Origin of the sequence: Panacagrimonas sp., from assembly GCF_965216805.1 — a bacterium.
Classification (GTDB): domain Bacteria; phylum Pseudomonadota; class Gammaproteobacteria; order Nevskiales; family Nevskiaceae; genus Panacagrimonas.
The window spans coordinates 1,867,224-1,923,052 of sequence record NZ_CBDCGN010000002.1; the positions used below are offsets into that span (position 1 = coordinate 1,867,224).

Annotated in this window: 55 protein-coding genes, 2 tRNA genes, 3 pseudogenes and 1 other annotated feature (2 of these 61 cut by a window edge); of the genes and pseudogenes, 41 read left to right on the forward strand and 19 right to left on the reverse strand. The window is 64.9% G+C overall.

Annotation, left to right across the window (positions count from 1 at the left end):
• The 14 genes from ribBA to ACOOHP_RS08975 all read left to right on the forward strand — a co-directional run.
• Positions 1-543, forward strand: partial view of a bifunctional 3,4-dihydroxy-2-butanone-4-phosphate synthase/GTP cyclohydrolase II gene (gene ribBA / locus ACOOHP_RS08910; RefSeq protein WP_420466962.1) — the 3' portion only. 519 nt of this gene lie to the left of the window's left edge; 543 of the gene's 1,062 nt are visible here — the last part of the coding sequence; its start codon lies off the left edge, out of view; its stop codon occupies positions 541-543.
• Between the two features lie 107 nt (positions 544-650).
• Positions 651-1,142 (forward strand): 6,7-dimethyl-8-ribityllumazine synthase, encoded by a 492-nt coding sequence (gene ribH / locus ACOOHP_RS08915; RefSeq protein WP_420466094.1) that lies wholly within the window; start codon positions 651-653, stop codon positions 1,140-1,142.
• Complete coding sequence (gene nusB, locus ACOOHP_RS08920) at positions 1,139-1,585, forward strand: transcription antitermination factor NusB (protein WP_420466095.1); 447 nt, start codon at positions 1,139-1,141, stop codon at positions 1,583-1,585. The genes ribH and nusB overlap by 4 nt, the downstream gene beginning before the upstream one ends.
• A gap of 5 nt (positions 1,586-1,590) precedes the next feature.
• Positions 1,591-2,535: a thiamine-phosphate kinase gene (gene thiL, locus ACOOHP_RS08925; protein WP_420466096.1), complete on the forward strand. Its 945-nt coding sequence runs from the start codon at positions 1,591-1,593 to the stop codon at positions 2,533-2,535.
• Entirely contained in the window at positions 2,532-3,053 is a 522-nt protein-coding gene (locus tag ACOOHP_RS08930) for a phosphatidylglycerophosphatase A (protein WP_420466097.1), read from the forward strand. Before thiL ends, ACOOHP_RS08930 begins: the two co-directional genes overlap by 4 nt.
• Before the next feature lie 8 nt (positions 3,054-3,061).
• Positions 3,062-3,778: a carbonic anhydrase gene (locus ACOOHP_RS08935; protein ID WP_420466098.1), complete on the forward strand. Its 717-nt coding sequence runs from the start codon at positions 3,062-3,064 to the stop codon at positions 3,776-3,778.
• 106 nt (positions 3,779-3,884) lie between these two features.
• Positions 3,885-5,537, forward strand: coding sequence for an electron transfer flavoprotein-ubiquinone oxidoreductase (locus ACOOHP_RS08940; RefSeq protein WP_420466963.1), 1,653 nt, complete (start codon positions 3,885-3,887; stop codon positions 5,535-5,537).
• 33 nt (positions 5,538-5,570) lie between these two features.
• Positions 5,571-6,317, forward strand: coding sequence for an electron transfer flavoprotein subunit beta/FixA family protein (locus tag ACOOHP_RS08945; protein ID WP_420466099.1), 747 nt, complete (start codon positions 5,571-5,573; stop codon positions 6,315-6,317).
• A gap of 78 nt (positions 6,318-6,395) precedes the next feature.
• Positions 6,396-7,340 (forward strand): electron transfer flavoprotein subunit alpha/FixB family protein, encoded by a 945-nt coding sequence (locus ACOOHP_RS08950; RefSeq protein ID WP_420466100.1) that lies wholly within the window; start codon positions 6,396-6,398, stop codon positions 7,338-7,340.
• A 68-nt stretch (positions 7,341-7,408) separates the two neighbouring features.
• Positions 7,409-8,272 carry an SDR family oxidoreductase gene (locus ACOOHP_RS08955; RefSeq protein ID WP_420466101.1) on the forward strand — a complete coding sequence of 288 codons (864 nt, stop codon included), beginning with the start codon at positions 7,409-7,411 and terminating at the stop codon, positions 8,270-8,272.
• Between the two features lie 110 nt (positions 8,273-8,382).
• Positions 8,383-9,825 carry a sucrose phosphorylase gene (gene gtfA, locus ACOOHP_RS08960; RefSeq protein ID WP_420466102.1) on the forward strand — a complete coding sequence of 481 codons (1,443 nt, stop codon included), beginning with the start codon at positions 8,383-8,385 and terminating at the stop codon, positions 9,823-9,825.
• 105 nt (positions 9,826-9,930) lie between these two features.
• Positions 9,931-11,556, forward strand: a complete 1,626-nt coding sequence (locus ACOOHP_RS08965; protein ID WP_420466103.1) for an acyl-CoA carboxylase subunit beta — start codon at positions 9,931-9,933, stop codon at positions 11,554-11,556.
• A 26-nt stretch (positions 11,557-11,582) separates the two neighbouring features.
• Positions 11,583-12,398 carry an enoyl-CoA hydratase/isomerase family protein gene (locus ACOOHP_RS08970; RefSeq protein WP_420466104.1) on the forward strand — a complete coding sequence of 272 codons (816 nt, stop codon included), beginning with the start codon at positions 11,583-11,585 and terminating at the stop codon, positions 12,396-12,398.
• A gap of 1 nt (position 12,399) precedes the next feature.
• Positions 12,400-14,406, forward strand: a complete 2,007-nt coding sequence (locus ACOOHP_RS08975; RefSeq protein WP_420466105.1) for an acetyl/propionyl/methylcrotonyl-CoA carboxylase subunit alpha — start codon at positions 12,400-12,402, stop codon at positions 14,404-14,406.
• A 20-nt stretch (positions 14,407-14,426) separates the two neighbouring features.
• On the opposite strand, the gene ACOOHP_RS08980 is transcribed toward ACOOHP_RS08975, so the two are convergent.
• The 4 genes from ACOOHP_RS08980 to ACOOHP_RS08995 all read right to left on the reverse strand — a co-directional run bounded on the left by ACOOHP_RS08980 (position 14,427) and on the right by ACOOHP_RS08995 (position 17,030).
• On the reverse strand, positions 14,427-15,224 hold the full coding sequence (locus ACOOHP_RS08980) for a glutathione S-transferase family protein (protein WP_420466106.1): 798 nt from the start codon (positions 15,222-15,224) through the stop codon (positions 14,427-14,429).
• Positions 15,225-15,267: 43 nt separating this feature from the next.
• Positions 15,268-16,038: a hypothetical protein gene (locus tag ACOOHP_RS08985; protein WP_420466107.1), complete on the reverse strand. Its 771-nt coding sequence runs from the start codon at positions 16,036-16,038 to the stop codon at positions 15,268-15,270.
• Between the two features lie 459 nt (positions 16,039-16,497).
• A tRNA-Arg gene (locus ACOOHP_RS08990) sits at positions 16,498-16,574 on the reverse strand.
• A 63-nt stretch (positions 16,575-16,637) separates the two neighbouring features.
• Complete coding sequence (locus ACOOHP_RS08995; RefSeq protein ID WP_420466108.1) at positions 16,638-17,030, reverse strand: hypothetical protein; 393 nt, start codon at positions 17,028-17,030, stop codon at positions 16,638-16,640.
• Positions 17,031-17,460: 430 nt separating this feature from the next.
• Between ACOOHP_RS08995 and ACOOHP_RS09000 the strand changes: the two genes are divergently transcribed.
• Positions 17,461-17,838, forward strand: a complete 378-nt coding sequence (locus ACOOHP_RS09000) for a hypothetical protein (RefSeq protein WP_420466109.1) — start codon at positions 17,461-17,463, stop codon at positions 17,836-17,838.
• Here ACOOHP_RS09000 and ACOOHP_RS09005 read toward each other — a convergent pair.
• Both ACOOHP_RS09005 and ACOOHP_RS09010 read right to left on the reverse strand, forming a co-directional pair.
• Entirely contained in the window at positions 17,831-18,775 is a 945-nt protein-coding gene (locus ACOOHP_RS09005) for a YheT family hydrolase (RefSeq protein WP_420466110.1), read from the reverse strand. The two genes, ACOOHP_RS09000 and ACOOHP_RS09005, sit on opposite strands and share 8 nt — an antisense overlap.
• Before the next feature lie 127 nt (positions 18,776-18,902).
• Positions 18,903-20,099, reverse strand: a complete 1,197-nt coding sequence (locus tag ACOOHP_RS09010; protein WP_420466111.1) for a mechanosensitive ion channel family protein — start codon at positions 20,097-20,099, stop codon at positions 18,903-18,905.
• Between the two features lie 156 nt (positions 20,100-20,255).
• On the opposite strand from ACOOHP_RS09010, the gene ACOOHP_RS09015 reads away from it, so the two are divergent.
• A complete protein-coding gene (locus tag ACOOHP_RS09015; protein ID WP_420466112.1) occupies positions 20,256-21,752 on the forward strand; it encodes a hypothetical protein in 1,497 nt (498 codons plus the stop codon).
• A 9-nt stretch (positions 21,753-21,761) separates the two neighbouring features.
• Here ACOOHP_RS09015 and ACOOHP_RS09020 read toward each other — a convergent pair whose 3' ends face one another.
• Positions 21,762-23,246: a protein adenylyltransferase SelO gene (locus tag ACOOHP_RS09020; protein WP_420466113.1), complete on the reverse strand. Its 1,485-nt coding sequence runs from the start codon at positions 23,244-23,246 to the stop codon at positions 21,762-21,764.
• A 65-nt stretch (positions 23,247-23,311) separates the two neighbouring features.
• Here ACOOHP_RS09020 and ACOOHP_RS09025 point away from each other — a divergent pair, with 65 nt between their 5' ends.
• Positions 23,312-23,497 carry a PLD nuclease N-terminal domain-containing protein gene (locus tag ACOOHP_RS09025; RefSeq protein ID WP_420466114.1) on the forward strand — a complete coding sequence of 62 codons (186 nt, stop codon included), beginning with the start codon at positions 23,312-23,314 and terminating at the stop codon, positions 23,495-23,497.
• On the opposite strand, the gene ACOOHP_RS09030 is transcribed toward ACOOHP_RS09025, so the two are convergent.
• A complete protein-coding gene (locus ACOOHP_RS09030) occupies positions 23,494-24,483 on the reverse strand; it encodes a ketopantoate reductase family protein (RefSeq protein ID WP_420466115.1) in 990 nt (329 codons plus the stop codon). The two genes, ACOOHP_RS09025 and ACOOHP_RS09030, sit on opposite strands and share 4 nt — an antisense overlap.
• Positions 24,484-24,512: 29 nt before the next feature.
• Here ACOOHP_RS09030 and ACOOHP_RS09035 point away from each other — a divergent pair, with 29 nt between their 5' ends.
• Together ACOOHP_RS09035 and ACOOHP_RS09040 are read left to right on the forward strand one after the other, a co-directional pair.
• Positions 24,513-27,086, forward strand: a complete 2,574-nt coding sequence (locus ACOOHP_RS09035) for an adenylate/guanylate cyclase domain-containing protein (protein WP_420466116.1) — start codon at positions 24,513-24,515, stop codon at positions 27,084-27,086.
• 29 nt (positions 27,087-27,115) lie between these two features.
• Entirely contained in the window at positions 27,116-27,751 is a 636-nt protein-coding gene (locus ACOOHP_RS09040; RefSeq protein ID WP_420466117.1) for a hypothetical protein, read from the forward strand.
• 54 nt (positions 27,752-27,805) lie between these two features.
• Here ACOOHP_RS09040 and ACOOHP_RS09045 read toward each other — a convergent pair whose 3' ends face one another.
• Positions 27,806-28,609, reverse strand: coding sequence for a MerR family transcriptional regulator (locus tag ACOOHP_RS09045; RefSeq protein WP_420466118.1), 804 nt, complete (start codon positions 28,607-28,609; stop codon positions 27,806-27,808).
• 128 nt (positions 28,610-28,737) lie between these two features.
• Here ACOOHP_RS09045 and ACOOHP_RS09050 point away from each other — a divergent pair, with 128 nt between their 5' ends.
• Positions 28,738-29,532 carry an outer membrane lipoprotein-sorting protein gene (locus tag ACOOHP_RS09050; protein ID WP_420466119.1) on the forward strand — a complete coding sequence of 265 codons (795 nt, stop codon included), beginning with the start codon at positions 28,738-28,740 and terminating at the stop codon, positions 29,530-29,532.
• 13 nt (positions 29,533-29,545) lie between these two features.
• Positions 29,546-32,278: an MMPL family transporter gene (locus ACOOHP_RS09055; RefSeq protein ID WP_420466120.1), complete on the forward strand. Its 2,733-nt coding sequence runs from the start codon at positions 29,546-29,548 to the stop codon at positions 32,276-32,278.
• Between the two features lie 32 nt (positions 32,279-32,310).
• Here ACOOHP_RS09055 and ACOOHP_RS09060 read toward each other — a convergent pair whose 3' ends face one another.
• Positions 32,311-33,963 carry an AMP-binding protein gene (locus ACOOHP_RS09060; protein ID WP_420466121.1) on the reverse strand — a complete coding sequence of 551 codons (1,653 nt, stop codon included), beginning with the start codon at positions 33,961-33,963 and terminating at the stop codon, positions 32,311-32,313.
• A gap of 121 nt (positions 33,964-34,084) precedes the next feature.
• Here ACOOHP_RS09060 and ACOOHP_RS09065 point away from each other — a divergent pair, with 121 nt between their 5' ends.
• Complete coding sequence (locus ACOOHP_RS09065) at positions 34,085-34,816, forward strand: TetR/AcrR family transcriptional regulator (RefSeq protein WP_420466122.1); 732 nt, start codon at positions 34,085-34,087, stop codon at positions 34,814-34,816.
• Here ACOOHP_RS09065 and ACOOHP_RS09070 read toward each other — a convergent pair.
• Entirely contained in the window at positions 34,813-35,652 is an 840-nt protein-coding gene (locus tag ACOOHP_RS09070; protein WP_420466123.1) for an SDR family oxidoreductase, read from the reverse strand. The two genes, ACOOHP_RS09065 and ACOOHP_RS09070, sit on opposite strands and share 4 nt — an antisense overlap.
• Positions 35,653-35,716: 64 nt before the next feature.
• Positions 35,717-36,922, reverse strand: coding sequence for an acyl-CoA dehydrogenase family protein (locus tag ACOOHP_RS09075; protein WP_420466124.1), 1,206 nt, complete (start codon positions 36,920-36,922; stop codon positions 35,717-35,719).
• Between the two features lie 198 nt (positions 36,923-37,120).
• Here ACOOHP_RS09075 and ACOOHP_RS09080 point away from each other — a divergent pair, with 198 nt between their 5' ends.
• From ACOOHP_RS09080 to ACOOHP_RS09100, 5 genes are all read left to right on the forward strand, one after another.
• On the forward strand, positions 37,121-37,903 hold the full coding sequence (locus ACOOHP_RS09080) for an enoyl-CoA hydratase-related protein (RefSeq protein ID WP_420466125.1): 783 nt from the start codon (positions 37,121-37,123) through the stop codon (positions 37,901-37,903).
• A 1-nt stretch (position 37,904) separates the two neighbouring features.
• Positions 37,905-39,677, forward strand: coding sequence for an acyclic terpene utilization AtuA family protein (locus tag ACOOHP_RS09085; protein WP_420466126.1), 1,773 nt, complete (start codon positions 37,905-37,907; stop codon positions 39,675-39,677).
• On the forward strand, positions 39,674-41,194 hold the full coding sequence (locus tag ACOOHP_RS09090) for an acetyl-CoA carboxylase biotin carboxylase subunit (RefSeq protein ID WP_420466127.1): 1,521 nt from the start codon (positions 39,674-39,676) through the stop codon (positions 41,192-41,194). The genes ACOOHP_RS09085 and ACOOHP_RS09090 overlap by 4 nt, the downstream gene beginning before the upstream one ends.
• Positions 41,195-41,329: 135 nt before the next feature.
• A complete protein-coding gene (locus tag ACOOHP_RS09095; RefSeq protein WP_420466128.1) occupies positions 41,330-41,824 on the forward strand; it encodes an acetyl-CoA carboxylase biotin carboxyl carrier protein subunit in 495 nt (164 codons plus the stop codon).
• Positions 41,825-41,889: 65 nt separating this feature from the next.
• On the forward strand, positions 41,890-43,497 hold the full coding sequence (locus ACOOHP_RS09100; protein WP_420466129.1) for an acyl-CoA carboxylase subunit beta: 1,608 nt from the start codon (positions 41,890-41,892) through the stop codon (positions 43,495-43,497).
• 232 nt (positions 43,498-43,729) lie between these two features.
• On the opposite strand, the gene ACOOHP_RS09105 is transcribed toward ACOOHP_RS09100, so the two are convergent.
• A complete protein-coding gene (locus tag ACOOHP_RS09105) occupies positions 43,730-44,098 on the reverse strand; it encodes a DUF427 domain-containing protein (RefSeq protein ID WP_420466130.1) in 369 nt (122 codons plus the stop codon).
• 138 nt (positions 44,099-44,236) lie between these two features.
• Here ACOOHP_RS09105 and ACOOHP_RS09110 point away from each other — a divergent pair.
• From ACOOHP_RS09110 to ACOOHP_RS09130, 5 genes and pseudogenes are all read left to right on the forward strand, one after another.
• Positions 44,237-45,462 (forward strand): IS3 family transposase gene (locus ACOOHP_RS09110; RefSeq protein ID WP_420466131.1). Its coding sequence is split into 2 segments (ribosomal slippage): positions 44,237-44,522 and positions 44,522-45,462, totalling 1,227 coding nucleotides; the frame shifts between segments, so codons are not numbered across the junction.
• Positions 44,515-44,631, forward strand: a sequence feature (AL1L pseudoknot). (Overlaps the previous gene by 117 nt.)
• A 44-nt stretch (positions 45,463-45,506) precedes the next feature.
• A pseudogene (locus tag ACOOHP_RS09115) lies at positions 45,507-46,211 on the forward strand (phosphomannomutase); the annotation flags it as partial.
• A gap of 37 nt (positions 46,212-46,248) precedes the next feature.
• Positions 46,249-46,383: a hypothetical protein gene (locus ACOOHP_RS09120; protein WP_420466132.1), complete on the forward strand. Its 135-nt coding sequence runs from the start codon at positions 46,249-46,251 to the stop codon at positions 46,381-46,383.
• A 119-nt stretch (positions 46,384-46,502) separates the two neighbouring features.
• Positions 46,503-46,646, forward strand: a pseudogene (locus ACOOHP_RS09125) (DUF4113 domain-containing protein); the annotation flags it as partial.
• Between the two features lie 30 nt (positions 46,647-46,676).
• A complete protein-coding gene (locus tag ACOOHP_RS09130) occupies positions 46,677-47,459 on the forward strand; it encodes a hypothetical protein (RefSeq protein ID WP_420466133.1) in 783 nt (260 codons plus the stop codon).
• Positions 47,460-48,130: 671 nt separating this feature from the next.
• On the opposite strand, the gene ACOOHP_RS09135 is transcribed toward ACOOHP_RS09130, so the two are convergent.
• On the reverse strand, positions 48,131-48,439 hold the full coding sequence (locus tag ACOOHP_RS09135) for a helix-turn-helix domain-containing protein (protein WP_420466134.1): 309 nt from the start codon (positions 48,437-48,439) through the stop codon (positions 48,131-48,133).
• A gap of 59 nt (positions 48,440-48,498) precedes the next feature.
• Between ACOOHP_RS09135 and ACOOHP_RS09140 the strand changes: the two genes are divergently transcribed.
• The 5 genes from ACOOHP_RS09140 (at position 48,499) to ACOOHP_RS09160 (ending at position 51,409) form a co-directional block, all read left to right on the forward strand.
• Entirely contained in the window at positions 48,499-48,861 is a 363-nt protein-coding gene (locus ACOOHP_RS09140) for a helix-turn-helix domain-containing protein (protein WP_420466135.1), read from the forward strand.
• Positions 48,858-50,090, forward strand: a complete 1,233-nt coding sequence (locus tag ACOOHP_RS09145) for a type II toxin-antitoxin system HipA family toxin (RefSeq protein WP_420466136.1) — start codon at positions 48,858-48,860, stop codon at positions 50,088-50,090. The genes ACOOHP_RS09140 and ACOOHP_RS09145 overlap by 4 nt, the downstream gene beginning before the upstream one ends.
• 291 nt (positions 50,091-50,381) lie before the next feature.
• Positions 50,382-50,507: a hypothetical protein gene (locus ACOOHP_RS09150; RefSeq protein ID WP_420466137.1), complete on the forward strand. Its 126-nt coding sequence runs from the start codon at positions 50,382-50,384 to the stop codon at positions 50,505-50,507.
• A gap of 133 nt (positions 50,508-50,640) precedes the next feature.
• Positions 50,641-50,910: a DUF1778 domain-containing protein gene (locus ACOOHP_RS09155; protein WP_420466138.1), complete on the forward strand. Its 270-nt coding sequence runs from the start codon at positions 50,641-50,643 to the stop codon at positions 50,908-50,910.
• The gene (locus ACOOHP_RS09160) at positions 50,903-51,409 is read left to right on the forward strand and encodes a GNAT family N-acetyltransferase (protein WP_420466139.1); all 507 of its coding nucleotides are present in this window, start codon (positions 50,903-50,905) and stop codon (positions 51,407-51,409) included. Before ACOOHP_RS09155 ends, ACOOHP_RS09160 begins: the two co-directional genes overlap by 8 nt.
• 9 nt (positions 51,410-51,418) lie before the next feature.
• Here the strand turns inward: ACOOHP_RS09160 and ACOOHP_RS09165 are convergent.
• The 3 genes and pseudogenes from ACOOHP_RS09165 to ACOOHP_RS09175 all read right to left on the reverse strand — a co-directional run.
• Positions 51,419-51,547: pseudogene (locus ACOOHP_RS09165) on the reverse strand (type II toxin-antitoxin system HigB family toxin); the annotation flags it as partial.
• 211 nt (positions 51,548-51,758) lie between these two features.
• A complete protein-coding gene (locus ACOOHP_RS09170) occupies positions 51,759-51,965 on the reverse strand; it encodes a hypothetical protein (RefSeq protein ID WP_420466140.1) in 207 nt (68 codons plus the stop codon).
• Entirely contained in the window at positions 51,928-52,116 is a 189-nt protein-coding gene (locus ACOOHP_RS09175) for a hypothetical protein (RefSeq protein WP_420466141.1), read from the reverse strand. Before ACOOHP_RS09175 ends, ACOOHP_RS09170 begins: the two co-directional genes overlap by 38 nt.
• Between ACOOHP_RS09175 and ACOOHP_RS09180 the strand changes: the two genes are divergently transcribed.
• Positions 52,110-53,156: a tyrosine-type recombinase/integrase gene (locus ACOOHP_RS09180; RefSeq protein WP_420466142.1), complete on the forward strand. Its 1,047-nt coding sequence runs from the start codon at positions 52,110-52,112 to the stop codon at positions 53,154-53,156. The genes ACOOHP_RS09175 and ACOOHP_RS09180 overlap by 7 nt on opposite strands.
• 29 nt (positions 53,157-53,185) lie before the next feature.
• Here ACOOHP_RS09180 and ACOOHP_RS09185 read toward each other — a convergent pair.
• Together ACOOHP_RS09185 and ACOOHP_RS09190 are read right to left on the reverse strand one after the other, a co-directional pair.
• Positions 53,186-53,262: transfer RNA gene (locus ACOOHP_RS09185), tRNA-Pro, on the reverse strand.
• A gap of 11 nt (positions 53,263-53,273) precedes the next feature.
• On the reverse strand, positions 53,274-54,245 hold the full coding sequence (locus tag ACOOHP_RS09190; RefSeq protein ID WP_420466143.1) for a polyprenyl synthetase family protein: 972 nt from the start codon (positions 54,243-54,245) through the stop codon (positions 53,274-53,276).
• Positions 54,246-54,431: 186 nt separating this feature from the next.
• On the opposite strand from ACOOHP_RS09190, the gene rplU reads away from it, so the two are divergent.
• The 3 genes in view from rplU to cgtA are tightly spaced (at most 57 nt apart) and all read left to right on the forward strand, a layout consistent with a single transcriptional unit that may run on beyond the window.
• A complete protein-coding gene (gene rplU, locus ACOOHP_RS09195) occupies positions 54,432-54,743 on the forward strand; it encodes a 50S ribosomal protein L21 (RefSeq protein ID WP_420466144.1) in 312 nt (103 codons plus the stop codon).
• A gap of 15 nt (positions 54,744-54,758) precedes the next feature.
• On the forward strand, positions 54,759-55,016 hold the full coding sequence (gene rpmA, locus ACOOHP_RS09200; RefSeq protein WP_420466145.1) for a 50S ribosomal protein L27: 258 nt from the start codon (positions 54,759-54,761) through the stop codon (positions 55,014-55,016).
• Between the two features lie 57 nt (positions 55,017-55,073).
• Positions 55,074-55,829: the 5' portion of an Obg family GTPase CgtA gene (gene cgtA, locus ACOOHP_RS09205; protein WP_420466146.1), read on the forward strand. 351 nt of this gene lie beyond the right edge of the window; only the first 756 of its 1,107 coding nucleotides appear in the window; it begins with the start codon at positions 55,074-55,076; its stop codon lies beyond the right edge, outside the window.

Consider the following 55,829-nt stretch of genomic DNA (forward strand, 5'->3'; position numbering starts at 1 on the left):
ACCATCGCCGACCTTATCCGCTACCGGCTAGACAACGAGCACAGCATCGAGCGGGTGGCCGAAACTCATATCCAGACCGAATTCGGCGAGTTTCATCTGCTCACCTATCAGGACGCGGTGGACAGCACCGTGCACCTGGCCTTGGTCAAGGGCCAGGTGAAACCGGATCAGCCCACCCTGGTACGGGTGCATCTGCGCAACACGCTTGCCGACATGATCGGCGCCGAATCCGAGCACTTCGGCTGGCCGCTGCGTCGCGCGATGAAGCGCGTGGCCGAGGAGGGCGGCGGGGTCATCGTGGTGCTGCGCAAGTCGGAAGCATCGCGCGACCTGGTGCAACAGATCATCGGCCTCAACCGGCCGCAGAATCTGCCGGCGGACGATCACCCGGACGATCCCAAGGTGCTGCGCACCTACGGCATCGGCGCGCAGATCCTGGTCGACCTGGGCGTGCGCCGCATGCGCGTGTTGTCGGCGCCCAAGCGTCTGCAGGGCATTTCCGGCTTTGGACTGGAAGTGGTCGAGTACGTGCCGTGCGATTAGCTCGCAATTTTCTGCCACGGGTTCGCACGGACGAACACAGCGAAACTCACACCAGCAGCTTCAATCTTCGATCCGTGTGCATCCGTGGCCAATGAGCTTTTATTTCGATGAGTGACGTCAAATCCGGTTTCGTCGCACCCGCCGCTCCCGAACCCGGCGAGTTTGCCGCCACTCGCGTGGCCGTGCTCTCGACACGCTGGAATGTGGAGGTCATCGACGCGCTGCGTGGCGGCGCCCATAGAGCGCTAAGCGATTGGGGCGTGGGCAGCGGGCATGTCACCGAATTTCGTGCGCCCGGCGCGTACGAACTGCCGCTCGCGGCGCACGCGCTGTTGCACGGCGGACGGTTCGATGCGGTGATCGCGCTCGGTGCGGTGATTCGCGGCGATACCCCGCACTTCGAATACGTGGCGGGCGAATGCGCGCGCGGGCTGATGGATGTTCAACTCAAGTTCAACAAGCCGGTGGCCTTCGGTGTGCTCACGGTGAATACGCCGCAGCAGGCGACCGAGCGTTGCGGCCCGGGCCAGGACAACAAGGGTTACGAAGCGGTGAGCGCCGCGCTGGATATGATCAGGCTGATCCGGAGTGCTTCTTGAGCAGCGATCCGCAGCCGCCGATGAGTCGGCGCGGACTGGCCCGGCGCATCACTATCCAGGCGCTGTACCAATGGCTGGTGAACGAGACCGCGCCGCAAGTTCTGCTTCGCCAGTTCCAGTTGCAGGAAGAAGGACTGGGTCGTGCCGATCCAGCCTATTTCGAAGAACTGCTGCTGGGCACGGTGGATCAGGCACCGCAACTGACCATGGCGCTGGTACCGCACCTAGATCGCCCGCTGGTGCAACTCGATCCGGTGGAGCACGCGATCCTGCTGCTGGGAGCCTGGGAGCTGATCAACAAGATCGAGATTCCCTGGAAAGTGGTGGTCAATGAAAGCGTGAACCTGGCCCGTATTTTTGGCGCGGAAGATGGCTACAAGTTCGTCAACGGCGTGCTCGACAAGCTCGCGCGCCAATGCCGCGCGGTGGAGATCGGCGGCTGAATGATGTGGACGAATTCGCACTCATCCGCAGGTACTTTACGCAACTGAGCGCGCCGCGCGCCGATGTGCTGCTCGGCATTGGTGACGACTGTGCGTTGCTGCAACCTCCGCCCGGCGAGGTTCTGGCCGTCACCACCGACACCCTGATATGCGGTCGGCATTTCTCTGCCGATGTCGCGCCTTACGACCTCGGCTGGAAAGCGCTGGCGGTGAGTCTGTCCGACCTCGCCGCCATGGGCGCGCAACCGCGCTGGTTCACCCTGGCGCTGAGTCTGCAGAAGCCGTGCGACGATTGGCTGGACGCGTTCGCATGTGGAATGGCGCGGCTGGCGGCAACCCATGACGTGGCGCTTGTGGGGGGCGACACCACGCAAGGGCCGCTCAGTCTTAATGTCACCGCATTCGGCACGGTTGCTGCGGGACAGGCGGTGACGCGCTCAGGCGCGCGGGTGGGCGACGCCATCTGTGTCAGCGGCACCCTGGGCGACGCTGCGCTGGCGTTGCACCAACGCCAGCGCGATGGTGAAGCCGACGCGGCGCTGGCGCTGCGGCTGGACCGCCCTGAGCCACGGGTTGCGCTTGGTCTGACCATGGCGGGCCATGCGCACGCCGCCGTCGATCTGTCCGACGGGCTGGCGGGAGACCTGGGTCACGTGCTGCAGGCCAGCGGCATGGGCGCGCTCATCGACCTGCACAGCCTGCCGGCTTCGGAGGCCATGATCCGTGCGCTGCCGGCTTGGCGGGACCGGCTGCCCTTTCAGCTCAGCGGTGGCGATGACTACGAACTGTGCCTGTGTCTGCCACCCTCCCGGCTGGCGGCGCTGCGGGCGCATGCCAAGCTTCCATTGACGCGCATCGGAACGATCACAGCGGAAACGGGATTGCGTGGCGTAGACCTTGAGGGCGCTACCATGGACATTCCCGCCCAAGGCTATCGACACTTCGCGTGAGCGCCCTGAAACGAACCATTCCAAGGCCGCCTGCGCGCCTGATCCTGACCACGCCGGAACATCTGATCGCCTTCGGATTCGGCGCGGGGCTGGCGCCGGTAGCGCCGGGGACGTTCGGAACGCTGGTGGGGATTCCGTTTTTTCTGGTGCTGATGTGGCTGCCCTGGGAGGCCTACCTCGCGGTGGTGGCGCTGTTGTTCGTGTTCGGCTGCTGGGTCTGCGGTGCCAGTTCGCGACTGCTGCAGGTACACGATTATCCGGGCTTTGTTTTCGACGAGATCGTCGGTTTTCTCGTCACCTGCGTGCCACTGTTGCCGGCTTTCGGCCTGTGGCCCCTGCATCCGGCGCTGGGCCTGCTCGCGGCCTTCCTGCTGTTTCGCCTGTCCGATGTGCTCAAGCCCTGGCCGATCCACCTGCTGGACCGGCACGTGCACGGCGGCCTGGGCATCATGCTCGATGACGCTGCCGCCGGCTTGCTGGCGGGTCTCGCCGTCTGGGGCCTGACATTTCTGCTTTGAGGTTGCACGTGGAAGAACTGCGACAGTTGCTGGAAAACAACGCGCGCTGGGCGGCAGCGGCGGTGGAGCGCGATCCGGACTACTTCAAGCGCCTGGAACGCCAGCAGCAGCCGCAACACCTCTGGATCGGCTGCTCCGATTCCCGCGTGCCGGCCAACGAGATCGTGGCGATGCAACCGGGTGAGTTGTTCGTACACCGCAACGTCGCCAATGTGGTGGCGCATTCCGATCTCAATTGCCAGTCGGTGATCCAGTTCGCGGTGGAGCGGCTGCGGGTCAAGCATGTGATGGTGGTGGGGCATTACGGCTGCAGCGGCGTGCATGCCGCCCTGGATCGTTCGCGCTCGGCCGGCATTTCGGATTACTGGCTCGGGCATGTGCGCGATGTGGTCAGCCAGTATCAGAACCTGCTGGATGCCGAACCCACCGATCATCGTCGCGAATCCCTGCTGGGCGAGCTCAACGTGCTGGAACAAGCCCTCAACGTCTGCACCAGCGCGGCGGTGCTGGATGCCTGGGCGCGCGGGCAGGAGTTGTCCGTACACGGCTGGATTTATCGATTGGGCGATGGATTGCTGCGGCACCTGAACTTTGCAGTGGATGCACCCTGCGATTCTTCCGAGCTGCGCACGCGCTGCGTTGGCAAGATTCTGGCCGAGCGCGCGCGCTATCGGGCCCGTCGCAGTGCGGAAGTGTCGAAGGCGACGACCGCCGCTGGCGCCTGAGTCGGTCGCTTTGGCGGCGCCACGGCCGTAAAATGTCGCGCTGCCGCATAAATGATCCGGCGCGGCCCCTCTCCCTACATCATCGAGGCTAATCCCAGAGATGCAGATCGAACGCGACGTGATGGAGTACGACGTGGTCATCGTCGGCGGCGGCCCGGCGGGGCTGTCGGCTGCCATCCGACTCAAGCAGAAGGCTGCCGAGGCAGGCCAGGAGATCAACGTCTGTCTGGTGGAGAAGGGCTCCGAAGTGGGCGCACATATTCTGTCCGGGGCGGTTTTCGAGCCGCGCGCGCTCAACGAATTGTTGCCTGACTGGAAGGAAAACGCCGCGCCGCTCAAGACCGAGGTCAAACGCGACGATGTGTATTTCTTCCTGGGCGCCGACAAGGCGGTCAGGATGCCCAATTTGTTTGTGCCCAAGACCATGCACAACGAGGGCAATTACATCATCTCGCTGGCCAACCTCTGCCGCTGGCTCGGCCAGCAGGCCGAAGAACTCGGTGTAGAGATTTATCCAGGTTTTGCGGCACAGGAGGTCATCATCGACGATCAGAACATCGTTCGAGGGGTGACCATCGGTGACATGGGCGTGGGGCTGGACGGCGAGCCCAAGGAAGGCGCGTTCACGCCCGGCATGGAGCTGCGCGCCAAGTACACGCTGTTTGCGGAAGGCTGCCGCGGGCATCTGGGCAAGCGTCTGCTCAGGCAGTACGAGCTCGACAAGAACGCTGATCCGCAGCACTACGCCATTGGTCTGAAGGAAGTGTGGACCGTGGACCCCGCTAAACATGAGCCGGGTCTGGTGGTGCATGGTGCCGGCTGGCCACTGGACAACAGCAATCCCGGCGGCTCGTTCCTGTATCACTTGGAGGACCAGACCGTGGTGGTGGGTCTGATTGTCGACCTGTCCTACACCAATCCTTTCCTGTCGCCGTTCGACGAGTTCCAGCGCTTCAAGCATCACCCAGTCATCCGCCAGTACCTGGAAGGGGGCACTCGCGTGGGCTATGGCGCGCGCGCGATCTGCAAGGGCGGCTTCAACTCCTTGCCCAAGATGATCTTCCCCGGCGGCGCGCTGATCGGCTGCGACCTGGGCACGATGAACTTCGCCAAGATCAAGGGCAGTCACACCGCGATGAAGAGCGGCATGATCGCCGCCGAAGTCACCGCCGAGGCCTTGTTCGCCGGCTCGGAAGGCGGCAACGAGCTGGAGGCTTTCCCGGTCAAGTTCAAGGAAAGCTGGCTGTACGACGAGTTGTATCGCAGCCGTAATTTCGGGCCGGCGCTGCACAGGTTCGGGGCTTTTGTCGGCGGCGCCATCAACTTCATCGATCAGAATATTTTCGGCGGCAAGGCGCCTTGGACCCTGCACGATCTGAAGCCTGACCACACCACGCTCAAGCTCGCCTCTGAGTCGCAAAAAATTACTTATCCCAAGCCGGACGGCAAGCTCAGCTTCGACAAGCTGTCGTCGGTGTTCATGTCCAGCACCAATCATGAGGAAGACCAGCCGGTTCATCTCAAGCTGACTGATCCCGGCATTCCCATCGCCAAGAACCTGCCGATGTTTGATGAGCCCGCCCAGCGTTACTGCCCGGCCGGCGTTTACGAAGTGGTAGGCGAGGGCGACGCCAGACGCTTCCAGATCAACGCGCAGAACTGCGTGCACTGCAAGACCTGCGACATCAAGGACCCCGCCCAGAACATCACCTGGGTGGCGCCGGAAGGTTCCGGCGGTCCCAACTACGCCAACATGTAATCAACAAACTTTGGAAAGGTAACGAGGCACTCAATGAAAGCACTGGTCAGTATCAAGCGCGCGGTGGATTACAACGTCCGGATTCAGGTCAAGCCTGACGGGTCGGGGGTGGTGACCGACGGGGTCAAGCACTCGATGAATCCGTTCGACGAGATTGCGATGGAAGAAGCGGTCCGTTTGAAGGAGCAGGGCAAGCTCAGCGAGATTGTCGCGGTGACGGTGGGCGCGCAGAAATGTGAAGAGACGTTGCGCTCCGCCCTGGCCTTCGGCGCCGACCGTGCCATTCACATCAAGGAAGAGGGCGAGATCCAGCCGCTGACCGCGGCCAAGGCCCTGGCCGCCGCGTTCAAGGCCGAGGGCGCCCAGCTGTTCCTGTGCGGCAAGCAGGCCATCGACGACGACGCCAATCAGACCGGCCAGATGATTGCCGCCCTGCTGGATCTGCCGCAGGCCACCTTTGCCTCCAAGGTCCAGCTCGACGGCGACAAGGCCACCGTCACCCGCGAGATCGACGCCGGCCTGGAGACCCTCGAAGTCGACCTGCCCGCCGTCATCACCGCCGACCTGCGCCTGAACGAACCGCGCTATCTCAAGCTGCCCGACATCATGAAGGCCAAGAAGAAGCCCATCGACGTCAAGACCTTTGCCGACCTGGGCGTCATCCCCGGGGCCGGCCTCAAGGCCAGCAAGACAGCCGCCCCGCCCAAGCGCTCCAAGGGCATCGTGGTCAAGACCGTCGACGAACTGCTCGAAGCGCTCAAAGGTAAAGGCCTTATCTGAATTCGACGTAGGGCGGCCCGCGGCCGCCGACGCCATGGCGGGCACGGCCCGCCCTACGCATCACATCAGGAACTGTTCATGTCCAAGATCCTCCTCATCGCCGAACACGCCAACGGCCAGCTCAACGTCTCCGCCGTGGCCAAGACCGTGTCGGCCGCCAGCGCCATCGGCGGCGACGTTCACATCGCCATCCTCTCCCCGGACGGTCAGGCCATCGCCGCCCAGGCCGCCCGCATCGCCGGAGTCAGTAAAGTCCTGACCGTCGACAACCCCGCCAATGACCACGCCCTGGCGGCCATACTGGCCCCCCAGATCGTTGAGCTCGCCGGGGGCGGCTACACCCATGTCCTGTTCCCGGGCACCACCTTCGGCAAGGACCTGGCCCCCCGCGTGGCCGCCAAGCTCGATGTCCAGCAGGTCAGCGACATCATGGCCGTCCACAGCGCCACCTCCTTCGACCGGCCGATCTACGCCGGCAATGCCATCGTCACGGTCGAAGCCCCTGCCAGCCCCCTGATCCTGGCCACCGTGCGCCTGGCCTCGTTCCAGGCCGCCGCCGCTGAGGGCGGCGGTGCCGCCGTGGAAGCCGTCAAGATCGACGCCGTCCTGCCCACCCACACCCGCTTCGTCAAACTCGAAGCCCAGAAATCCGAACGCCCCGACCTGCAGTCCGCCAACCGCGTCGTCTCCGGCGGCCGTGCCCTGGCCAGCAGCGACAACTTCAAGATCATCTACGAACTCGCCGACAAGCTCGGTGCCGGCGTCGGTGCCTCCCGCGCGGCGGTCGACTCGGGTTATGTCCCCAACGACATGCAGGTGGGCCAGACCGGCAAGATCATCGCACCCGAGCTGTATTTCGCCATCGGCATCTCCGGCGCCATCCAGCATCTGGCCGGAATCAAGGACGCCCGCACTATCGTGGCAATCAACAAGGACAGCGAAGCTCCGATCTTCGAAGTCGCCGACTTCGGCCTGGTCGGTGACCTCTTCACCCTTGTGCCCGAGCTGACGTCGAAACTGTAACGCCCGAGCGGCATCGCACTTCCACGAAGGCCGGGCAACCGGCCTTCTCTGTTTCCGGGAAAAACAAAATGTCTTACCAGTCCGTTTATGCGCCTGGGCTGTTCCGTGGCCAGGTGATCGTGGTGACCGGCGGTGGGTCGGGCATCGGCCGTTGTACCGCGCATGAGCTGGCTGCCCTCGGCGCCACGGTGATAATCACCGGCCGCAAGCTTTCCAAGCTCGAGTCGACCGCTGCCGAGATCCGCGAGGACCGCGGCAAGGTGGCGACATCGGTTTTCGACATCCGCGACGAGGACGCCGTCAAAACGGGCGTACAGCAAATCCTGGCCGAGCATGGCGCCATTCACGGACTGGTCAACAACGCGGGTGGCCAGTATCCGATGCCGCTGGCCAACATCGGCAAGAAGGGCTGGGAGGCCGTGGTGGCCAACAACCTTACCGGCGGCTTCCTGATGGCGCGCGAGGTGTACACGCAGCACATGAAGAAGCACGGCGGCGCCATCGTGAACATGCTGGCGGACATGTGGGGCGGCATGCCGGGCATGGGTCATAGCGGCGCGGCGCGCGCGGGCATGATGAATTTTACCGAGACCGCAGCGGTGGAATGGGCATCGTCGGGCGTGCGCGTCAACGCGGTGGCGCCGGGCTACGTGGCGTCCAGCGGCATGGATCACTACGACCCCGTGTTCGCCCGCGACGTCATCCCCAAGCTCAAGGAGATCGCTCCGCTCAAGCGCATGGCGGAAGAAGCCGAGGTGTCCAGCGCGATCGTGTACCTGTTGTCGCCGGGCGCCGCTTTCGTGACCGGCGCCTGCATCAAGATCGATGGCGGCTCCAGTCTCGGGGCCAAAGCGTTTCCGCTGGTGGCACACGACCGTTCGCAGCCTTACCGCGGATTTCATCGCGCGTCGAAGCCCAGGGCAGTGGGCTGAACACCGTACGTTGCAGGTGAACGATGCCGCCGATCGCGGCATCATCGGGGTGAACCCGCCTCCCGAATCGGCCTCGAAGGGAGTCGCCCACAAGAACAAAGAGAGTATTCATGGCGCTTCGCAATCAGGTGCAGCTCATCGTGTATCCGGACCGGATCGGCGACGATCTTGGCGACCTCGGTCGCATGGTCGACCGCTATCTGACCAAGGCCATCGGCGGCGTGCACATCCTGCCGCTGTATCCCTCCAATGCAGATGGCGGCTTCTCGCCGCTCACGCACAAGGAAGTCGATCCCGCGTTTGGCACCTGGGCGGACGTCGAACATCTGTCGCGCCGGTTCGACCTGTGCGTGGATCTGACCTTGAACCACATTTCCGACGAATCGGCCGAGTTCAAGGACTTCATGCAGCATGGCTACAAGAGCGAACATGCCGAGCTGTTCGTGCATGTGGACCAGATGGGGCCGATCACCCCGGACGATCTGGCCAAGATCCATATCCGCAAGGAAAAAGAGCCGTTCCGCGAGGTCACCTTCGGCGACGGCAGCAGCGGACGGGTGTGGTGCACGTTTACCGAAAAACAGATCGACCTGAACTACAACTCGCCGAAGACCTACGCGTTGATGGAGGACTACATCAAGTTCCTCACCGCGCGCGGAGTGAATCTGTTCCGGCTCGATGCGTTCGGCTACACCACCAAGAAAATCGGCACCAGCTGCTTTCTGGTGGAGCCAGATGTCTACGACATCCTCAAATGGATCGACGAGATCGCACGCGAGCACGGTGCCGAAACGCTGCCGGAAGTTCACGATCATTCCAGCTACCAGTACGCGATCGCCCTGCACGGCATGCACCCGTACTCGTTCGCGTTACCGCCGTTGCTGCTGTACTCGCTGTTCGACGCCAACAGCGTTTATCTCAAGCAATGGCTGCGGATGTGTCCACGCAACCAGATCACGGTTCTGGACACGCATGACGGTATCTGCATTCCCGACGTCGAAGGCGTGCTGCCCAAGGCCGAAATCCAGGCCATCATCGACAACGTGTCCGCGCGCAGCGCCGATCCGATCCTGCGACGCTCCGCCGCCAACGTGCACAGCGTCGGTGCCATCTACCAGCTCACCTGCACCTACTACGATGCGCTGAAGCGCAACGACGATGCCTACATCGCTGCGCGCGCGATCCAGTTCTTCACGCCAGGCATTCCGCAGGTCTATTACGTGGGGCTGTTCGCCGGCCAGAACGACCACGAGTTGATGGACGCAACCGGCGAGCTGCGCGACATCAACCGCCATCGCTATACGCTGGAGGAAGTGGACGAGGCGATCAAGCAGCCGGTGGTGCGCCGCCAGCTCAAACTGATGGAGTTCCGCTGCAGCTATCCGGCCTTCAACGGCGTGTTCCACCTGCAGTACTCGAACGACAGCAGCGTGGCCATGTGCTGGCGCGACGGCACCCACACCTGCGAGTTGTTCGTGGACTTGAATTTCAAGAAGACCACTATCCGCTATATCGAGGAGAAGTCCCGCCGCTGGCTCAGCATGACCTGCTGATCCGAGTGCCCGAGACGATCAAGCGGTAATTGGTCGTGTTGATGAAATATACGGCAAATAGTGATAGAAAGAAGTCGTCAACCATGAAATAAGGCCCTTTCGGAAATGCCGGTTATCCAATCGGAAGTGGACACCTCCGGCCCGGCTTTCCAGGCTCGCCGCGACGCGATGCTGGAGCAGATCGCGGTGTTTCGTGCAGTAGAAGAGAAGGGCAGAGCTGAAGAAGCGTCCAAAGCCGAACGTTTTCGCAAACGCGGTCAGCTGCTGCCGCGCGAGCGGGTGAGCCTGCTGCTGGATCGCGGCAGCCCCTGGCTGGAGATCAGCAGCCTGTGCGGTTACAAATGCCACGACGACAAGGATGGCGCGCTGGCGGGTGGCAACATGATCGCCGGCATCGGATATGTCTCTGGCGTGCGTTGCCTGGTCAGCGCCTCCAACTCCGCCATCAAGGGCGGCACGGTCACGCCCTGGGGCCTGCAGAAAACCCTGCGTCTGCAGGAGATCGCCCTGCAGCAGAAACTGCCGGTGATTGCGCTGATCGAATCCGGCGGCGCCAATCTGCTGTATCAGGCCGAAATGTTCATTCAGGGCGGCCGCAGCTTTGCCAATCAGGCGCGGCTGTCGGCAGCAGGCATCCCGCAAATCACCGTGGTGCACGGTTCCAGCACCGCGGGCGGGGCTTACGTCCCCGGTCTGTCTGACTACGTGATCATGGTGCGCCAGCGGGCCAAGGTGTTTCTGGCTGGACCGCCATTGCTCAAGGCCGCCACCGGCGAGGTCGCGGTCGACGAGGATCTGGGCGGCGCACAGATGCACTGCAGCGTAGCCGGCACTTCGGAGTTCATGGCCGAGTCCGACGCCGACGGCATCCGGATCGCGCGCGAGGTGATGTCCGGTCTGGACTGGAACGCTCGCGCGCCGCGTCCGTCGCTGCGCGAAGTGCGACCGCCGGCCTATGACATCGACGAACTCTGCGGCGTGGTACCGCCGGACTACCGCCAGCCCTATGATGCACGCGAGCTGATCGCGCGCTTGGTCGACGGCTCGGAGTTTCTGGAATTCAAGTCCGACTACGACAACCAGACCCTCTGCGGTCGCGCGAGCTTGCACGGGCATGCGGTGGGGATCCTGGGCAATAACGGGCCGATCACCACGCACGGCGCCACCAAAGCCGCGCAGTTCATCCAGCTGTGCTGCCAGGCCGAGCTGCCGCTGATCTACCTGATGAACACCACCGGCTACATGGTGGGCACGGAATCCGAGCAGGGCGGCATCGTCAAGCACGGCTCAAAGATGATTCAGGCGGTGGCCAACGCCACCGTCCCCAAGCTCACGGTGGTGGTGGGCGGCAGCTTCGGTGCCGGCAATTACGGCATGTGCGGGCGTGGTTTTTCGCCGGACTTCATCTTTGCGTGGCCCAACGCGCGCAGCTGCGTGATGGGCGGCGAACAGGCCGCCAGGGTCATGAGCATCATCACCCGCGACAAATGGGCGGCCGAAGGCAAGACGGTCGGGGATGCCGAGGAAAAGATGCTCAGCATCGTCGAGCAGAACATCGTCAAACAGTTCGATCGCGAATCCCAAGCCCTTTACGGGACCGCGCGTCTTTTCGACGACGGCATCATCGACCCCCGCGACACCCGCACGGTGCTGGGTCTGTGCCTGTCGATCTGTCGGGAAGGCCGCGCACGCGCGCTCGCATCCACCAGTTTCGGCGTGGCGCGCATGTGATGCGCGACGCCCAGGAGAGACCGACCGTGAATCCGCCCGGCTTCGAAACCCTGGTGCTGCAGTTGGAAGGCGGTGTGCTGCACCTGACGCTCAACCGCCCGCAGGCGCGCAACGCGCTGAGCTTGGCCATGGTGGCGGACCTCGATACGGCGTTCGACTGGATCGCTGCGAACCCGGCGGTGCGCGTCGTGGTGCTGAGCGGTGCGGGCGGACACTTCTGCGCCGGCGGCGACCTCAAGGACATGATGAGTGGTGGCATGCAGCCGGTCTCGCCGGACGAGCCGGACCCGATCGCGTTGCTGTCGCGCCGTTTCGGACGCCTGCTGCACAAGGCCGCCGCCTTGCCGGCGGTATTGGTGACGCGCTGCGAGGGCAGCGTGCTGGCCGGTGGTTTCGGGCTGGTCTGCGTGTCGGACGTCGCGCTGGCGCACGTCGATGCGCGTTTTGGCGTGCCGGAGACGACACGCGGCCTGCCGCCGGCGCAGATCGCACCGTTCATCGTCGAGCGCATCGGCCTGACCGCGGCGCGCCGGCTGTGTCTGACCGGCGCGATGTTCGACGGCCGGCGCGCACGCGAACTCGGCCTGATCCACGAAACCTTTGCCGATGCAGCGGCCGGTGACCTCGCGCTGCAGGCGGTGCTGACGCAAGTACTGGGATGCGCGCCGCAGGCCAATCGCATGACCAAGGCGATCCTGCTGCAGGCCGGGAAGACCGATCTGGAGCAGGTTCTGGACGATGCCGCCGAACAGTTCGCTGCGGCAGTGCGTGGCAGCGAGGCACCGGAGGGCATTGCTGCATATCTACAGAAGCGCAAGCCCAAATGGGCGGGGAGCGTTTGAGTTGAGGAGCGCTTTCAACACGGTCCTGATCGCCAACCGTGGCGAGATCGCGGTGCGCCTGATTCGCGGCGCACGCAAGGCCGGATACCGTACCGTCGCGGTCTACAGCGAGGCCGATGCCGATAGCCTGCATGCGCAGCTGGCCGATGAAGCGATATGCATCGGTCCGGCGCCCGCCAGCGAGTCGTACCTGTGCATCGATTCGATTCTCGAGGCAGCGCGATGCTGCGGAGCGCAGGCGATCCATCCTGGCTACGGGTTTCTGTCCGAGCGCGACGCGTTTGCACAGGCGGTGATCGACGCCGGCCTGGTGTTCATCGGGCCCGATCCGGCGGCCATCGCGGCCATGGGCAACAAGTCCGCGTCCAAACGCCTGATGATCGCCGCTGGTGTGCCCTGCGTGCCGGGCTACCAGGGGCAGGATCAGCGCGACGAAACCCTGATTCGGGAGGCCCGTGGTATCGGCTTTCCGGTGATGATCAAGGCGGCTGCCGGCGGCGGGGGTCGTGGCATGCGTCTGGTGGAGTCCGAGGCCGCGCTGCCCGGCGCCATCGCCGCGGCGCGGTCGGAGTCGGCCCACGCCTTCGGCAGCGACGAGCTGCTGATCGAAAAGGCTGTGGTCGGGGCGCGCCATGTCGAGATCCAGGTATTCGGAGACCGTCACGGCACCGTCGTACACCTGGGCGAGCGCGACTGCTCGGTGCAGCGGCGCCACCAGAAGGTGGTGGAAGAAAGTCCGTCCTGCGCCGTTGACGACGCATTGCGAGCACGCATGGGCGTCGCCGCCGTGGCCGCTGCGCGCGCGGTGAACTACGTCGGCGCCGGTACCGTGGAATTCCTGCTGGCGCAGGACGGTGCGTTTTATTTTCTGGAAATGAATACGCGCTTGCAGGTCGAGCACCCGGTGACCGAGGCGGTCTATGGGATCGATCTGGTCGAGTGGCAGTTGCGGATCGCGCAGGGTGAAGCGATACCGCTGACCCAGGCGCAGATCGCGTCGCGTCGCCGCGGTCATGCCATCGAAGTGCGCCTGTGCGCCGAAGACCCCGCCGCAAGCTACGCGCCGCAAACCGGCACGGTGTTGCGATGGTCGGTGCCGGACGCCGAGGGCTTGCGTATCGATGGCGCGCTGCGCGAAGGCCTGGTCATCGGTGCGCACTACGACTCGCTGCAGGCCAAGCTGATCGCCTGGGGCGAGGACCGCGAACAGGCGCGCACCCGGCTGCTGGCGGCATTGGGCGCAACGTGCCTGCTGGGGGTTGCTTGCAACCGCGATTTTCTCGCGCGCATCCTTGCGCACCCGGCGTTCGCTACCGGCGAGGTGAGCACGGATTTCATCGCGCGGCACCTGGCGCCGGACGAATCGGACCAGGTCGTGCCGTCCTCGCAGCACCTCGCGCTGGCGGCGGCGGTGCTTTACGCCGATGACGCCGCGCAACTGGTTGCCGCGCACAACCTGGCGCCGGAATGGACGGCTTGGCGCTCCGCGCATCCGTTCCCGGTCGGGCTGCGCCTGGAACATCGCGAGCGCGTGTTCGATCTTGCCCTGCAGGTGGAGCCTGGCGCCCGCGCGTTTCGAGTGGAATACGGGGATGCCGACGCGATCGTGCTCGACGAACTGGACGTCGCGGCCGACGGCACAGTGCGCTATTGCAGCGAGGGCGTGCGCCGGCAGGCCCGGTACGTGCGCGACGGCGATCGCCTATGGCTGGACGCGCAGGGCCGCATCGAGTGGTACCGGGACTTGACCCTGGTGCCGACCCGGGGCGTTGCACCAGGGTCGGACGGCAGGTTGCTGGCGCGCTCGGACGGTCGCATCCTCGCCGTGCACGTACAGACCGGCGAACGGGTCGACAAGGGCCAGGCTCTGGCCGTGCTGGAAGCAATGAAGATGGAGTTCCAGCTCAGCTTGCCGGTAGCCGGCGTGGTGGAGTCGGTGTCAGTGACGGCGGGCCAGCAGGTCAAGGCGCGACAACTGCTGATTGGCGTGATCCCGGACCCGAGCTGACGCGACCGCGAATGGCTGGCTCAACCCGCTTTCAGTTCGTCCAGGTATGGACCCAGATCCGGTGCGAACGCCGGATGCGCAATCAGTGCGTCGAAGTGCGACCACGCCAGCGGAAACGCCTGACGGAGGCCGTCGCCCAGCAACGGCGGCAAGTGGCCGCGCGCCGGTAACGGGTGATGCAGATTTTCGTTGTGCAGCAGGGCCAGCTCCGCGGCGTACGTGATGTCGGCCAGGCTCAGCTCATCGCCGGCGATGTGGGCACACGACGCCTGCAAGGCCTGCTCGATGCCGCCCAGGTAAGCCCTCAGCGCGCGGCCGGCGCTGGCGTGGAGCGGGTTCGCGATAGAGCCGTCGCGCAGTGCCAGCACGTAGAGCTGCACGTCGCGCGCAAACACCAGGCTGACGTCGAGAAAGCTGTCGATGCGCGAGGCGCTGTAGGCATCTTGCCCGTACAAGCCGTGTTTGCCTTCACGCAGGCGTGCCACCGCGCGCATGATGCTGTTGGATTCGAATATACCGATATCGCCGCCGGGACCGAACGCAGCGGGCACGGTGCCGAAAGGATGCGCGCGCAGAAATTGCGGGGTCTTGAACAGCGGCGCAGAAAAGCCGGTCTTGCCGTGGTGGGTCAGGTGCGCGAACTGCACCTGCGCCTCGGCGTCGAGCGGGCGGGCGTCGTAGTCCCATAGCCATCCGGACAGCTCTGCCACTGCGGCGCCGCGCAGCTCCACCTCGACACCGCAGAGTCGCGCGGCGATGGTGGCTTTGGCGATGCGCGGGTTGGGCAGATAGGAAAATATTCGCAGTCCGGCGCTCACGCGACTTCGATCCGGTTATTGCTTCGAGCTTGCACGGCCCTCATCACAGCTCCATGGGATCGCGAAAGCAGGTGGAGAAGATACGGCCGCGATGCTCGACCAGTTCCGGAGTCAGCGCGTCTCGAATCAGAGGATCGGTGGCAACGAACCAGGCGCGCCGGTCTTCCGGAATCGGACAATGTTCCGCCGGCAGCGGATCGATCATATTCATGAACGCTACCCAGTAGAGGTCCAACGCGGTCAAGGCGTCGCCGACGAAAAAATTAACGCCGCGCGCCTGCTGGGACTTCAACTGCGCGTTCAAGGCACGAAGAATCCGCGCGGTGCGGGCGCCGGCGTCGGCCGCCTGATCGGGGCGGTAACTTCCGTACTGCTGCGCCATGCGTTTCATGCCAGCGGGCGGATCGCCGCTGGCGATGGCCGGCGCAAACATCTGCAGCCGACGGTTCCAGCCGATGCCCAGCTCACCGCAAACCTCGTGGCACAGGCCAATCATGAGCGCGCGCTGCATGGCATCGGTCGGGATCAGGCTTGGCGTCGGTCGCAGACGTTCGGCCAGCATCAGGATGTCGATCCATCGATGGATCGGCGCTTCGTCCGACCAGGCCACCACCGGGCCGCTGGTCTGACCCGACCAGGCTTTGAGCTGTTCGTTCTCGCCGCCGGCCTCCTGCGGCCCTACCACGAACTCGAGTCCCTTGATCTCGAAGATCGTCTTGGCCGCCTGACCCCAAGGGCTGGGCATGCCGCGGACCAGCACCAGGCGCAGGCCGGGATGGTGAATCACTTCTTCGAGAGGGTGATAGTCGATCATCGGGATAGTCCGGGACGCAGTGATCGCGCAGGGTACGCCGGCGCCGGCGCCGGCGCCGTGCGTCGTATTCGCGGGGCAAACGGACCGGCGATGCAGCGGTCCGGATCAGATCAGGTCTCAGGGCGGTCTGCGAAGGCCGACGATTTCTGAGCCGGCCGCAACAAGGTCGCTTCGACGATCCGATCTGCCGATATTCCATTCAGGCTTGGATGGCATCGGATCACGGTTGTGCATAGGCCGTCAGACGATGGCGCGACCGGAGAGATTCGACCGAAAAGCGCGCAGCGCGTTGGCGTGAGCGCAGCGAACTTCTCCCGCGGGAGCGAGAATCTCCCGAGCCGAAGTCCGGAAATATGGTGCGCCCTGAGAGATTCGACCAAAAGCGCGCAGCGCGTTGGCGTGAGCGCAGCGAACTTCTCCCGCGGGAGCGAGAATCTCCCGAGCCGAAGTCCGGAAATATGGCGCGCCCTGAGAGATTCGAACTCCCGACCCTCAGGTTCGAAGCCTGATGCTCTATCCAGCTGAGCTAAGGGCGCCAGCGCACAGTGTAATGCGGTCGGCGCCTCGATCGGAACGCCATGGCCGACGGCGCCATCGGCTCAGGCTGCCTCGGTGAGTAGGCTGCGGTCTTCGGCGCGCCGGTTCTCGCGCGCGCCTGCAACCAGGGATTTGAGATGGCCGGCGCGGGCTTTGCGCGAGACCCGCAACTGCTCCAGCGATGCCACCACGCGCTGGTCTTGTCCGTCGGCTCGCAACAGGCCGAACTGTTCGTCCATCAAGCGCGCCACCGGCCCATAAGTGGCGCTTTCGAGCCGCAGGTATCCGGCGCCACCCAGGGTTTCCAGGGCGCGGGCCAGGTCGGACTGACGCAGTCCGGTTTCGGCCCAGGCGGTCATCAGTTCGCGCAGCTCGATGCTGCACCCGAGACCGACACCCGCATTACCGAGGATGCGGTGAACGGCGAGCCACAGGGATTTGACGGAGATGTTCATGGCGTAAGGGACGACGCGACGGACCGGTTGGCGGAATGTTCCTGCGTTCCCATCAAGACCCGTGCCAGCGGCGCCGGCAAGCGGATTTCGCCGTCGGCGGCAGATAGCCGGTCGGGTTCGGCCGACGGGCGTAACGACGCTCGTCAGCCCGATGGAAAGACGTCGCGAGGATGCGACGGTTTGTTGGCAATCCGCCTGCCTGCCAGCCTGCGCCACGAACCCAGCGCGGGAATCGGATGTCGCGTCGGCCCGCGGCTAACGGTTACCGCCTTCCGAGGGTCTCGGCGACACCGCTCGTCATCAGGGCGGGCGCTGCAGACCGTTGATTCCTGCCGCGGTGCACCGTCCTTGCTCTGCGCTCTATCAATGACACCGACCGACCGGCCGTACAGGGCCGATCGCCGCCGGCGAGAGAGGAGCAGCGAGGACAATGAACATGATCGACTGGATGATGGTGGGCGCACTGGCGGCCGTATTGACGGCCGAACTGGTGGACGCCTGGGCCCTGCATCAGCTTTCGCGGCGCTGCGCCGCGGTGGGAGAAGACCGTCGCGACCGCGAACGTCTGGTGCGTTGGTACGCGGAGGGCTTCGAGCATTCCCGCGCCATCGCGGGCTGGCTGCGGGCCGGCAGCCTGGTGCTGGCGGTGCTGAGTATCGGTCTGGGCGCGCACCCGTTGGTGATCGTGGCTGCGCTGGCCTTGGCGGTGGCAGCCCACGGCGAATGCCGCTACAGCACCGTGCAACGCCAGCGTTACCTTCACTTGGCCCGACGCTTTGGAGGGTCGACGACGCGCACCGCTAGCTGATGCGCCCGCGGGCAGCGGCGTGGTCGGCCTGCAGGCGCCGGCAGACCTCGGCCTCCGACCAGCACTGCGGCCTTCCCCAAGCGTCCGCGCTGAGGAAGCCGACATGACCGCCGCGCTCCGACAGTTCCAGGTCGACCCAGGGCGATAATGCCGCAGCGGCGGGGACGATCTCGGGCCGCATGAATGGATCGTCCAGCGCATGCAGGATGCGGGTGGGGCGACGGATGTGCGTCAGAAACGAGCCGCAGGCGGCGCGCGCGTAGTAATCCTCGGCATCGCGGTAACCGCTGGTCGGCGCGGTAAAGGCGCCGTCGAACTCGAAAAAGTCGCGTGCGTCCAGCGCCATGACCAGATCGACATCCGACGGCAGGGGACGCGCCGCGTGCTTGCGACGCACCATGTCTTTGCAGGCATCCAGCAGACGGCGCTGATAGACGCGGGCGAAACCGTGGCGCAGGTGCTCGGCGCATTCGTGCAGGCGAAACGGCACGCTCAGCGCATAGGCTTGATCGATAGGCGCATGGACGCCGGCTTCACCCAGCGCCTTGAGCATCACGTTGCCACCCAGCGACCAGCCGACGCAGGCGATGAAGCAGTCGGGCGCGCGCTGACGCAAGGTCTGCCACAGAAACCGGATCGGCTCGCTGTCGCCGTGGTTGTAGGCGCGTGGCAGTCGGTTCGGCTGCGGTCCGGCGCCGCGCTGACGCACCGCACACACGCTCCAGCCGGCGGCACCGAGGCGGCGGCCGAGGCCGCACACGTATTTGGATTCCAGGCTGCCGCCCAGCCCATGCAACAGCACCGCAACGGGTGCATCGGTCCGACCGCTGCCGGCCCAGCCGAGCTCGATGAAATCGCCGTCCGGCAACTCCAGCTTTTCGATGCGCCACGGCAGAATTCGGACTGGCCGCAACAACGCTGGCAGAACGGTTTGCACGTGCGGGTTGCGCATCAGCGGATGCGGCACGAATGCGGAACGCAGAATGCGTCCATGCGCCGCGGCGCCGACCGCCGCTGGGGTTGCCGGAGTAGCGCCGTTCGCCGTTTCGCCCGGTGGTAGGCGGTCAGGGCGACGCATGGTCCTGCTGGCTGGCGTCTTTCGAGGATTCAGATACGGCATCGACCTCGCGTGCCGCCCTGACGATATCCATCGGGTTGCGCAGCCAAACGTCGCGTTGCGGATAGGGAACCTCGATGTGGCGCTCGCGCAGCGCGCGATACACCGCGTAGCGCAGGTCGCTGGCCACGCTGCCGCGCGCATAGATGTCGCGTACGTTAGCCTGCAGTTCGAAGGTCAGGCTGGAATCGGCAATCGCGGTGAAAACCACGGCCGGCCCCGTCACGTCCAGGCGTTCGCCGTCCTGGATCACCAACGGATGCAGGCGCGCCAGCTCCAGCAGCAGATCGCGCACCTGTTCAGGATCGCTACCGTAGGCGACGTTCACCGACACCACTGCTCGGCCCAGGCTGTTCCGATAGTTCCAGTTTTGCAGCTCCGAGCTGAGCAGCACCGAGTTGGGCACCATCACGCTGACACGGTCGGCGTTCTCCAGCTCGGTGGAGCGGATGCGGATGCGCCGGACGAAACCCTCGGATTGCCCGACCTTGATGTAGTCGCCCAGCCGCACCGGTCGCTCGAACAGCAAGATCAGGCCGGACACGAAGTTGTTGACGATGTTCTGGAGGCCGAAGCCGATGCCGACCGACAAGGCGCCGGCCACCAGCGCGATCTTGGACAGGTCCAGTCCCGCTGCGGCCAGTCCCACCAGCGTCGCCACCACGAACGCGGCGTAGCCGTACAAGGTCGCCACCGACATGCGCACACTGGGTTCCAGTCCGGTGCGCGGCAGCCAGTCCCGTTCCAGCTTGCGTTTGAACCAGCGGGTGAAGGTCACCAGCAGAAAGAACGCCAAGGCCCCCAGAATCAGCTTGCCAGGCACCACGGTGCTGTCGCCCACACTGATGCCGGTTCCCAGCAGGCCATCGACAAAGCTCGCGCCCAGTTCATCCAGCCCCCACAGCCGCAACAGTCCGTAGCCCAGCAGGCTCCACAGGACCAGTTGCAGCACGCGGGTGGCCCAGCGCAGCTCGGGGACCGGCTGGTCCGGCGCCACGCCAAGCCGCCGCCGCAGCGCCTGTTGCCAGGCGTAGCGACCGCGATCCAGGCTACGGGCCAGAAACTCGATCAGGACCGAAGCAGCGACGCCGGTTGCCGCCACGGCGAGCGCGGACCACGGCCAATGCGCGGGAAGATCGATCATAAGGCGGATTCTAAGGGCGGCAGCCACCCGAATTGCGTTGCTGTGCCGACCGGTTGGACCGCCCGATAGGCAAACACCTGACTGGACGCTGCCGGCTGAGTCTGGTCTCGTGCCGGATGCGTAATGTCATGCGCCCAGATCAAGAGGACCCCCCGGATGTCCCGTCTGCACGTCGCCCCGTTTGCCGGTTTGCTGGTGTTGCTGCTTGCCGGATGTGCCACGACTTCCACGCCGCCGCGGCCGCTGGTGCCACAGGGCGACGACTGCCTCGCCCTGTTCGAACAGGTGGATCAGCGCATCGAAGCCGCTGGCGTCGCCGATGCCGGCTACGCCCGCATCGAAGGCTATCCCTACCTGCGCAGCGACCGCTTTTCGGCATCTTTCGCGTCGGAAATTTCCGACATGGACACGTTCTGGGAGTGGGTGGGCTATCTGCGTGCCAACGAGGACGAGGCCCGCGACATCGAGTTGCGCAACCTGGGGCTGGATCGCCAGACCGCCTCTTCCACGTTGATCGACCTGCGCGGCTGTGGCGCCTGGCTGCGCAGCTGGGAGCTGGACGACAAGGCGTTCCGCGAACACCTGCTGTCCGTCGTCACGCCGCCGCACGAGTACTCCACGGTTGCCCGCACGCTGGGCCTGTACCCGCTGGCCAAGCCCTTTCTGAACCGCGGTGTGCGCGAATATCAGGAAGAGGTGCTGGCCGAATACGCCAAGCCGCTGGACTCGCTTGAAGCGAAGGGCGAGCTGGTGTTGTGGAAAGCCAGGGTCTCCGACGAGTACGCCTACGAGACCGTGGATCTGAGTCGCAAGCCGCGCGACCGCCTGGGTCGGATCGGCATGCTGGGTTCGGAAGTGATCCAGATGGCGCAGTATCACGCGCCGCAACTGTGGATCGACACGGCCGACGATTACGATCTGCCGGGGCAGCCCACCGTGGGCGGCGGCACGCCCGGCGTCAACGTGCGCAAGCCAGTGGTGTACTACCTGCCGGGATACACCCGTTTCGGTGGACGCAACCTGTTGCAGATCAGTTACTTCGTGTGGTTCGATCGTCACCAGTCCGGCGATTCCGCCGAAGGTCCGCTGGACGGCGTGATCTGGCGCGTCACCTTCGACGAGCGCGGGCAGCCGCTGATGCACGACACCATCCACGCCTGCGGTTGCTATCACTTTGCCTATCCGGTGCGCGACATGCGGCGTCGCGAGGTGCCCGACGACCGGGAGACCATGTTGTTCCCGCAGGCGCAGGTGCCCGAGGGACAGATCACGGTGCGCCTGAAATCGGGCACCCACGCGGTGCAGCGTGTGCTTGCGGCCGATCAGGCGCGGGCGGCCGGAGGGCGCGAGTACGAGCTGCAACCCTACGACGAACTGTTGTTGCTGCCCCTGCCCGAAGGCGGCACGCGCAGCCTGTTCGGACCCGACGGCTTGGTTGCCGGCACCGAGCGCGGCGAACGTTTCTGGCTATGGCCGAGCGGCGTGCGCAGCGCCGGCGCCATGCGCCAGTGGGGCCGACACGCCACTACCTTCGTCGGCCAGACTCATTTCGACGATCCGTTCCTGTTCGAAACGGTGCTGGTGGCACCGCCGTTCGAAGGGCCGGCGCTCGCCGCCGATCCGCACGCCGCAGAGATTCCGCTGATGCGCTGAGCACGGGTCCTACGAAGAGCAACTCACCGCAATATGCGCGGCCTGCGGTGGCGGCGGCGCGGCATAGCGTTCGCGCTCGGGCTGCTCGTCGAACGGCCGTGACAGAACCTGCATCAGGCAGTCCACCTCGGTGTCCTCGCCATGTTCGCTTAGTTCGATCGCGGTCTGCGCCAGGTGATTGCGCAGCACGTACTTCGGATTCACCGCGTTCATCCGCACGGCGCGTGCGGGGTCGTCGCTGTCCTCCGCCTGCAGGCGCGCGCGGTAATCCTGCAACCAGGCGTCGAAGGCGGCGACGTCGGTAATCTCGTCGCGGATCGGCGGCGCAATCGTCGCGTCGCAGCGCACCGCCGCCAGCCCGCGAAAGCAGCGGGTGAAGTCGTTGGCGCCACGATCGAGAATATTCAGAAAAGCATTGATCAGATCCCGATCGCCGTCACGCGTGTCGAGCAGGCCCAGCTTCGCGCGCCAGCCCTCAAGCACGGCGTCTGCGTACGCGCCGGGGTAGCGGGCCAGGATGCCCTGGGCGATCTCCACCGCGGTCTCGGGCGTTTCATGCAGCAAGGGCAGGGTGGCCTGCAGCAGGCGCGAACAGTTCCAGTAACCGATGCGCGGCTGCTGGTCGTAGGCATAGCGGCCGGCTTCGTCGGAGTGATTGCAGATGTGACCGCTCTGGAAGCCGTCCAGGAAACCGTAGGGGCCGTAATCGATGGTCAGCCCCAGGATGGAGAAGTTGTCGGTATTCATCACCCCGTGGCAGAAACCCACCGTCTGCCAGCGCGCCATAAGCCTGGCAGTGCGCTCCACGATCTCGCCCAGCCATGCCGCGTATTTGTCGGGGCGTGCGGCCAGGTGCGCGAAATGTCCGTCGATCACGTGGTCGGCCAGCGGCGCCAGACGCTCGTGCTGGTGAAGGTAGAAGAAATACTCGAAATGGCCGAAGCGCACGAAGCTGGGGGCCACCCGGCACACGACGGCGGCGGTCTCCAGCGTCTCACGCTGTACCGGGTCCGGCGATGCCACCAGCGCCAGTGCGCGTGTGGTCGGAATACCCAGCGCTTGCATGGCCTCCGAGCACAGATATTCGCGAATGGACGAGCGCAACACTGCGCGGCCGTCGGCAAAGCGCGAATAAGGCGTGCGCCCCGCGCCCTTGAGCTGCAGCTCGAACAGGTCGCCTTGCGGGTTGCGAAGCTGTCCCAACAGCAGGGCGCGACCATCGCCAAGCTGCGGTACGAAATGCCCAAACTGGTGTCCGGCGTAGACGGTGGCGATAGCCTTGTCGCCGGGCCGGCTCGCATTGCCGGAAAGCAACGCCAGCAGCTCGGGGTCTTGTGTGTCGGCCGCCGATAGACCGATCTGACCGGCCAGCTCGGTGTTGAAATGAACCATGCGTGGCGCCGACAGCGGCTCTGGGCGGACGCGGGTGTAATAGGCCTCGGGCAATTGCAGAAAGCGGTCGACCCAGTCGAGTTGCAACAGTGCAGTAGACATGCACCCATTGTGCGCCAGGCCGGCACAGTGGGATACGCTCTGCCCTGATCTACCGGAATGCAGACATGAATCTGGACAACATCGGACTGTGGGGCATCCTGGTCCTGGTCGCCGACATCTACGCCATCATCAACATCGTCGGCAGCCGCGCCGAACCGCTTAAAAAGGCGTTGTGGATCGTGCTGATCCTGGTTCTTCCGGTGCTGGGCTTCATCATCTGGCTGCTGCTGGGACCCAAGTCTTCGCGCTAGGAGCCCGACAGCCCCAGCAATGCCCTGAGTTCGCGCGGCATCAACGGCGTCTTGCCGGGACCGGCCTCGATCAGTTCGACCAACCTGGCGTTGATCGGCGAGGGCAGGCCTGCCGTGTGGCTCAGGCGCAGCACTTCGCCGTTGAGCTGAACCACCTCGGTGCGACGGTGCGCCTGCACGTCCGCCACCATCGACGGATACGCGCCCTCGCGCACGCCGTTGCGGTACTTGGCGAACCACCAGGGCAGCGGGCCGCCATGCAGCAGCAGGCTGCGATAGACCGGGTAGGGCACGATCAACGGCAGCTTCCACGGCGTGCGCGTGGCTGCCAGCGCGGCAGTGGCTTCGTCCAGCGTGGCCACGTAGATACTCCGCAGATCGGGGTCGCAGAACAAATCCTTGAACGTGGTATGGGTGGCGGCGCAGATGGCGTTGGCCAGATTGATCAGCAGCTTGCCCCATACCGCCTCGTCGCCCTGCGCCGCCTCGACCGTCATGCCGACGCCGCGGAAAACGCCGAGCAACACCGGGTCGTCGGAGCCGAGCACGATCTCGGCGCGTGTGGTCAACCGCGCATGCAGCGGCGCCTGCAACTGGCCGTTCATCATCACGCTCATGGGCACGATGCGCGCGCCGGGTCGCGCGTGGCGCAGCGCGCGCAGGGGCGCCACACCGTTGAGAGTGGACACCAGCGTGCAGTGCGCGGGTATCGGGTCGGGGAGCCGTGTCAGCAGCGCATCGAGGTCCGGATACTTGACGCCGATCAGCAACTGGTCGACCTGGTCCAGATCGAGCGACTCCAGAAGATGCGGACGCGCCGCCAGTAGCGGCGGGCGGCGGTCGGGGAAATCGACGCGCAGGTGCTCGACGGGACCAAAGCGCGCCAGGTCCTTGGGACGCGCGTACAGGCCCACGTCGCGTCCGGCCGCGACCAGGTATGTCGCCAGGATGGTGCCGACCGCGCCGGTGCCGACGATCAGGATCACGCGTCCACCTCCTCACCTATCATGGACGCATGATGCCTTGTCCCAGTTGTGCGGCCGATAACCCGCCCGGCTCGCGGTTCTGCAATCAATGTGCCGCGCCGCTGGTCCGGGCAGCGATCGGTCCGACGCCGGACCGCGCCGGCTACACGCCGCGACATCTGGTCGAGAAAGTCCTGCGGCATCGCTCCGCCCTGGTCGGCGAGCGCAAGCGCGTCACCGTGTTGTTTGCCGACATCAAGGGCTCCACGCGCCTGGCCGGGCAGGCCGGCGCCGAAGCCTGGCACGCCATACTCGACCGCTTCTTCTCGCTGCTGGCGCAGGCGGTGCATCGCTACGAGGGCACTGTCAACCAGTACACCGGCGACGGCGTGATGGCGCTGTTCGGCGCGCCGGTGGCGCACGAAGATCACGCGCTGCGTGCCTGTCATGCCGCACTGGACATGCAGGCTGCGATCCGTGCGTTTGCCGACGAACTGCGCTTGCAGCGCGCGCTCAATCTCACCCTGCGCATCGGCTTGAACACCGGCGAGGTGGTGGTGGGCCGTATCGGCGACGACCTGCGCATGGACTACACCGCGCAGGGCGCCACAGTGAATCTGGCCGCACGACTGGAGCAGATCTGCGAACCTGGACAGGTCTATCTGTCGCGCGCCACCGCGATGCAGATCCAGGATCGATTCTCGCTGCGCGGCCTGGGCGCCATGCAGGTCGACGGCATCGATCAAGCGGTGCAGGTGTTCGCGCTGGAAAGCTACGACCGCGCCGCTGCCAAGGCGCCGCGGCGGCTGAGCGGCGGTGCTGCCGGACTCCATGGACGCCAGGCCGAACTGGCGCAACTGCGCGCGTTACTGGACGAGGTGGGGCAGGGCCGTGGACGGGTGGTCGGCATGGTCGGCACTGCCGGCATCGGCAAGTCGCGTCTGTGTCACGAATTGCTGGTGGAGGCCCGGCAGCGCGGCATCGCGACGCATCGCACCACCGCATCGCCGTACGCGCGGCAGCTGTCGATGGCCGCGCCGCGCGATCTGTATCTTTCGCGCATCGGCTGCCCGCCGGACGCCGACGCCGAAGACATTCGTGCTTGTATCGAAGCTGAGCTGCCGGGGTCGCTGCGCAGTCGACCGGGCGCGCTGGGTTCCGTGATGGAGTTCGCTGGCGTCGGCCGTCCTGGCGAACTCACCGAAGCCCAGGCGGCGAGCTTGCGCCAACCCATGATGCGGCAGCTGGCGCAATACCTTTCGCGCGCCGATTCCCCGCAGGTCCTGCTGTTCGAGGACCTGCAGCATCTCGACGCACTGACCCTGGAATTCGTGCGTCTGCTGGCCGCGGCGGTGGCTGCAACACCGACCCTGCTGCTGCTGAGCTGGCGCGCCGACGCTGCCCGCATGGACCTGCCGGGCCTGCATCAGACCCTGCAGCTCCCGCCGCTGGCCCCGGAGGCGTCGAGCCGTCTGGCTGCCGCCTGGCTGGGCCCGCATCGCTCGCTGGCAGGACTGGCGGCGCGCATCGCCGAGCGCGCGGACGGCAATCCCTACTTCGTCGAAGAGGCGGTGATCGCACTGGCCGAGACCGGCCACCTGACGGGCACGCAGGGCGCTTATCGGCTGCAGCTGCCGATCGCGCAGTTGCCGATCCCCGACACGGTCCATGCACTCGTCGCCGCGCGGATCGACCGGCTGCCGCCGCCGCAGAAAGCCTGGCTGCAGCGGGCAGCGGTGATCGGGCCGGACTTCGATACCGACCTGCTGGCCGAACTGAGCGATGATCGTGCCGATCCACGGCCCGCGCTCGCGGCGCTGGAACAGTTCGGCCTGCTCCAACGCGAGGGCGACGTCTGGCGCTTCGCACAGCCGCTGCTGCGCGAGGTGGCCTACGACGCCCAACTGCGGGCCAGCCGGGTTGCCTTGCACGCGCAGCTAGCGGCGGCCATGGAAGTGCGCAGCGCCGGACAATCCACGCAAGCGGTCGCGCGCAGCGTTGCCGCGCACTGGGCGCTGGCCCGGCAATGGCTGGCTGCGGCGCGCTGGAATCTGGAAGCGGCAGATGGTATTCCGCCCGCGATCCGCACATCTCCGTGGAACAGTTTCGTCAGGCCGCGCTGCATCTGGATCGCGCCGACGACGACACCCAGGTGCGACGGCTGCGTATCACCGCCTGGGCGGGCCTGCTGCGCATGGCCAATTTCGTCAGCCTCGATTCCACCGAACTGGACCAGGCCTACGCGCAGGCGGCGCAGTTGGCACAAACCCTGGACGACGCCCAGGCGGCCGCCGAGCTGGATATCTCTTACAGCAACCTGCGTCTGCTGCGCGGCGATGCGGAGCATGCGGTGCAACTGGTGGAGTCGGCACTGGCACGTGCGCCGGTCGATATCCGCGCGCAGCTGGCGGACCGTTTCCGTCTGCCGATCCTGCTCGCCTATGGCTCGCTCGGACGGTTCCGCCAGGGCATCGACGTGGTCAATGCCTGCTGCGGCACGGACTGGTGGGAGGGGCCGATCAACGCCGACAACAGCGGCTCGCGCGGCTATCTGGTTCTGCACTTGGGGTGGAGCGGTCGACTGCCGCAAGCAGGCCGGGACCTGGCATGCGCCATCGAACTGATCGAGCGCGACGGCCGCAGCAGCAGCTGGATGCACGGCCTGCGGGTGGAGCTGGCGTGGCTCTCCGGTGATCTGCGCGACGTGCTGGAGGAGGCCGACCGCGCCGTCGAGCAGGCCGTCGCGTTTCGCAGCCTGTATTTCGATGCCCTGGCATCGCGCGCGCGTGGCCAGGCCCTGCTGATGACCGGCGACGCCGCTGGCGCCGTGCGGGTCCTCCAGGACGGACTGCCGCTGGTGGCGCGCGGCACCGGTGCGTATCCCTTCCAGCCCTACCATCTGGCGGTGCTGTCCGAGGCGCTCGGCAGCCTCGGCCGCCACGAGGAAGCCGCCGCCCACAGCCTGGCGGCCGTCCGCGCAGCGGCCGGGATTGGCGTTCGCATGTGGGAACTGCGCGCTTGGATCGCGCGTCTGGCTTTGCCGGCTGCGGTGCTGAGCGCCGACTTCGCCGCCGCCGGTTTTGCGCGTGCCAGGGCTTTGCTGGTGGAGATGGACGCGAGCGGCGTCGCTCCGCGCCTCGCCGAACTGGAGGCGCTGCGCGACGCTGATCCAGGATCGCGGCGACCAAAGCTGCTGGAAGCGGCGGCCGCCTACGAGAAGATCGGTGCGGCGGATCACGCGCAGCGGGTGCGCGCCGCGGCGCAACAGCGTCTGGACCGGCCGCCGTGAAAGCGACATCGTCGGGATCGCGTTGCGATCGGGCCGTCGCTCCAAGTCCGCCGGCTAGCGCTGCATCTGCTCCAGGATCTGCGCAATGCGATCGCCGAGAAACTTGTTGGCGGACTTTTCCAGCGCGCGAGACACTTCGGCCTCTACCGCCATCATCGCCAGCGGTCGCAGGCGCCAAACCGTTTCCGCCAGCTTGGGCACGTCTTCGCGCGGCGGCAGTTCGCCTTCGCCGTAACGATCGAGCAGGCGCGCGATCAGGCGCACCATCTCGTCGGCCACGCGCTGCACGTTGGCACGCAGGCCTTCGATGACCTTCAGCAGGTCGTCGAGCGGCATCCCGGCCTTGGATAGCTCGGCGCCGGCGATCAGCATCTTGGGACTCGGCGCCCGGTAACGCAGACCGTCGGGTTCCAGCAGGCCCAGCTCGATCACCTTGGCCAGGGTTCGAGGGCTGAACACGATACCGAACATGCGCAGCAGCTCGGGCAGGCTGTAGTGACGCGGGACCTCGTCCGACCACGGACTGCTGATGGCCTGCTCCAGGCCGACGATCTGGCGCAGGTCATGCCCGCGTTCCAGCGCATCGAGCAGCTCGCCGATGTTGCCCAGGGTGTAGCCGCGCGACAGCAGGCTGCCGATCAGGCGCAGCCGCGACAGATGCTCGTGGTTGTACCAGCCGGTACGGCCGCGCTTGACCGGCGGCGGCAGCAGGCCACGGTCCTGGTAGGCGCGCACGTTGCGCACAGTGGACTGCGCCTCGCGCGCCAGTTCGTCGATGGTGTATTCGCGCGCTTCGTGCGCAACGCTACCGGCCTTGCGACGGCCGGCGGCAACAGCGGTCTTGGTTCGCGTGGGCATGGATCGCGACAGGTTGGGTGCGGCAAAGGTGCCGACATTCTGCGGCAATCGCACGCGTACGGCGCGCAAGTCACAGACAGCCGGCCGCAGCAGATAAGCTAGCCCCAAGCAGGGTCGGGGAGTCGAGCATGTGCAGCTGGATACGGTGGGGGGCGCGGATCGCGGTGGGATTGGCGGTGCTGTTGGGGGCGACGGTGTCGGCCGCGGCAGACATCGACCAGATCGAAGCCTGCATGCGCGCCAACGTGCCCAAGTCGTTGCAGGTCAAGACCTTCGAGCTGATCGCCACCGATCGCTCGGGCGGCACCCGGATGCTGTCGGGCCGGCTGTACGGACGACTCGACCAGGACCTGATCGAAGCCACCCTGCGCATCGAGCTGCCGGCCGATCTGCGTGGCGCCGCGTATCTGGTGCGCGAGGCCGAGTCCGGCAAGGGCGAGGACATGTTCGTGTATCTGCCCGCACTGCAGAAAGTGCGGCGCATCTCCGGTGGCATGAAGGACAGCCCGCTATTCGGCACCGACCTTTCGTACGCGGACGTCAAGCAGATCGCCTACGCCTTTACCGACGATAGCCTCAAGCTCGAGCGCGAGGATCGTCTGGAGGAGCGCCCGATGTGGGTGCTGTCGATGTCGCCCACGCCGGACAACGACTCGCGCTTCGATCGGGTGGAGGCCTGGATCGACCAGCAGTCCTGCATGGTCATCAAGGCGGACTTCATGCAAGCCGGCGAGGTGCGCAAGCGCTTTGTCAGTTCGGCGAGGCACCTCGCCCAGTCTGGCCCGCACTGGTACGTGAGTCAGGGCCGCATCGAGGATCTGCAGGCGCAGACGCACACCGACCTGCGGATCGTCGACGTGTTCAGCGGCCAGGACCTGGCCGATCGCCTGTTCAATCCGCGCATGTTCTACCTCGGCCCCTGACGCGCCCGCCGTCATGAATCTGCTGTCCAGGCTGATCGAGCAGGCGGTGCGGCGACCGGGCCTGTTGCTGGTCGCCACCGCCGTCTTGAGCGTGGTGGCGCTGCTGCAGATCTTTGCGCTGCCCTCGTTCACGCCGCGGCTGAAGCTGGATCCGACCACCGAAAGCCTGCTGCCGCTGGACGATCGCGACCGGCAGATCTTCGAGCGCGTGCGCAACACCTTTGGCGAGGGCGAAACCGTGCTGATGTCGGTGCGCCTGGACCCGCTGTTCACCCCCGACAACATGGCACGCATCGGCGACCTGACCCGCCGGTTGCGCCAGTTCCCCGGCGTCAAGGGGGTGTTCTCGCTGGGCACCGCCGCCAATGTGCTGGCCGAAGGCGACGACCTCGAGGTCAGTCCGTTCACCGAACAAGCCGCGCGCGATCCCGAATCGGTCAAGCAGTTTGCGCAGCAGATTTCCGCCAATCCGCTCTACCGCGGCGTGCTGGTGTCCGACGACGGCATCCACACGGCGCTGGCGATCAGCCTGGATGCGCTGGGCGAAGAGCGCTTCCGGCGCGACGACTACCCTGGACAGTTCCGCACCCTGGCCCGCGAGATCACCGGCAGCGAGCAGGTCTGGCTGGCGGGCAGCCCGGTGGTGAAGGCTGCCAGTACCGGCGCGATGCTGCGCACGCTGTACCTGAGTCTGCCGGTGATCTACCTGCTGATCGTTCTGCTGCTGTATGCGGCGTTCCGCAGCCTGCGCGCGACCCTGGCGGTGGTCGCCACGGTGAGCCTGGCGCTGCTGTGGACCCTGGCCACTGCGGTGGCGATGGGGCAGTCGCTGAATCTGGTATCCATCATCATGCCGCCGCTGGTGATCACCCTGGGACTGGCCTACGCCATTCACCTGCTGTCGGATTACTACGAAAGCTCGGCGCGCACGGCAGACGAACGTCGAATCCGGCGGCGCGAGGTGATGGGTCGGGTCGGCGTCGGCCTGCTGCTGGCGGGGACGACCACCATCGCAGGCTTCGTCGCGCTGATGCCGCAGGGGCTGCCGGCGGTACGCGATTTCGCGTTGCTGTCCAGCATCGGCGTGTTCTATTTGTTTGTGCTGATCCTGTTCTTCCTGCCGGCGCTGCTCGACCAGTTGCATTGCGCGCCGCAGCGCCGCGAGTGGGGCCGCGCGGTCGCCGAACGCTGGGCCGATCGCATCGCAGCGTTCGACATCCGGTGGCGCAAGCCCATCGTGTGGGTGGCGCTGATCCTGGTGCCGGTGGACTTGTGGTTGGCGTCGGGCATCCCGGTGGGCACCGATTACATCCGCGCGTTTCGCGAAGGCGTGCCGGTGCGCGAAGAGTACGAGGCGGTCAATCGCACCTTCGACGGCGCCAACTTCGTGTCGGTACTGATCGAGACCCACGTCAACGACGCGCTGAGCGATCCCGAACTGGTGCGGGGCGTCGACGATCTGCAGAACTGGCTGCGCGACCAGCCCGAGGTGGGGCAGGCGGTGTCCTACGTGGATCACCTCAAGCTGCTCAACCAGAGCCTCAACGAGAACGACCCCGCGTATTTTTCGGTGCCGCAGGACGCCGCGGCGATCAAGCAACTGCTTCTGTTCGCCGGCGGCGAGGAGCTGCGTCGCGTGCTCGATGCGCGGTTGCGCTCGGCGCTGATCACGGTGCGCATCAAGGTCGGCGACTCGGTGGAGATCACGCGCTTCGTCGAGCGCGTGGAGGCGCAGCTGGCGCAGCTCAAGCCGCCGCTCAACGGATCGATCACCGGTACGCCGGTGCTGGCCACGCGCACCGTCAACGAGATCGGGCGCGGACAATGGGTGTCGCTGGCGATCGCCTGTTTCGCAATCTGGGCGATGCTGGCGTTGATGTTCACTTCGGCTCGCGCAGGACTCTGGGCGTTGCTGCCCAATCTGGTGCCGGTTTCGATCTATTTCGGCACCTTGCGCCTGCTGGACATTCCGCTCAATCCCACCAACAGCCTGATTGCCAGCATCGTGCTCGGGGTGGCGGTGGACGACACCGTACATTTTCTGACTCGCTTCAACCGCCTGGCGCGCGCCTCCGGCAGCGAGGTGCAAGCGGTACAGACCGCGCTGCGCGAAACGCTGCGACCCACCACGTTAACGACCATCGCGTTGTGTCTGGGTCTGCTGGCGCTCACCGGCAGCGAACTGGTCAGTCAGGTCCAGTTCGGACTTTTGGCGGCATTCACCCTGTTCCTGGCCTGGGTGTCCGAGCTCACCCTGACTCCGGCGCTGGGTTCGCGCCTGCGCATCGTGACCTTGTGGGATCTGCTGCGCCTGGACCTGGGGCAGTCGCCTCAGCACACCATCCCGCTGCTGTCGGGTTTGAGCCTGCGTCAGGCGCGGGTGTTCGCCCTGATGTCCAAGCTCGAGTCGCACAACCCCGGCGAGCTGGTGATCCAGCAGGGCGATTTCGCGCGGGACATGTACGTGGTGGTCGACGGCACGCTGGAGGTGTGGATTGATCGCAACGGCGAGCGCAAGGTGTTGGCCACCATGAGTCGCGGCGCCGTGGTGGGCGAGGCAGGCTATTTCGGCCAGCGCCGAACCGCCAACGTCAGTTGCGTGACCGCGGTCCGCGTGCTGCGCTTCGATGCGACCGACCTGGAACGTCTGCGCCGCCGGTATCCGTGGATTGCCGCCACCGTGTTCCGCAACCTCAATCGCGTGCAGGCCGAACGGCTGGCACGCGCCACCGCGATGCTGAGATGAGCCTCCGGCTGCTGCCGGCTTGCTAAGCCCCGCTAGCCCGAACCCAGGCTTGCGCGCAGCTTGTACTTGAGCACCTTGCCGCCCACGGTGGCGGGCAGGTCGTCCATGAGCACCACACGCTTGGGTGTCTCGAAGCCGGCGAGGCGCTCGCGACAGAAAGCGATCAGCGCCGCTTCGTCGATGGTTTCATCCGGCCGGGGCACGACGACTGCGGTCACCGTTTCTCCCCAGCGTGGATCGGGCAGGCCCACCACGGCGACACGGGCGACGCCGGGGAACTGTGCGACCACCGCTTCCACGCGCAGGCTGGAGACGTTCTCGCCACCGGACTTCACCACGTCCTTGTAGCGGTCGACCATCACGCGCAGACCGTCAGCGCGGAATTCGCACATGTCCCCGCTGTGAAACCAGCCGTGGCGGAATGCTTCGCGGGTGGCTTTCTCGTCGCGGAAATAGCCTGCGGTGACCACCGGCGAGCGGTACACCACTTCGCCGCGCGCGCCGGGCCGGTCGTGCAGGGAGTGGCCGTCCTCGTCCATGACGGTGGAGGCGAGCAGCGGCGTCGGCAGTCCGACGACGTTGGTGGCCGGCGCGGTCTGACCGTAAACCTCCTGGAACTGCTCCACCGGGAAGCGATGCAGCGCGATGCACTCGGTCTGACCGAAGATACCGACCAGAGTGGCCTGCGGGCTCAGTTTCCGCAGCCTGGTGCGCACCGCAGGTTCCACCGCTCCCCATCCATAGATCACCACGCGCAGACTGCTCAGATCCGGCACCGGGTCGCTGCCTTCCGCGGTGCGCACCAGATCGGCCAGAAACTGCGGCGAGCCGGTGAAGTAGGCAGACGGCCGTTCCCGCTCGATCGCGGCGCACAGATTCGCAGGTGTCGGCGCGCGGCCCAGCACCACGCTGCCGCCCGCGAGCAGCGCCGACAAGGGAAATAGGTGATCGCCGATGTGGTAGATCACCGGCAGAAAGGTGCAGATGCGGTAGTCGGATTCGAACGGCACGCCGCGCGAATAGGCCGAGGCCTGGTTCAGGCCGGCGAGGTAGGTATAGGTGTGCGAGATCATCACCGCCTTGGGCATGGCGGTGGTGCCCGAGGTCATCAGGATCTCCCAGATGTCATCACCGTGAATGCGGACCTCAGGCTCCCGCGCGGGCTGGTCCTGCATCAACTGCGCCAGTGTCGGCAGACCCTGAGTGTCGCCGTCCTGTTTGGGAATTGCGGCCAGCACCGGGATGCCGACCGTCTCCAGCGGCCCGCGCGCCCTGACCCAAGCCTCGGCATCCACGATCGCGGCGTTGGCCCCGACGTGGCGCAGCGAGTGTTCCACCATATCGGCGGCCATCATCGTGTTGACCGGCATCGCCACCAGCCCAGCCTTGGCGCAGGCGATCTTGGTGAGGAAGGCTTCGTTGGAGTTGTCGCAAAAAAACGCCACCCGCGCGCCGCGCGTCAGGCCGCGCGACAGCAGACCATGAGCGATGGCGTTGGCGGTGGCGTCGGCCTGCCGGTAGGTGACGCGCGCGTAGGCCGGATCGCGCTGCGCGCAGGGCGCGGCGATCAGGGCCAGCTTGTCGGGCTGGCTCCAGGTCATGCGCTCGAAGATGTCGCCCACGCTCACGCGCTCCCAGCGCCGATCTGCGCGACGGTCGTACAGGCTCTCGACGTCCAGATTCATCTGGTTCACTCCTGATTCGTTGTGCTCGTATTCATGACCCTGGAAGCGCGCTCGGGCTTGCACCCGCGCCGCGCGCGACTCTCTTATAGTGACGCCCACTCACTCGGTTTGGGATACAGGCATGGTTTCCACGCGTCGCGGCCCGCAACCGGCTGCCAAGGCGCCGCGCCAGCGGGCGTCGCGGATGACCTCCGACAAGCGCACCCGGGAAATCCTGGCGGTGGCGCGCGACGTCTTTGTTACGCACGGTTTTCATGCCACGGCGGTGACCGAGATCGCCAGTCGGCTCGGCGTAGCCGAGGGCACGGTGTTCAAGTATTTCCCGACCAAGCGTGAACTGCTCAACCGGGTGATCGAACACTGGTACGGCGAACTGTTTGGCGACTACACCAAGGATCTGTCGATGATCCGCGGCGCCCGCAACCGTTTTCGCTACCTGGTATGGCGACATCTCAAGACCATCCGCGAATGGCCCGGCATGTGCCGACTGATTTTTTCGGATGTGCGCTCGCAACCCGGCTACTCGCGCTCGCCGCTGCACCGCATGAACCTCAAGTACACCGGCCTGTTTCTCGACGTGGTCCGCGAGGGCATCGGCAGCGGCGAGTTTCGCGACGATGTGCCGCTGGAACTGCTGCGGGATCTCGTCTACGGAGGGATCGAGCATCACGCCTGGGGCTTTCTCTATCGCAACACAACGCTCGATGCCGAACGCTCGGCCGACCAGATCACCGATCTGGTCTGCACGGGCATCGAGTTGCGCCGGCCGCTCGAACCGAGCCTGACCGACGCCGATCTCTGCGCTCTGGCCGATCGTCTGGAGCGGGTGGCCGCCACGCTGCGCAAGGCCTAAGCGCCGCCGTACCACGCGGGTCGGCCGCTCAGCCACAACTCGCCCCACAGCTTGCCGCCGCCGTCAACGGTCAGGGTTTCGCCGGTGATGAAGCTGGCGCTCGGCGAGGATAAAAACACGCAGGATTCGGCGATTTCCATGGTACGGCCCATGCGCCGCTGCGGATTGGCCAATGCGAACTCCGCGGCAGCCTCCGGCGGGTAGACGTCCAGCCCCTCGCTTTCGGTCAGGCCGGGGGCGACCGCATTAACCCGGATGCCGAGCGGAGCCCATTCCACCGCGACGGTGCGCATAGCACCGACGATGCCGGCACGTGCGGCCTGGGTGTGCGCCACTCCCGGCATGCCGCGTTCGAGCACCACGATGACGTTGACGATTGACCCGCCGCGGCCGAGATCGCGCCAGCGCTGCGCGGCGCGCTGCATCACGAACCAGGTATTGTTGAGGTTGTTGGAAATGACCGCGTTCCAGCCCTTGGGACTCATGTCGATGGCGTTCTGGGGAAACTGGCCGCCGGCGCTGTTGATTACCAGATCCGCCACGCCGACCTCGGCTTCCAGGCGTTCGTACAGGGCCAGCACCTGCTCGTGCTCGCGAAGCTGGGCTGCGAAGCCATGCATCTTTGCGCCGCGCGCCCGGGCGTATTCCACCACGCGGTCGAGCTTGTCCTGGGTGCGGCCGGTGATCGCGACGCTGGCGCCCAGACGCGCCAGCAGCAAGGCGGTCGCGCGGCCGATGCCGCTGCCGCCGCCACAGACCAGCGCGACCTGCCCGGCAAACAGGTCGGAGCGGAACGCGGTGGGAGCGGACCACAGAGTGTCGAGCAGATCGGACATGAGGATCGTGGGCGGGATGGTGGTTCCCTTCCGCCACGCACGTGCGTGGAGAGGGTGGTTTTCCTTACGAGGACAGCAGCTCCTTGGCAATGATCATCTTGCGCACCTCGCTGGTGCCGGCGCCGATCTCCAGCAGTTTGATCGAACGGTACAGGCGGTTGATCTCGCTCTCCCAGATGTAGCCGGTGCCGCCGTGCACCTGCACCGCGTCGTTGAGCACCTTGTTCATGGTCTCGGCCACGTACAGCACGCCGGCGGCGGTGAGCTTGTGGATCTCGCCACGGCCACCGTCATCTTCGCCGATGACGTTGGCCGCACGCAGCACCTGATAGGTGAAGATGCGCATGCTCTCGACCCAGGTATACATGTCGGCAAGCTTGGCCTGGATCATCTGGAAGTCCGCGATCGGCCGGTTGAACTGCTTGCGCTGACGCGCGTAGTCCAGCGCCAGTGCGAAAGCACGCTCGGCAATACCCAGGCAGATCGGCGAGATCATGGCCCGCTCCAGATCCAGGCCGGACATCACCACGCGCACGCCGTTGTTCTCGGCGCCCACGAGATTTTCCGCCGGCACCCTGCATTCGTCGAACAGCAGCTCGGCGGTCTGCGAGCCGCGAAAGCCCATCTTGGTGAGCTTCTGCGCCACCTTGAACCCCGGACAATCCTTTTCGACGATGAACGCGCTGATGCCCTGCGCGCCCTTGTCCTTGTCGGTCTTGGCGTAAACCAGCAGCACGTCGGCGACCGGGCCGTTGGTGATGTAGAGCTTGCGGCCATTGAGGACGTAGTGCCCCCCTTCGCGGCGTGCGGTGGTGCGCATGGAGCCCAGTGCATCCGAGCCGGCGCCCGGTTCGGTCAGGCCCAGCGCGCCGATGGCGGTGCCCTTGCACAGGCCTGGAACATACTTGCTCCGCTGCTCGGGGTTGGCATTGCGCAGGATGTTGTGCAGGCACAGGTTCTCGTGTGCCACCCAGGCCAGACCCATGGCGTGGTTCCAGCGCGAAAACGCTTGCAGGATCAGGCCGGAGGTAAACACGTCCAGGCCCGCGCCGCCCAGCGATTCGGGCGCGGTGACGCCGAAGTAACCGGTGGCGCCGATCTTGGGGAAAGCTTCGGCCGGCCACCATTCCTCGTCGTCCATCCGCTGAGCCATTGGATACAGCTCCGCTTGCGCGAAGCGGTCGGCATTGGCCAGCACTTCCATCTCGTCGTGGGACAGCCCGGAGAAGGCCTGGTTGACGGAGCTGTAGGATCCGTTCGACATCGCCATGTTTCCTTGTGTCTGAGGGTCACTCACTAATAGCAGCCAATCTCGCAGAACCCGACTCGAAGTTCAAGCCGGAAGCGTGCCATGGACACGGCGCAGAAATATTCCGGTTTTGGGTATTGACGAGTGGAGGGCTTATAGTGAGTATTACTCACAACATGCGCGAGCCGGCCGCCCGGCCGCGCCGAACTGGAGCCCGCGATGACCGAACCCGTACTCGTCGAACGCCGCAACGGCGTGCAATGGATCACGCTGAATCGGCCAGAGCGGCGCAACGCGATCAACCAGGATGTGATCCGTCGCATCGGCGAGGGTATTGGCGACGCGGTGGCGGACCGCGACTGCCGCGCAATCGTGCTGACCGGTGCTGGGGACAAGGCCTTCTGCGCGGGCGGCGATCTGCAGAAGAACGCCGACGGCAATCCCTTCGGCGTCGATTACTCCCGTCCGCAGCACTACATGGTGGAGCTGTTCAAACGCATCCAGGACTGCACGCTGCCGATTGTGGCGCGGGTCAACGGCCACGCTCTGGCCGGCGGCTTCGGCCTGCTGTGCGCCTGCGACATGGCGGTGGCCGCCGACGATATCCGCATCGGAGCACCGGAGTCCCGGATCGGGATGACGCCGATGACCATCCTGCCGTACATGCTTCGAGTGATCCCGGCGCGGCGTCTGCAGGAGATCTGCATCACCGGCGAATCATTCTGCGCACAGGACGGGCTGGACTGGGGGATCCTCAACTACGTGGTGCCGCGAGCTCAGCTCGACGGGAAGCTGGACTGGCTGCTGGCGCGCGTGACCGGCGGTTCGCCGACTGCGGTCCGCCTCGGCAAGCAAACCTTCAACGCGATGCGCGACATGAGTCTGCGCGATGCGCTGGAGTACTCGCAGGCGATGTTCGCAGCCATGGCCTCGACCGCCGATGCGCTGGAAGGGCGTGCGTCCTTCATCGAGAAGCGCGCGCCGAACTATGCGGGCGGCTGAGATGAAGCCGGTCGTGCGCATCGGCTGCGGCGCCGGATTCTGGGGTGACACCGCGCAGGGACCCAAGCAGCTGGTCGAGTCCGGCGAGATCGATTACCTGGTGCTCGACTACCTGGCGGAGATCACCATGTCGCTGCTGGCGCGGGCGCGCGCCAAGGATGCCAACGCCGGCTACGCCACCGATCTGCCCGGCGTTTTGGCAGCGCTCGCAGAGCCGATCAAGACCCGCGGCATCCGCGTGGTCACCAATGCCGGTGGCATCAACCCACAGGCCTGCAAGGCCACCCTGGAGGCCCGGCTCACCGCGCAGGGCATCGCACTCAAGGTGGCGATCGTCACCGGCGACGACCTGCTGCCGCGCGCAGCGCAATTCGCGGCCTTGCGCGAGATGTTCAGCGGTGAGGCGATGCCGGCCGCGCCCTGGAGCTTCAACGCCTACCTCGGCGCGTTTCCGATTGCCGCGGCACTCGCCGCCGGTGCCGACATCGTGCTCACCGGCCGCTGCGTGGACAGCGCGCTGGCGCTCGGGCCGCTGATCCACGAGTTCGGCTGGAAGGCAACCGATTTCGACCGGCTGTCCGCCGGCAGTCTGGCGGGCCATGTCATCGAGTGCGGGGTGCAGGCCACCGGCGGTTTGCTCACGGACTGGGAGACAGTGGCCGACGACTGGGATCGCATGGGTTTCCCCATCGCGATCTGCGAGCCCGATGGCCGCTTCGTGCTGAGCAAGCCGGCAAACACCGGCGGCCGGGTTTCGATTGCGTCGGTGTCGGAACAGATCGTCTACGAGATCGGCGACCCCGCGAACTACCAGCTACCGGACGTGAGCTGCGATTGGCGCGAGGTTCGCGTGCGCGAGCTGGGGCCGGACCGGGTGGAAGTCACCGGTGCCCGAGGCCGCGCGCCCTCTGCCGAGTACAAGGCATCCGTCACCTGGCAGGACGGATGGCGCTGTGCCAGCACCATGATGGTCGGCGGCATCGATGCGGTACCCAAGGCCGAGGCGGTCGGCAGGGCGATCCTGGCACGCACACGACGGATGTTCGCGACGCAGGGCCTGGACGACTATCGCCGCACCGACATCGAAGTGCTCGGCGCCGAGTCCAACTGGGGCGCGCAGGCGCGGCGCCGCGACACCCGCGAAGTGATCCTCAAGATCGCCGTGCAGCACGCAGACAAGCGCGCGCTGGAGATCTTCAGCCGCGAATGCATCCCGTCGGCCACGGCCATGGCCCAGGGCCTCACCGGCTTCTCCGGCGGACGCCCTTCGCCAACGCCGCTAGTGCGCCTGTTCTCCTGCCTGGTGCCGAAGGCGGCGGTGCCGATCGCCATCGACGACGCAGCGTTCGTGGCGCCAACCTTGGCGTTCTCGGAGAGTCAGGCGGTCGCGGCAGCCGAACCTGCGCCAGCCGTCCCGCCGCCCCCAGGACCGGCACGCCGTCTGCGCCTGATCGACATTGCCTACGGCCGATCCGGCGACAAGGGCGATTCGGCGAACGTCGGCGTGCTTGCCCGCCGACCGGACTTTGTTCCAGTGCTGCGTGCACAGCTCACTGCGCAAGCAGTCAAGGACTATTTCGCGCACTTCGTGGCCGGACCTGTCGAGCGCTACGAACTGCCGGGGCTGCAGGGTTTCAACTTTCTGATGCAGTCCGCGCTCGGCGGCGGCGGCATCGCCTCGCTGCGCCACGACCCGCAGGGCAAGATGCTGGCGCAAATCCTGATGGACTTTCCCATCGAGGTACCCGAATCCATCCTGGAGGTCTGCAGGTGAGTCCCGACAAGTGGCCTTTCGACACGATTCTGATTGCCAATCGCGGCGAGATCGCGGTGCGCGTGCTGCGCACCGTGCACCAGCTCGGACTCAAGGGCGTGGTGGTGTACCACGCCGCCGATCAAGGCACCGCCGCGGTCAAGATGGCCGACCGGGCCATCGAGATCACCGGCCCTACGCCGGTGGCGTCCTACCTGGACGGTGCGCAGATCATTGCAGCAGCCCGGGCCAGCGGCGCTGGTGCGATCCATCCGGGCTACGGCTTCCTGTCCGAGAATCGCGGTTTCTGCGAGGCTGTGGAAAAGGCCGGCATCCGCTTTATCGGTCCTACCGCGGAACAAATCGACCTGATGGGCGACAAGGTGCGCGCGCGCAACTTCGTCGAGAAGGCCGGATTCCCGGTGGCGCCCTCCGCGATCGAGGACGACGATCCGGCGACGTTCGTCGAGCGCTCGCGGGCCGTCGGTGCGCCGCTGCTGATCAAGCCCAGTGCCGGTGGTGGAGGCAAGGGCATGCGCATCGTGCGCGACCTGTCGCTGCTCGAACAGGAAATCGAACGTGGCCGCTCCGAAGGTCAGCGCTACTTCGGTGACGGTCGCCTGTACTGCGAGCGCTACATCGAAAACCCGCGCCACATCGAAGTGCAGGTGCTCGGCGACGGGCAGGGCGATGTGGTGCATGTGCTCGAGCGCGAATGCTCGGTACAGCGCCGCTTCCAGAAGATCGTCGAGGAAACCCCGTCGCCCGCGCTCACGCCCGAGCTGCGCGAAAAGATCTGCGAGACCGCAGCGGGCATCGCGCGCTCCATCGGCTATCGCAACGCCGGCACTGTCGAGTTCATCTTTGCCCAGGACGCTGATGTTCAAGGCGCCGCCCGCGGCGCGGCGAAATTTTTCTTCCTGGAAATGAACACGCGCCTGCAAGTGGAGCATCCGGTCACCGAGGAGATCACCGGCATCGACCTGGTGCTGCAGCAGCTGCGCATCGCTGCGGGCGAGACGCTCGGATTCACGCAGGCGGACGTGAAGTCAAAGGGGCACGCCATCGAGTTCCGCATCTACGCCGAGGATGCGGCGCGTGGCTACACGCCAACCACCGGCCCGATCCTGGCCCTGCATCCGCCGCAGGGCGATGGCGTGCGCTGGGACAGCGGCGTGCTGCAGGGCGGCGAGGTGACGAGCGCGTTCGATCCGATGATCGCCAAGCTGATCGTGCGCGGTGCGGATCGCACCGAAGCCATCGCCCGAGGCGATGCGGCGCTGCGCGATACCGTGCTGCTCGGCTGCAAGACCAACACCGCCTTTCTGCGCCGGCTGATCGCGCATCCAGCCTTTGTAGCTGGTGATGTACACACCGGATTCCTGGACGCCAATCCGCAGATTGCGGCCGAGCCCGAGTTGCCGACCGACAGACTCGACGCGCTGCTTGCCGCGGCAAGCCTGAGCACGCGTCCGATGCGCGACGCTGCCGATGCCATTCCCGATCTGCATGCGGCCATCGGTTCCTGGAGCAACTAGTGACGCGAGTCGCGTGGAGGGTCGAGGAAGTGGAACTTTCGAGAATGCGCAGCATGGGGGTCGTAGCGTCGCGAGTCGGCACATCAGGCCGCCCGCCGATGCGCAGATATGACCAAGAGCCCGGAGCGGCCTGATATGCAACACGCCTTCAAGCTCGGTGAGGCCGAGCACAACGTAGCGCTGGCACGATCCCGCAGCGCCTACTGCCTGTACGTCGGCGATGCGGTGCTGGAGATCGACCTCAATACGGCCGCCGATGGCCGCGCCTGGCTGACGGTGGGCGAGCGCCACATCGAGGTGGTGATCGCAACCCGCGGCGACGAGGTGTTCGTGCATCTGGATGGCGAGGCGCACGCGCTGCGCTATCGCCATCCGCTGGATCGCCTTGCGGCGCAGGGCGGCGGTGGCACCGAGGACGGAATCTTCGCACCGATGCCGGGAAGCATCGTGAGCATCGCGGTTGCCGCCGGCGACACCGTTACCAAGGGTCAGACTCTGCTGGTGATGGAAAGCATGAAGATGGAGACGACACTGATCGCACCGCGCGATGGCGTGGTCGCGGCGATCCGCTACGAGAAAGCGCAGTCCTTCGAACGCGATGCGCTGCTCCTTTCGTTGGAGCCGCTGTAGGTCGGCTTTCAGGCCGACATCCCGATCTCGCAAGTCGCCCTGAAGGACGACCTACAGGAACGCTCATGAAGCGCATCGAATCCCGCCTCAACACCGCGTCCGCCGAGTTCCAGGCCAACGCCGCACATAATCGTGCGCTTGCGAACGCCTTCCGCGACAAGCAGCGCGCGGTGCGCGAGGATCGCCCGCAGCGCGATATCGACCGCCTGCGCTCGCAGAACAAGCTGCTGGTGCGCGAGCGCCTGAAGCTGCTGCTCGATCCGGGCACGCCCTTCCTCGAGTTCTCCTCGCTCGCCGCGAACGAGGCCTACGACGGCGAGGTGCCGGGCGCGGCCTGCGTGACCGGTATCGGCATCGTGTCGGGCCGCGAGTGCGTGATCAACGCCGGCGATGCGAGCGTCAAGGGCGGGGCCTGGTACCCGCTGACGGTGAAGAAGACCGTGCGCGCGCTCGACATCGCGATCGAGAATCGCCTGCCGGTCGTGCATCTCTGCGATTCGGCCGGCGGCTTCCTGCCGCTGCAGGCGGACCTGTTCGCCGACAAGTACATGGCGGGCCGCATCTTCCGCAATCAATGCGTACTGTCGAAGATGGGCGTGCAGCAGGTGTCGGTGGTGCTCGGCCACTGCACCGCGGGCGGCGCGTATGTGCCGGCGCTGTCGGACTACAACGTGATCGTGCGCGGCACCGGCGCGATCTTCCTCGCCGGCCCGCCGCTGGTGAAGGCGGCGACAGGCGAGGAGAACACCGTCGACGAGCTCGGCGGTGCGGACATGCACACCAGCACCTCGGGCACCGCGGACTACCCGGCGTCGAGCGAGGAAGAAGCGATCGCGATCGCGCGCGACATCGTCGCGCAGTTCAAGCGGCCGACGAAAACCCAGATCGAGTGGCAGACGCCGGAAGCCCCGTACTACGCGGGCGAGGAGCTGTACGGGATCCTGCCGCGCGACATCAAGCAGCAGTTCGACATGAAGGAGGTGATTGCGCGTCTCGTCGATGGCTCGCGCTTTCACGAGTACCAGCCGAACTACGGCAAGACCCTGATCTGCGGCTACGCGCACCTGTGGGGTTACAAGATCGGAATCCTGGCGAACAACGGCGTGCTGTTCAACGACAGCTCGCTCAAGGGCGCGCACTTCATCGAGCTGTGCAACCAGAACCGCACGCCGATCCTGTTCCTGCAGAACATCACCGGCTTCATGGTCGGGCGCGAGTATGAGCGCCGCGGCATCACCAAGGACGGCGCCAAGATGATCATGGCGGTGTCGTGCAGCGAGGTGCCCAAGTTCACCGTGATGTGCCACGGCTCCTTCGGCGCGGGCAACTACGGCATGAGCGGCCGCGCGTTCGATTCGCGCATGCTGTTCTCCTGGCCGCAGTCGCAGACCTCGGTGATGGGCGCGGAACAGGCGGCCAACGTGCTCGCCGACGTGAAGATCCGCCAGCTCGCCAAGTCCGGCAAGAAGCTGTCGCAAGCCGACATCGACGCCATCCGCGACCCGGTACTCGGCGAGTTCAAGCGCAAGCAGAGCGCCTACTACACAACGTCCGAGATCTGGGACGATGGCATGCTCGATCCGGTGGACACGCGCAACGCGCTCGGTATCGCGATCAGCGCGGCGCTGAACACGCCGATCGGCGATCCGCGCTACGGTGTTTTCCGCCTTTGACGCGGCCGATTGTCGGCTCGGGCCTCGGCTGCCCGGCTCTTTTCCGGTTGCGCCCACACCCTAAAAATTGGGGTCTTCAGGAAATCGAGTGGGTGATTTTCGATGAAATCAGAGTGGCGGGAGCATGGAGGTGAGGATTTTGACGCGGAGGTATTGCTCATCTCTGATTCCGTGCCGCACCAGGATTTCGCGGTCTCGGACGACGGCAAGAAATCCATGCTCAGCTTTGAGACTACGAGATGATCTCGACCCGGTCCGGATAGAAAGCTAGATGCTTCTCGATCGCCGCGACCGCTTCGAAAGGCGTCTCGTAGGTCCAGATGGCGTTTTGCCCACGCTCGCCCAAGGCTGGGACGCTGTAGTAGCTCGCATCCCCCTTGAACGGGCAGTAGGTCGTGTGTTCGGAGCGCTCAAGGCTCTCCATCCTGACGTCGGCGCGAGGGATGTAGAGCACCGGCGGATACTTCGCCTCTCGCAGTTCGAGGGCATTCTCAGTTTTCGCGATGATTTTCCCGTCAATCTTTACCGTTACCCCTCGACCCGCTCGCTCGATGTCGATGGGATGCTCCGGCGAGGGTTTGAGGATCTGCCTACCTGTCATGTCGATCTCCGAACTGCAGCGCGGATCTCATCTTAATTGAGTCGCGCAGCCACAATTCCCCCGAGAACATCTCCTACCCACTGGCGGCTGAACCGCCCCGGCTTTCTCGGAGGCTCCAAACCTTGAGAGGATGGAGCGATGAACAAGTTGACGCGGTACGCACCGGAGGTGCGGGAGCGGGCGGTGCGGATGGTGTTCGAGCACCGTAGCGAGTACGCCTCGCAGTGGGCGGCAATCGAATCGATTGCCGGGAAGATTGGCTGCAAGCCCGAGACGTTGCGGATTTGGGTTCGTCAGGCCGAGCGGGACGTAGGACTGCGGGAGGGCCCAAGCACGGCGGAGAAGGATCGGGTCAAGGCCCTGGAACGCGAGGTCCGCGAGCTGCGTCAGGCCAACGAGATTCTGCGCAAGGCGTCTGCGTATTTTGCCCAGGCGGAGCTCGACCGCCCGTTCAAGCGATGAAGGCCTTCATCGACGATCACTGCGCGGTCTACGGGGTCGAGCCGATCTGCAAGGTGTTGCCGATCGCTCCGTCGACCTACTACGCACACGTGGCGCAGCGACGGCATCCGGATCAGAGATCGGCACGATCACGGCGTGATGAGCAGCTGGTGCCCGAGATCGAGCGGGTGTGGAACGAAAACTTCCGCGTCTACGGCGTGCGCAAGGTTTCGCGGCAGTTACGGCGCGAGCGGTTTGAAGTCGCACGCTGCACGGTGCAGCGCTTGATGCGACAGCTCGGGCTGCGCGGCGTGATCCGCGGCAAGGGCGTGCGCACGACGATCCAGGATCGCAATGTCGCGTGCCCGCTGGATCACGTGCGCCGGCAATTCCGGGCCGACCGGCCCAACGCGCTGTGGGTCAGCGATTTCACCTACGTGTCGACTTGGCAGGGCTTCGTCTACGTCGCCTTCGTCATCGACGTCTACGCGCGCCGGATCGTCGGCTGGAAAGCGTCGACCACCGCCCGGGCCGATTTCGTCCTCGACGCTCTGGAGCAAGCGCTGTACGCGAGAAAGCCTTTCGTCGCGGGGCGACTCGTCCATCACAGCGACAGGGGGTCTCAATACGTCTGCATTCGATACAGCGAGCGCCTGGCCGAAGCGGGCCTCGAACCCTCGGTCGGCAGCGTGGGTGACAGCTACGACAACGCTCTGGCCGAAACCATCAACGGCTTGTACAAGGCCGAGGTCATCCATCGCCGAACCTCGTGGCAGCGATGTGAAGACGTCGAGTGGGCCATGCTCCAGTGGGTCGATTGGTTCAACAACCGCCGATTGCTGGAGCCCATCGGCAACATCCCGCCCGCAGAGAAAGAGGCGGCCTACTATCAGCAGCGAGACAGCCTGCTCTTGGCAGCCTGACTCAAACCAAACAGCCTCCGGGAAAACCGGGGCGGTTCAGTCTCACCAGCGCCGCGATTCAGGCGGCCAATGCCGACTTCGGTGTGGCCTGGGACGGCGACTTCGATCGCTGTTTTCTGTTCGATGAGCGGGGCGAGTTTGTCGAGGGGTATTACGTCGTCGGTTTGCTCGCCGAGGCCTTGCTCAAGGCCACCAGCCATGAGAGCGGGCCGCTGCGGGTCATCCATGATCCGCGGCTGACCTGGAACACCATCGATGTGGTGCAAGGTGCAGGGGGCAAGCCGGTGCAGTCCAAGACCGGCCACGCCTTCATCAAGGAGCGCATGCGTGCCGAGAATGCGGTCTACGGCGGCGAGATGAGCGCACACCATTATTTTCGCGACTTCGGCTATTGCGACAACGGCACCATTCCCTGGTTGATGGTGGCCGCGCTGATCTCGCGGAGCGGCAAGCCCTTGTCGCAACTGGTCGGCGAGCGTACGGCGATGTATCCGGTTAGTGGCGAAATCAATCGCGGTGTGGTCAGCGTCCAGTCCACTTTGCGCCGTATCGAATCCCGCTATGCGCGCCGCGCACGCGCCGTCGACTATACCGACGGCCTGAGCCTGGATTTTGGCGACTGGCGCTTCAACCTGCGCGGCTCGAATACTGAGCCGTTGCTGAGATTGAACGTGGAATCACGCGGCGACCGGCGCCTGACCGACGTCAAGACATCGGAGTTGTTGGCCTCGATTGATGCGGAGTCGTAATGGTAGGCGGCCAGAACCGGTCGCGCGGATTCGCGGCGTGTTCCTCGCTGCTCAATCTCGGCTGCAATCATTGCCGTATCCGCCCAGCACCGTGCGCGCCTTTTCGGAGGCCACCGACGACACCCTGCTGATCGGACGGGCAGCACTGGCCGGCATGTGGCGTATTTTCTAGCTGGGGTACGACTACAAAAGGCCGGTGTACAACCGGCGGGGACTGCCCCGAAGGCGCAGCGGCAGGTCACGCTCTTCGATTAGCCGGCGCATCTCGAGAGTTCGGACCGGCTCAACGCCGCCCTGGATCGGCTCAACCACCGGTTCGGGCGCGGCACGCTCGCCGTAGGTAGGTCCGGCTTGCAGCGAAGCTGGCGCATGCGGCGGGAGAATCTCTCCCCCTGCTACACCACCGACTGGCACGCCCTTCCGAAGGCGCGCTGAATGAACCTCTTTGTGTAAAAGCTGCTCGAGATGAGCGTCGTCGAACCTGCCGGAGATGCCCAGCCATCTGCCCGCCGCGCCGTCAATCAAAGGCGCCAAATGTTGGCCCCTTCACAGTTTGGCCTGTGGTTACGACATGAGGTCATTGCGCAGCTCTACGGCGTTTCCACAATACGCGGACCAATCGCAGGTCACGGGGTGATCAACATGAAAGAGGATGAGCTTCGAAATCGGGCCCTGGCCATCATTGATCGCGTCGTGCCCAAGCAGGGGAAGTCGGTGGCCGCAGACCCTCAGTACGCGGCGTTGTGGTCGGGCTATAAACCGCCGGCCAATGGCACTTCATGCGGGCATCTACCCGGCTTCATGGTTCGCCAGTTGATGTCCAGCTTCGGGGTTAGTGCCCCGAAGGGCACTCAGCGCTGGCTCGGCAATGGCGGCGTGGATGTGAAGTTCATGCTGTCCGGTCAGATCGACAACCGCCTCGACGCCTACGTCAAAGCGGGCGGATCCGCGTTGCCAAAACCCGGCGATATTTACTGGATTTCCGGATCTGGCGCGCTGCATGTGGGCGTCGTGCTCAGTGCCGACAACGGCGCCTGGGTGACCGCCGACGCCGGGGCTGAGCGCAAGGGAGAGTCCCCCACCGCCCAGCGGCGAACCCGTCAATACCTGGGTGGCGCGCTATCGGGCGAGAGCCAGCAAGGAGTCCGGATGGTCCCGCTTCAGGGGTGGGCGGATATCGGGAAATATTTCCGAGCCGAACCTGCCGAAACCCTGCTGGCCAAACTGATCCGGATGTACGGCAGTTGAATCGGGCGCGCGCTGCAATCCAGATCACCCTATCAGGATCACAGCCTTTAACGTGTTGGGTTCGGAGGCAGGCAGCCTGGCTGGCGGGGGCGATGCAGCTTCGAAATCGGCTATGCCGCTTCCCAATTCTTGCACCGATGGGTTTCGGCATCCTCAGTAAGGGCGGATAGGGATACGAGTTCCGTAAAAGTGTGTGAGGTCGATGGAGTGAGACAGAAGCAACGCGGCAAGAAATAAATCATTCAAATACAATTTTATAGTGACATTCTGATGGCCAAGAGCTATTCGACGGACGACACCCGCGGGCGAGAATAATTCAAAATGTGTGAGCTTTACGGTAACACTCTGCTTCTATCGATCCAATGGGCAGTCATCGCAGGCTTGACAAGTGCGTAACTATTCGTCGACATCGGATCGTCGCGGGACCTCCACGGAAAGCTGGACTGGAACACGTTGCTCGCTAGAGCAACGTTTGAAATAAAACCAGTGTCACGCTAGACGCCAGTTGTAACATCCTCGAACACGCTGTGCTCAGGTACAGCGTTCGCAATAAATCCGAACTGAAACTCGCGACAATGCTACAAACGCCGCTCCTCGGAGCGGCGTTTTTTTGGACTTTGTGCAACAAGCGGGTGGGCAGCGAATTACTAACCAGTTGTTGCACAGAACGGTTATGCAGCCCTTCGAGAAACTCGCTGATTGATCAAGCTTTCGGCGGGGATGTTGAAGGTCTTGTTCAGGGCCTGAATCTTTCGCATCGTCAGCGGCCGTCGGCGGGCCAGCACCTCATAAACGCGGTTCTTCCGGCCGATCGCTGGAATCAGGTCATCGACCGTGAGGCCCTGCTGTCCCATCCGGAACTTGATGGCCTCCACTGCATCCAGCAGTTCCATGGGGAAATGCGTCCGTTCGTAGGCCTCGACCAGGGTTGCCAGCACGTCGAGGCGGTCGCCCGCCTCGGTGCCCGCTTCCGCAAACATGAGCGTCTCGATCTCGCGCAGCGTGTCGCGTTAGTCAGCTATAGCCTACGGACTAAAGCGTGCCGCCGCGCGCCGACACGACGGCCGCCTCGAGATTGCGCGATGACAAATGTTCATGTTTGCTTTATGATACAAACCAGATCATTATTGTTTACATGCATCATATAGAGAACATTGAAGAGGCTGGCGTCGCAGTTCGCCAGAACCGGGAAGCTTCGCGGATGACCCAGGCCGAGTTGGCAGCGGCCGCCGGTCTCACCCGCGCGCGGCTCAGTCTCCTAGAGCGCGGCAAGGCCAATCTCAGCCTCGCCACCTTCCTCAGGCTCGCGCAGGCGCTCGGAATGCAGCTGGTGATGGAGCCCACCTCTGAACGGCCGACGTTGATTCAACTACGTCGCGCGCAGAGCCACGGCCAATCGTGAGCGAGCGCATCCGGCGGCTGTCCCTGCACATCGCGCATGCAGTCCAGGGTGAGGTGACCGTTACACCGGTCTCCGGTAACGAGCAGTGGACATTTACGTACGGCGCCACTGCCACGCAGGACGCGGCCCTGACGATGCCGCGTAAGCTCCCGACCTATATCTGGGACGGGGTCCTGCCAGCATTCGAGCAGCATCTTCCGGAAATGGACCTCAGCCTGTTTCCGGCTGCAATCTGGAAACACATCACCCGCGACCACGCCGGGATGCTCTGGGTTGCCGGCCAACGACGACTCGGCCGGATTCGGTTCACGCGCGCGGGCGAGGCACTCACAGAAACCCTCGCCCTGAACTTGAGCGAAAGCGATATCGCAGCGGCGACCGACGGAGATGGTCTTCTCGCCGATCTTCTGAGCCGGATGACGGCGATCCCAGGCGTATCCGGCGTACAGCCTAAGGTGCTCTTACCCCTAATGGCGGCTGGTGCCGACCCTCTGCGCGCCCTCGGGGACACGCACCTGCTCAAGGGCAATCGACCCGAGTATCCCTACGCCACGACGGTAGAGGCGGCGACGCTGAATCTCGCCGCAGCCTGCGGGTTGACAATCCCCTCGCACGTCCTGAGTCAGGACGGCCGACTGCTGGCGGTGAAGCGTTTCGACCTGGACTCGAACGGCTCGCCGCTGGGCTTCGACGAGGCCGCCTCCTTGATGGGCCTGTGGGCGCGCGACAAGTACACCACCAGCATCGAAGCGCTCCACAAGTCTCTGCTGGCCTTCATACCCGCCACAAAACGGCGCGCATTCACCCGGCAGCTGTTCACGCTGGTGGCCTTCAACCTGATGGTAGAGAACGGCGATGCGCACCTGAAGAACTTTGGGCTGCTTTACGCCGACCCTGATGCCGCAAGCCTTGCGCCGGTGTACGACGTTCTGACGACCACCTGCTTTGCAGGGATGGAGCGAGACCTTCCCGCATTGCCTTTGAACGGGCGCAAGGTCTGGGATGATTGGTCAGGCTTCGAGCGACTCGCCATAAGTCGGGGTCTGACGTCCGCCGAGATGCGGCAGACGCTCACGGGTCTGGCATCCACGATGCGCACGAATCTGCGCTCGCTGCCGGAATCCTATGTCGACAAGGTGCCGGACGCTGCGCTCATCCTGAAGCGAATGGGCGAGGCGTGGCACCGCGGGCTTGCCCGGTTGGAGGCCCATATCGGGCAATCAGGTTGACCGGACTATGCGGCCCGCACCTCACCCTAGGGCCGGCTCTTCACCCGGGAGGATGCTGGGAGGAGAAGGCCTGGGTGGTGTGACGTCCGGCGCCAGCACGCGATGTGCAATTCGAGCCAGGTCCGCCTTCGCTACGCCCTGATCCGAAAAGTGGGTACGCCAATGCCGCGCCACTGAGGTGATGGACTCGAGGACCTCCTCGGCCTGGACGCGAGACAAGCCGAAAGGGTCACTTGGGGGGTAAAACAAGATCCGTACGGCTGCGGATAACCGCGGTCGCCAGCGCAGATCTTGACCGCCTATTCGAAAGCTTGGCGGATCGAGACCTGCCTTCAGCTGAGCGTGCGCATGAAGGCCATCCAGAAAGCCTGGATCATCGACCGTGAGGCCCTGCTGTTGCCGGTTACACCGACCTGAAGCCACCGGTTACAACGGAATACGGCCAGCGCCCGTCGCCCACCCGGTTACCTGCATAACGGTCCATGCCTGCGCATTGCCGCTCTCTCTATGATACGGTAAAATGCCGTACCCAAATGCGAGGCCATAGGGCATGTCTACCGCACGTTTTGATCTCAAGTTGGACCCGGACGACAAGGATATCGTCGCCAAGGCCGCTGCCCTGATGGGCACGACGATGGCTGGGTTTGTGCGCTCCGCAGCCAAGGAAAAGGCCCAGGCTCTGCTGGAGCGCGAGGCCAGAATCACGCTGACGCGACGTGACGCCGAGGCTTTCGTTGCCGCGCTCGATTCCGCCTTCCGTCCCAACGTGGCCCTTGAGCGGGCGCTTTCGCGGGCCAAGCGCCAGGTACGGCGTGCTTGAAGATGTCCCGCTCGATCCGGATGTCCATGATCGCGCAGGTTTCGACTGCGGCGTTGCAGAGCTGAACGAGTATCTGCGTCGCTTCGCTGGACAGCACCGGCGCATGGGGATCAGTTCAACGTATGTGCTGGCTGATTCTGATGAGCCTAGCCTCGTTCTAGGCTATTACACGTTAAGTGCCGCCGAGGTGGATGTCGTGCGCCTGTCTGACTCGGACCGTAAGAAGCTCCCCCGCTTTCCCATCCCGTGTTACCGCATGGGGCGCTTGGCCTGTCGCACGGATCGCAGAGGTGCCGGTCTCGGACGCCTTCTGGTCGGCTGTGCCGTCGACCGCTGCCTTCAGGGGAGAAAGCAGATCTCCGCCTACGCGTTACTCGTCGATGCAAAGGATGCCGGCGCCAGGGCGTTCTACGAGCACTACGGCTTCACGCCACTCGTGGATCGCGCCATGACCCTTTACCTGCCGCTCGGTCGCGCTGATGGCCGTATTCCACTGTAACCGGTGGCCGGTGCCGATAAAGCGGATGTACAGCACCCTGCATAGGTACTTGATCCAGACAACGAGGCGGTACTTGTACTTGTTACCTGCGATGTTGAACACGACACGCCCGTCCTTCAGAACGCTGGCATTGCCGAAATACGACCCGACCGAGCCCGAACAAATGCTTGGATTCGGGGTGCCCCCCCTTTGCTTTTTCCGCCGCAATAATCAGTAGCTGTCTATCAGACGTTACTTTGTCGGGCAGGTCGGTGATCGCCGAATGCCTTGGGCTTTCGGGATCTACGCTGCCATGATGCATTGGTTGACCTTGCCGAGGGCAATGACAAGCTGTTCCGCGTCGGCATCGTTAAATGCGCCATCGAGGCCATGGTGGTGTATGCCCGTGAATGTAGGCCTCGACCTTCCTGCGATGCTGCGCCAGGTTGATGCCGGTGCTGAAGTCCAGAAGCGCGACATCGCCGGACTCGCCGATCTCGTCCGTCAGCACACTGTAGACCGGCTTGATCGAGGTTCGGTCAATGAACTGGATCAGGCCGCGCAGGCGCTTCCTCACGCTTCGCAAAAAGGTTCGATGCGGCCAGCTCCGCGCCGCGCGCATCGGCAAGGAATATGTATTCGTCGAAGATGACTTGCTCGCCGATCTGCGAGCACAATACGCGCGGCGAGCGCTTCAAGGTGACAACGCGGAGGTTCAGCAATGTCACTCTACAAGCGAGCAGACTCGCCGCACTGGTGGGTTGACTTCACCATCAACGGTCAGCGAGTGCAGAAAAGCACTGGGACTACCGACCGAAGGGCCGCTAAGCAGATTCTCGCGAAGTGGCAATCGGAAGCATGGCGCCGGGAGTATCTCGGCGTGAAGGAAGATCGAGCCTGGGAAGACGCCGTGATTCGATGGCTTTCGGAGACTGAACATCGTGCGAGTCGTCCTACCGACTTGGTGCATCTGCGCTGGTTGCAGACGCACCTAGAAGGTCGGGAGCTTCGTTCGATCAATCGCGACCGAATCGAGCATCTGATTGCGGTCGGCAAGCGCGAGAAGGCGAGCAACACGAGTATCAATCGTCGCCTCTCCATTGTTCGCGCGATTCTGCGCAAGGCGGGCAACGAGTGGGAATGGATCGAGCGTGTTCCGTCGATCCGCATGCTCAAGGAGCCCCCTGGTCGGGAGCACTATCTTAGCGAATCCGAACTTGATCGCCTCTGTGCGGAGCTTCCTGAGCACCTGCGCGCGATGATGGTCTTTTCTCTCGCAACTGGACTGAGACAAGGCAACGTGAAGCGTTTGAGATGGGTTCACGTTGATCTGGGTCGTCAGTTCCTGTTCGTCCCAGCGGCCGAAGCCAAGGCAAGGCGCCCAATCGGCGTTCCGCTGAACGGTCCGGCAATCGATGTGCTGATGCAACAATCCGGAAGGCATTCCGAGTACGTGTTCACGTACAAGGGTCATCCGGTGCGCCAAGTCAGTACGAAAGCCTGGCGCGGGGCATTGCTGCGCGCGGGAATCGCGAATCTGCGCTGGCACGATCTGCGGCACACCTTCGCGAGCTGGCACGCCCAGAATGGGACGCCAATGCACGTCCTGCAGGAACTCGGCGGCTGGAGCACGTCCGACATGGCGAAGCGATACACCCACCTTGCGGTGGAGCATTTGAGGGGTTGGTCTGATCGGCTACCGGACCGAGTAGCTGGCCTATCCAAGGCCGCACGTTACAAAGCGGTGACGCCCAGGGAGGTGCATTAACTCGAAGTTGTGTAAGTCCTTGAGGGAATTGGTCGGGGCGACAGGATTCGAACCTGCGACCTCTTGCTCCCGAAGCAAGCGCTCTACCAAGCTGAGCTACGCCCCGACGTGGGAGTCCTAGCTGACCCGCCGGATGGCGAATTCGGTCAGTTGGAACAGCGAATCGCGGTAGGGCGAGGCTGCCAAACCGTTCAGCGCGAGTCTCGCCTGGCCAGCGTGGGCTTCGGCGAGCGCGCGAGTGTAGGGGATCGCCCCGGTCCGTTCAACGATTTCCAGGATGTTCTGCAACTGCCCGACACGGCGATCCCGTAAAGCGACGCGGATCAGCGCGGCGTCGTCGCTGGAACCCGCGCGCATGGCATAAATCAGGGGCAGGGTGGGCTTACCTTCGGCCAGATCGTTGCCGACGGCCTTGCCGCTGATCTCCGGCGCAGCGGTGTAATCGATAACGTCGTCGATCAGTTGATAGGCGATCCCCAGGGCGTAGCCGTAGTCGCCAAGTCGGCGGTATTGCTCAGGTCCAACTCCAGCACTGATGGCACCCAGTTCGGCGGCAGCGCGGAACAGCACCGCAGTCTTGAGCTCGATCACGCGCAGATAGCGTGCTTCGTCCACATCCGGGTCGCCTGCGTTCATCAGCTGCAGCACTTCGCCCTCGGCGATGGCATTGGTGGTGTCGGCCATGACGCGCATGACCTCCATCTCGCCGGCGGCCACCATCATCTGGAAGCTGCGCGAGTAGAGGAAGTCGCCGGAGAGCACCGCACCGGCATTGCCCCAGACTGCGTTGGCCGTCTTGCGGCCGCGACGCAGATCGGAGTGGTCCACCACATCGTCGTGGAGCAGGGTGGCGGTGTGGATGAACTCGACCACTGCGGCGAGCAGCCGGGCGACGCCGGTGTCCGGTGCTTCGAGGGCACGGGCAACCAGCAGGACCAGCGCGGGGCGCAGGCGCTTGCCGCCGGCCGAGACGATATAGCCGCCGATTTCGTTGATGAGCGCCACTTCCGAGGCCAGGCGCTCGCGGATCACGGCGTCCAGGCCGCGCATGTCGTCGGCAATCGGCAAGAGTAGGGTTTGGACGTCCATTCAGATGGGCGATTCGAGGCGCGCGATGCTAGGCGGACCGAACCCGGCGGTCAACGCAGAGACCGGCGACAGAAAGAGGCGTGTGTGTGACAAAATGATTGACGATCTGAGGGTGCAGCCCTAAACTTCGCGACCTTTTTTTGAGCCGCAACAACGGTTGCGGGCTGATGCGGGAGCAATCTGACGATGTACGCCGTAATCAAGACCGGTGGCAAGCAGTATCGCGTGACCAACGGTGAAACGCTGAAAATCGAGACGCTCAAGGCCGATGTGGGCAGTACGGTGGCGTTCGAAGAAGTGCTGCTGGTGGGCGAGGGCGACTCGATCAAGGTCGGCGCGCCGATGCTCGACGGCGGCAGCGTCAAGGCCGAGGTGCTGGCCCACGGACGGGGCGACAAGATTCGTATCGTCAAGCATCGCCGCCGCAAGCACTACCACAAGGAAATGGGTCATCGGCAGAACTTCACCCAGGTGAAGATCACCGAGATTACTGCTTAAGTCAGGAGCACAGACATGGCACATAAGAAGGCAGGCGGCTCAACCCGCAACGGTCGCGACTCGCAATCCAAGCGCCTTGGCGTCAAGCGCTTCGGCGGTCAGGCGGTTCTGGCAGGAAACATTCTGGTGCGTCAGCGCGGCACCCGCTTTCATGCTGGCGTCAACACCGGTATCGGCAAGGATCACACCTTGTTCGCCCTGGTGGACGGCAAGGTGAGCTTTGCCTCGCGCGGCCCCAAGAACCGCACGTTCGTGGACGTGGTTCCGGCCTGAGCTTTCCGACTCGACACGAAAAGGCCCCGGACGGGGCCTTTTTTGTCTCTCCCGAACATGAAATTCGTCGACGAAGCCAGCATCAAAGTGGAAGCCGGGGACGGCGGTAACGGTTGCGTCAGCTTTCGACGCGAGCGCGCAATTCCCTTCGGCGGGCCGGACGGTGGAGACGGCGGCGACGGCGGCAGCGTGTTCGCGGTGGCCGATCCCAATCTCAATACCCTGGCCGATTTTCGCTTCACTCGGGTTTTTCGCGCCCAACGTGGTGACAACGGCAGCGGCGCCAATTGTCGCGGGGCGTCCGGACACGACGTCGATATTCCGATGCCGCTGGGGTCGATGCTGTTCGACATCGCCACCAGCGAGAAGATCGGCGAACTGACCCGATCCGGCCAGCGCATCAAGATTGCCCAGGGCGGCTTTCACGGCTTGGGTAACGTGCGCTTCAAATCGTCCACCAATCGCGCGCCACGCCGGGCCAGTCCGGGAAGTCCGGGCGAGCAGCGCGAGCTGCGGGTGGAGCTGTCGCTGATGGCCGATGTGGGCCTGCTGGGCCTGCCAAACGCCGGCAAGTCGACCCTGTTGGCCGCAGTTTCCGCCGCCCGCCCCAAGATCGCCGACTATCCGTTTACCACTCTGTATCCGCAGCCCGGCGTGGTCGCGGTCGGACCCTTCAAGTCTTTTGTGATGGTGGACGTGCCGGGCCTGATCGAAGGGGCGGCCGAAGGAGCGGGTCTGGGCATCCGCTTTCTCAAGCATCTGAGCCGCACCCGATTGCTGCTGCATCTGGTGGACCTGATGCCGCCCGATCAG

Coding starts and splice junctions, on each gene's coding strand:
- ribH (WP_420466094.1), top strand. CDS start 651: ATGAGTGACGTCAAATCCGGTTTCGTCGCACCCGCCGCTCCCGAACCC.
- ACOOHP_RS08945 (WP_420466099.1), top strand. CDS start 5,571: ATGAAAGCACTGGTCAGTATCAAGCGCGCGGTGGATTACAACGTCCGG.
- ACOOHP_RS08950 (WP_420466100.1), top strand. CDS start 6,396: ATGTCCAAGATCCTCCTCATCGCCGAACACGCCAACGGCCAGCTCAAC.
- ACOOHP_RS08955 (WP_420466101.1), top strand. CDS start 7,409: ATGTCTTACCAGTCCGTTTATGCGCCTGGGCTGTTCCGTGGCCAGGTG.
- gtfA (WP_420466102.1), top strand. CDS start 8,383: ATGGCGCTTCGCAATCAGGTGCAGCTCATCGTGTATCCGGACCGGATC.
- ACOOHP_RS08965 (WP_420466103.1), top strand. CDS start 9,931: ATGCCGGTTATCCAATCGGAAGTGGACACCTCCGGCCCGGCTTTCCAG.
- ACOOHP_RS08985 (WP_420466107.1), bottom strand. CDS start 16,038: ATGATCGACTATCACCCTCTCGAAGAAGTGATTCACCATCCCGGCCTG.
- ACOOHP_RS08995 (WP_420466108.1), bottom strand. CDS start 17,030: ATGAACATCTCCGTCAAATCCCTGTGGCTCGCCGTTCACCGCATCCTC.
- ACOOHP_RS09000 (WP_420466109.1), top strand. CDS start 17,461: ATGAACATGATCGACTGGATGATGGTGGGCGCACTGGCGGCCGTATTG.
- ACOOHP_RS09010 (WP_420466111.1), bottom strand. CDS start 20,099: ATGATCGATCTTCCCGCGCATTGGCCGTGGTCCGCGCTCGCCGTGGCG.
- ACOOHP_RS09015 (WP_420466112.1), top strand. CDS start 20,256: ATGTCCCGTCTGCACGTCGCCCCGTTTGCCGGTTTGCTGGTGTTGCTG.
- ACOOHP_RS09020 (WP_420466113.1), bottom strand. CDS start 23,246: ATGTCTACTGCACTGTTGCAACTCGACTGGGTCGACCGCTTTCTGCAA.
- ACOOHP_RS09025 (WP_420466114.1), top strand. CDS start 23,312: ATGAATCTGGACAACATCGGACTGTGGGGCATCCTGGTCCTGGTCGCC.
- ACOOHP_RS09035 (WP_420466116.1), top strand. CDS start 24,513: ATGATGCCTTGTCCCAGTTGTGCGGCCGATAACCCGCCCGGCTCGCGG.
- ACOOHP_RS09040 (WP_420466117.1), top strand. CDS start 27,116: ATGCACGGCCTGCGGGTGGAGCTGGCGTGGCTCTCCGGTGATCTGCGC.
- ACOOHP_RS09045 (WP_420466118.1), bottom strand. CDS start 28,609: ATGCCCACGCGAACCAAGACCGCTGTTGCCGCCGGCCGTCGCAAGGCC.
- ACOOHP_RS09050 (WP_420466119.1), top strand. CDS start 28,738: ATGTGCAGCTGGATACGGTGGGGGGCGCGGATCGCGGTGGGATTGGCG.
- ACOOHP_RS09055 (WP_420466120.1), top strand. CDS start 29,546: ATGAATCTGCTGTCCAGGCTGATCGAGCAGGCGGTGCGGCGACCGGGC.
- ACOOHP_RS09060 (WP_420466121.1), bottom strand. CDS start 33,963: ATGAATCTGGACGTCGAGAGCCTGTACGACCGTCGCGCAGATCGGCGC.
- ACOOHP_RS09065 (WP_420466122.1), top strand. CDS start 34,085: ATGGTTTCCACGCGTCGCGGCCCGCAACCGGCTGCCAAGGCGCCGCGC.
- ACOOHP_RS09070 (WP_420466123.1), bottom strand. CDS start 35,652: ATGTCCGATCTGCTCGACACTCTGTGGTCCGCTCCCACCGCGTTCCGC.
- ACOOHP_RS09075 (WP_420466124.1), bottom strand. CDS start 36,922: ATGGCGATGTCGAACGGATCCTACAGCTCCGTCAACCAGGCCTTCTCC.
- ACOOHP_RS09080 (WP_420466125.1), top strand. CDS start 37,121: ATGACCGAACCCGTACTCGTCGAACGCCGCAACGGCGTGCAATGGATC.
- ACOOHP_RS09085 (WP_420466126.1), top strand. CDS start 37,905: ATGAAGCCGGTCGTGCGCATCGGCTGCGGCGCCGGATTCTGGGGTGAC.
- ACOOHP_RS09095 (WP_420466128.1), top strand. CDS start 41,330: ATGCAACACGCCTTCAAGCTCGGTGAGGCCGAGCACAACGTAGCGCTG.
- ACOOHP_RS09100 (WP_420466129.1), top strand. CDS start 41,890: ATGAAGCGCATCGAATCCCGCCTCAACACCGCGTCCGCCGAGTTCCAG.
- ACOOHP_RS09105 (WP_420466130.1), bottom strand. CDS start 44,098: ATGACAGGTAGGCAGATCCTCAAACCCTCGCCGGAGCATCCCATCGAC.
- ACOOHP_RS09130 (WP_420466133.1), top strand. CDS start 46,677: ATGAGCGTCGTCGAACCTGCCGGAGATGCCCAGCCATCTGCCCGCCGC.
- ACOOHP_RS09135 (WP_420466134.1), bottom strand. CDS start 48,439: ATGTTTGCGGAAGCGGGCACCGAGGCGGGCGACCGCCTCGACGTGCTG.
- ACOOHP_RS09155 (WP_420466138.1), top strand. CDS start 50,641: ATGTCTACCGCACGTTTTGATCTCAAGTTGGACCCGGACGACAAGGAT.
- ACOOHP_RS09180 (WP_420466142.1), top strand. CDS start 52,110: ATGTCACTCTACAAGCGAGCAGACTCGCCGCACTGGTGGGTTGACTTC.
- ACOOHP_RS09190 (WP_420466143.1), bottom strand. CDS start 54,245: ATGGACGTCCAAACCCTACTCTTGCCGATTGCCGACGACATGCGCGGC.
- rplU (WP_420466144.1), top strand. CDS start 54,432: ATGTACGCCGTAATCAAGACCGGTGGCAAGCAGTATCGCGTGACCAAC.
- rpmA (WP_420466145.1), top strand. CDS start 54,759: ATGGCACATAAGAAGGCAGGCGGCTCAACCCGCAACGGTCGCGACTCG.